A 42,235-nucleotide genomic window follows, 5' to 3' on the forward strand; every position below is an offset into this window, starting at 1 on the left:
ATTAATTTACTCGAAGATCTACAAAAAACCGGTGTGGGACCTGTGATCAGCGAAAACAACGCGCGTTATAAGCGCCCAGTTACTTTTCCAGATACAGTGCTGGTAGGCGTCACAATTAGCGACATTCAAGCTGATCGCTTTATGATGCATTACAACGTGTTTAGCCAAGCACAAAACGCGTTAACAACTATTGGCTCATCGCAAGTGGTGATGTTCAACTTTAAAACTGGCAAAAAAGCCAATTTAAGCGAGCCTCTTTTAGCAGCTCTTAAAACCTACTCGCAAAATTAAATAAGGAATCATTATGCGTTATAACCCTCTTGGTAGGAGTGGCATCAATGTGTCACGCGTGTGCTTAGGCAGCATGACGTGGGGCGTGCAAAATAATCAAGCTGACGCCGATGAGCAAATTGCCTATGCCCTAGATCAAGGCGTTAATTTTATTGATACCGCTGAAATGTATGCGATCCCCCCCACACCTGACACTTACGGCAAAACAGAGCAAATCATAGGGAACTGGTTATCGCGTAATTCAAATAAACGCAATGACATTGTACTGGCAACTAAAATAGCCGGTAATGGTCTATCTTGGGTGCGTGATGGTGGAGATATTACGCGCCAAGCCGTGATCAGCGCCGTTGATGAATCATTAAAACGCCTACAAACCGATGTCATTGATTTATACCAATTACATTGGCCAAATCGCCAATCCCCGCACTTTAGCAAGCAATGGCCAGGTATGATCCGCTTTAGTGATGCCAACACACAGCAGCAGACTGCAAGTATGTTAGACATTCTTGAAGGGTTAAATGACTGTGTTAAAGCAGGAAAAATTAAACATTGCGGCCTTTCTGATGACACTCCTTGGGGGATTAGCCAGTTTTTACGCTTAAGTGAGCAGCACAATTTACCGCGCATGGTATCGATTCAAAATGAGTTTAGCTTATTGCACGCCAAGGATTGGCCTTATTTAATCGAGCAATGTATTCATGAAGATATTGCCTATCTGCCATGGTCACCACTTGCAGGCGGTATGTTAACGGGTAAATACTTAAATGGCGCTCGCCCGCAAGGAAGCCGCTGGACCTTAGTGCAACGTAACGGTTTGTTCCGAGATACAGCACAATCGCAGCAAGCAATTAGTCACTACGTTGAAATTGCCAAACAATATCAATTAACCCCAGCACAGTTGGCGCTGGCATGGTGCGACCAAGTTGATGGTGTTACCTCATCAATTATAGGTGCAACCAGTTTAGCGCAATTAAAAGAAGACATTGACGCATTTAATATCGAATTAAGTGAGCAAGCACTCACTGATATTGATGCAATATTTAGACAATACCCAATGCCATTCTAAACAAAAAAGCCCAGCTTTTGGTTATTTACCCAAACTACCTCAAGATGCAGAATTTAGCGTTTCACAGGGGCTTAGGTATAAAGCTGGGCTGCAAGCAAAGCAAACAATAAAATAACCACTATTAAATAACTAGTTACTTTAGTAGCATGGTAATCAAATAGTTGTACATCTAAATAACGTATCAATATGCAAACAAATAACACTCTGTTGGCGAAATGGCATTTTATCAGCATATTCCTTATCTTCTTGGCAAGTGCTAACGCCGCAGCAAATAATACGGTTAGCGAAATCACTTGGCTGCAAAGCGATACAGCACCGTTCCATTTAAAGAAAAGTGCACACGCACCGGATGGCGGTTTATGCGATTATTTAATTGAACAACTTATTGAAACATTACCCAATATAAAACATACCCGCTTATTGCTACCTCAAAAGCGTATCGGTAAGTATTTAGATGAAGGACAAATGGCTTGCTACCCATGTATGATCCACCGGGAAAAAAGCACTGACAGAGTAACCTACTCAATGCCAACGACGGTTTATCCGCCGTTCAATATAATAACAACCCCAGCAAACGCTGAGGCAATTAGCTTACGTCATGGTGATCCTGTACAACTCATTAATCTACTCACCGACACACACTTTATTTTTGGTCAAACCGCCGCAAGAAAGTTTACTCAGGAAATAAATGAAATAGCCCGCAATACTAAAAGCTACGAAAATGCTTCGTTGAGCTGGAGCAGCGAAAACGAAAGTAGAGCCGTGATTGCACGACTTAACCACGGCTATATTGATTACACAATTGACTATCCGTTTCTAGCTGATTATTACAACCGCTTTAGCGAGTTAAGTAATGTGGTTGCGTTACCCATTGCTAATCACCAAAGTAACTTAGTTTTAGGAGCTGTCGGCTGCTCTTCAAACGCGCCAAATAACTTTGCTAATAATGCGCTTCAGCAAATTAACCAAGTATTACAGCACACTATTTTACCATCAGTTCAATACCAAGCATCACAAAGACAGTGGCTTGAATCGACTTTTCCTGACTTTATCACCCACTATCAGCAGCAAATATTAAACGTTAATCGGCCAGCCAATGCTGCTCCAGCAGCCGTTGAGAATCCAAATAAAGCTGAACAATAAACTCACTGCCTTTGCTGACTTCACCAACCCCTTCTGGGGTGCCTGTCATTATAATATCGCCATCTTGCAAGGTCATAAATTGGCTAATTTCCGTTAGGATGGCATCTGCTTTATGGATCATTAACTCGCAATTACCTTGTTGCTGTATACGACCATCAATCATTAGTTTAAAACTAAATAATTGCTGTGCACTATTAATTGGCACAAACTCGCTAAATAATGCCGAACCGTCAAACGCTTTCGCTCGCTCCCATGGCAAGCCTTTCATTTTTAAATGTGTTTGCACTGCTCGTTTAGTTAAGTCTAAGCCAAGGCCTACAGCACTGAGTTGATTATTTTTAACAATAAAACACAGTTCAGTTTCAAAATGTAAGATGTCTTGATTATGTTGACTATGCAACTGTTCACTAATAGCACTGTTTGGTTTTGTAAATAACAACATTTCACTAGGGGTTTCATTCCCCAGCTCAGCAATGTGTGCAGCATAATTACGACCAATACAGATAATTTTATTGGGTATAACTCGTTGCCCCGCAACTTTAACAGTATTCATTTCAAATTTTCCTCATGCACGTATCGTGTCGCTAATAGTGGTAACAAATTAAGGTTATTAACAAGCATTATCATACAATAATCTCTATATTTGCCACTTAAACCGCAGCTGAACAGCTAATAAGCATACAATTATTGTTTAATATTTCTAATAATAACATAAACATACCAATTAACCGTGGGTACAAAAACTAATAACTATTGACGATTGTTTTACTTTCTACTAACTTAATGTAAGCGGTTACATAAATAAAATCGGGTTCGGCGGTTTTTTTTATAACTAAATGTAAGCGCTTACATTATACGCAACAATAAAAACCAGATCTGGAGATTTGCATGAACCACACACATTTCAAGAAAAAGCAGCTTGCTATTAGCCTGTCCATGGCTATGGGTTTAAGTGCGCTAATTCCCCATACAGCTGTTGCCGAAGAAGAGCCCACAGCAAAAACCGATATAGAAGTTATTCAAGTTTCAGGTATTCGCGGCAGTTTAGTGAAATCTATGGATATTAAGCGCCAATCAGCAGGTGTTGTAGACGCAATCACCTCAGAAGACATTGGTAAATTCCCTGATACTAACCTTGCTGAATCGCTGCAACGGATCACAGGTGTATCAATCGACCGTAGTAACGGTGAAGGCAGCAAAATTACTGTACGTGGTTTTGGCCCAGAGTTTAACTTAGTCACGCTAAATGGCCGCCAAATGCCAACTACCGGTGGCCGCTCATTCGACTTCGCAGACATCGCAACCGAGAGTGTGAGTGGTGTTGAGGTTTATAAAACAGCCCGCGCAGATATTCCAAGTGGTGGTATTGGCGCAACCGTTAATATCAGTACCGCAAAACCATTATCTAATCCAGGCTTACATGCTTCGGTTGGTGCCAAAGCAGTACACGACACATCTAATGAAACTGGCAAAGATATTACTCCAGAATATTCAGGTATCTATAGCAACACATTTAATGATGACAAATTTGGTATTTTAATTTCAGGTTCAGTTCAAGAGCGCGACAACCGCGAGCAATCAATGGCGGTTGATAACTGGATCCCAAATGTGGATATTTCAGCATCACCAGGCTTATCACTCACCGATAATAACCAACGTGCGGATGGCACCACTTGGTATCCACAAAATGCCGGTTATGCATTTTCAGACAACACCCGTAAACGCACCAATGGTCAGCTAGTACTGCAATACGCCCCCTCTGAAAAGCTTACCGCAACGCTTGATTACACTTATTCAAAACTTGAGTTTGAAAAAGATGGCCGCAGTTTTGGTGTGTGGTTCAATAACGGTGGTAACGTAAATTCAGCAAACATCAATGAAAATGGTACGTACACGCAAGTAAGTGAGTTTGGTGGTGACTATTCAACTAACTTAAATCGCGGTGCAACCACCAACGAAAATAAATCGTTAGGTTTAAACCTTGATTGGCAAGTGACTGACAATTTCAACATTGAGTTTGATGCCCATAACTCCTCTGCCGAAAGCGCAGGTGTTGGTATTGGCCACGATGCATTTATGATCATAGGTAACACATCATGTGATTGGTGTGAAAACCCAACAGTCAATATCGATGAAAAAATGGCAGACTTTAGTCAAGGCGAAATTCCACTTATCGATATGACTTTAACTAATGGCCAAGCAGAAATACTACCAAGTGATATGGGAACTTTGTTTGCTGGAGTTAATAAAGATACAAACACCAACGACCTTGATCAATATCAGCTTAAGAGTACTTGGTATAACGAAAACAGTGGCGCCCTTTCAAGCATTAATTTTGGTGTATCACATACAAAAATTGAGTTTCGTACTACGCAATCCTACTCAGAGCAGTTAGCAGCTGGTTGGTGGCTAAACTCTGCAGATTGGTACGATGATAGCTTATTTACTCGTGTTGATAGTTCAGGTTTACTCGATGGCTTTTCAGGTGGTGGTAGCGACAAACTACTTAACTACTACTACGATGCTGATTTTAATGAGATTGTAGCCATTGCAGAAAGTATTGATTGCGACCACCCAGATGGCGGTATTGGTGCATGTAGCTGGCCTGCTGATGTAAATGGTCAAGTGCAATCTGGTCCAATTGATAATGATCACCGCGTTAGCGAGAAAACACTCTCATTTTACACGCAAGCAAACTTTGAAACAGAGTTTAACGATATGTACGTCACCATGGCGGTTGGCTTACGTTATGAGAAAACAGATGTTGAATCAAAAAGTTTAGAAAAACCAGCGGCAGGTATGACTTGGGTTAATGGTAACGAATGGTCATATAATTTTGGTGAACAAACGTTCTCAAATGGTGAAGGTAGCACCAGCGAATTCTTACCAAATTTAGATATAAATGTTGAAGTTGCGCAAGACGTGATGGCGCGCTTCTCTTACAGCCGCACACTGGCTCGTCCTCCAATAAACTCTCTACGTTCAACGACTTCATTTTTAGGTAACCCTAAAGTCGGCCAGCGTAAAGTGGCTGTAGGTAACCCAGATTTAAAACCTTTTGTGTCTGATAACATCGATTTATCACTTGAGTATTATTATGGTGAAGGCAGCTATATGTCGGCGGGTTATTACCGTAAACAAGTTGAAAATTTCATTGTTAACGTAACAACTCAAGAAACCATGGGCGATATTCGTGACCCATTTATTGGTGAGCGCGCAGAGCAAGCACGTGAAGACTTAGCAGCCGAAGGGATCACACCGTCTGATCAAGCAATTCATGACAAAATCAATGAAAACCAAGGCACTGAACAAGGTACCGGCATCACAGGCACAGCGACGGATCCACTCGCTATTTTTGATGTTGCCCGCGATACCAATGTCGAAACAGGTAACTTATGGGGCTGGGAGCTTGCTGCACAGCATATGTTTGGCGATACCGGTTTTGGTTTAGTTGCTAATGCCACTTTCGTATTTGGTGATGTAGAAGCTGATCGTGATGCTGTCGGTTATCAATTCGCTTTACCTGGATTAAGTGATTCGGCTAACTTCTCTGCAATTTATGATTTAAACGGTTTATCTGCTCGCCTATCGTATAACTGGCGTGATGAGTTCTTAACTGGTTTTGATCAACATTCATCGCCTATCTTTACTGAGTCTTATGGTCAGTGGGATATCAATGTTAACTACGCAGTAAATGAGCAGTTAACGGTGTTTGTTGAAGGCCTTAACTTAACAGACGAAACACAACGAACGTATGTTCGTTACTCTGAGCAGTTGTTACGTGCTAACCAATACGGTGCTCGTTACAACATTGGCTTCCGCTACGCTTTCTAGCATTTTGTTGTCAAAAAGCCGCTGCAAAGCGGCTTTTTTTTTCTTTAATATGTTAATTTCAATACATGAAATTTAAGTAACGAGTCGATCTAATGCGTAAAAACGACATAAACCACATCGTTATCATTGGCGGCGGCAGTGCAGGCTGGCTTAGCGCAGGGCTTATCGCGGCTCAAAGCCACCTAACTCACAATGCTAAAGTTACCCTTATTGAATCGCCCGATGTGGCCACTTTAGGCGTGGGTGAAGGTACTTGGCCGACCATGCGTAAAACCTTAAAAACCATTGGTATCAGTGAAACACAGTTCATACGTGAATGTGATGCCTCGTTTAAACAAGGTTCACGCTTTGATGGCTGGTGCGATGATCCAACGAGCGGTCAAAGTAACGAATACTACTATCATCCATTTAGCCTTCCCGTTGGCTATCAAAACATCAATATAGCGCCTTATTGGTTTGCTCAACACGAAGCGGTAAGTTTTAGCCATGCGGTAGCCAGTCAAACTTACTTTTGCGATCACCACAAAGCCCCAAAAACGCATTTACACAGCGATTATCAAGCACAAGCTAACTATGGTTATCATTTAGATGCTGGAAAATTCGCCCACCTATTAATGCGTCACTGTGTCGATAAACTCAATGTAACTCACCTGCTATGTCATGTTGATGAGGTGATTAACGATGACGATGGTTATATTAATGCAGTGAGTACTGGCGATCATGGCTTGATAAGTGGTGACTTATTTATTGATTGCTCAGGGCATCATAGCCGTTTAATTGATAAGCACTACAAAATTCCTTTGCAAACCCAAGATCATATTCTGTTTAATGATCGCGCTGTTGCCGTCCAGGTGCCATATGCTGATGACCAACAAGAAATAGTGTCATACACTAAAGCTACAGCACAAGATACAGGTTGGATTTGGGATATAGGCTTACAAACTCGCCGTGGTGTTGGCATGGTTTATTCAAGTGAATATGAATCAACCCAAGGGGCTAAAGATAAGCTAATTAGTTATTTAAAGACTACACAACATGAGCTTGATGTGAGCCAATTAACCATTCGTGAATTGAGCTTTAAACCTGGTTATCGCACACAGTTTTGGCTTAAAAACTGTATTGCAATTGGTATGTCAGCAGGCTTTATCGAACCACTGGAAGCCTCTGCGCTGGTGATGGTAGAGCTAAGCTTAAATACTTTATTGGCAAACTTTCCAACCCATCGCAATGCGATGCCTCAGCTGAGCAAGCGCTTTGATCAGCAATGCCATTATCGGTGGCAACGGATCATTGAATTTTTAAAGCTGCATTATGTGTTATCAAAACGCAGCGGCGACTATTGGCAAGCGCATAGAAATACCAATACAATACCACAATCCCTGCTTGATAATCTGGCTCTATGGCAATATCAAAGCCCTTGGTTGAATGATTTTGACCGTGCCCAAGAAGTGTTTTCAGCGGCGAGTTATCAATTTGTTTTATACGGCATGAAACACCTCCCCGAATTTCCTCAGATGAACATGCCAGCAGCCATTATTGAGCACTTTACAAATAATCAGCAAACGGCGAAGCAAGGGTTAGCCAATTTACCTACTAACCGCCAGTTACTTGAACATATTAAAAAATTTGGTTTACAGCCTATTTAACTTTAGGGTTTAACTGAACCAATTGAATTAACTATATTGAAGATCAGGAGGCCACATGGCCAACCATGTTTTACTTGATAATATTAGCCACAAAGCGTTAAAAGTGATCACCGAACGTGGAGCTAAATGGGGCGATAACATCAGCTGTACACCTATTTACCCGAGCGAATTCACTAAAGTGCAGGCGAATCAACCCATCGTATTTCGTAAGCATCCTCAATCGGGGCAGTTTGAAGCACTGGCCTTATTTGGCTTTGAAAATAGTGAAAACTTGCTACTTGATGCACAAGGTAGCTTAACGCTCAACTACTTGCCATTGAGTATGCAGCGCCAACCTTTTTTAATCGGCCAACAAACTCACTATAACCAAGGTATCCCTGAGCAATCTTTAGTGGTGCATATTGATTTAGACAGCCCTCGGATTAACCTAGAGCATGGTGAAGATATCTTTTTAGAGCATGGCGGCAATAGCGATTACTTAAGCCATATAGCCCAAGTACTGAATACCCTTCACCTTGAGAACCAAGCGCTGCCTGCATTTTTTGCACAACTCCTTGAGCTTAATTTAATTGAAGCATTTACAATTGAGTACCAACAAAAAAATGCTGATAAGGTCACTGTCGGTGGTTTTTATACGATTAATCAACAAACCTTAAATACCCTCACTAGTGAACAATTACAAACTTTACAGTGCAGTGGTTATTTACAGGCTATTTATATGGCGATTGCGTCACTTGAACAAATTCCTAGCTTACTTAATAAAAAGTGGGCACAGCAGTAATGCAAAGCGTGGCGCAACAAATAAAACAGCAAGTTAGGCAATGCCATATTGATGAAATTAACGACTTGCCTGCCTTTTTGGCTGAGCAAACAGCGCCTATTGTGATCAAGGACGTCTGTGCGCTCTGGCCTATGGTAAAACAAGCTAAACAAAGTAATCAGCAGGCATTAAGTTATTTAAAAAGCCTTGCTAGCAACTCACCAGTGCGAGCATTTTCAGCCCCAGCTCAAGAACAGGGGCGCTACTTTTACAATGTTCAAATGGATGGTTTTAACTTTAGCCAATATGTCAGTAACTTAGTTGAATTACTTGAGCAATTAGAGCAAGTAACAGCAATAACTGAGCCAGACTCTTACTACATGGGATCAACAGCGTGTGATTACTGTGCCCCTGATTTTAATCGTTACAACCCGTTACAGGTCACAGCCCATAAGTGTTTAAAAAGCTTGTGGGTAGGTAATCACAGCCAAATTGCCGCCCATTATGATAATGCCGATAATCTTGCTTGCGTTGGCGCAGGAAGTCGTGAGTTTATTTTGTTCGCCCCAGAGCAAGTAGATAACTTATATATAGGCCCGTTAGAATTCACTCCTGCAGGACAAGCCGTCAGTTTAGTTGATTTTACAGCCCCAGATTTTGAACGTTTCCCCCGCTTTAAACAGGCACTAAATAGCGCGCAGATCGCAAAGTTAACACCGGGTGATGGCATATTCATTCCTGCACTTTGGTGGCACCATGTTAGCGCTCAAAGCGTATTCAACGTGCTGGTTAACTATTGGTGGCGTCAAGCCCCTGATCATTTAGCCAATCCATTTGATGCGCTGCTACACAGCATGCTCGCGATTAAAGATTTGCCCGCAAATCATAAAACGAACTGGCAGCAGTTGTTTAATCATTACGTCTTTAATGACAATGTTGAGCTTGGTGAACACACACCCGATAATGTAAAAGGCATACTTGGGAAAGTAGATGAACTCACTGCACGAAAGATTCGCCAGTTACTATTACAGAAGTTAAATCGTTAAGGTTGGCTGGTGGTTTCTGGTGTTAATAAGATGGGTCTTAAGCCTGCAATTACAACGAGTTCGGCGATGTAACTGCAGGCTAAAGACCCAAATAACTTAAAGACGTTTGGGTATAATCTGCTTAGCAGAATCTTGATACGTTGCGCAGCCTTTGCCCGTTTCAGGGTTAACGCTGCATTCAAATACCCGCACATAATCCACCAGCATTTGTTTTGCAAAGCCACTCTCATCCACGCCTTTTTCATTCACGTTTGCAGGCCAATTACCGCCAATCGCGAAATTCAGCAACATATGAAAGCGCTTATTAAAAGGTGCAAAACCTGAATTTTTTAGTAACGTACCATCAGCTTGTTCACTGACTGAATACCACTGTTCACTTTTGAAGGTGGCAAAGTGAATATCATCCACATACCAGCGCATTTCATCTTGCTGCCACTCTAGAGCATAAACATGAAACATATCAGCTGGGTTTTGATCAGCAGCAAATGTGTACGCTGTGCCACTGTAAACATTGTTAGGGGCTGGACCACCGTAATGCAAAGTACCGTGCACACGGCTCTCAAGCGTACCAGTTGGCGCCGTTTTATCATCTGTTGGTACTTTAAGATTCACCGCTTCCATGATATCGATTTCACCTGAAGAGGCCCAACGACCATACTCCCAATCAGTAGGTAACATCCAAATTGCAGGCCATGCACCTTGCCCTGCTGGCAGTTTTGCGCGAATTTCAAAGCGGCCATATTGCCAATCCCCTAAACCTTTACTGCGTAACCGCGCAGAGGTAAATGACTGGGTCTGAGTAAGTGCTCGCTCTGCATCACTATTAACGTCATCACGATTAAATTTAGGACCCGTGTATTGCTCTTTATGGGCGACTAAATGCAACAATCCTTGCTCAACAAAACTGTTTTTGGCTCGTGCGGTATAACACTGTTTTTCGTCGTTGCCACCACCATGACAGTTTACTTCATGGGACCATTTTTGTGAGTCAATTTGTGAGCCATTAAATTCATCTTGCCACACCAGCTGCCAGCCTTCACCGATGCTTGCGGTTACAGGCCGAATTTGCTCTACTTGTTGGCAAGCGCTAAGTGCGCTTGCCAACATCAGGAGTAGCGGAGCTTTTATTGACATACCACAGCCGACTCTGGTGTACGTTCAGTTGTTATCATTAACTTAGCGATAGACAACTGCCAATCCCCTTGTGTGCTTAACTGCCACGGTGAAAACACTTGCCCTAGGTTCACATTTTGCTGAGCAAAACAGGCTAAATCAATGTTCAATGTTTGCCACTGTGCGTTTTTACTTAATTGCTCAGTGATATCGAACTTGCCTTGGCAATCATCGCCACACTGCATACCTAACCACAGCGGGCTTGCGCCTGCTTTATCCACTTTGACCTGCATTTGTAGCTGCCCTTGTTTTTCAACAAAAGAGCGTAGATCTGATGGAAACGCCGCCATTAAGCGAATGGCCGCCAACTCTTCACCTGTAAAGGTGATAGCACGTGCATCTTCTTGAACGTCTTTATCAAAGGTTTTAACACTCACAGCGCCAACCGCTTCCCGGCTGCTTGCCATCGTTTTTTGTTGCTCACCACTTTGTAATACTAAGCTCCACGGTGCTTTTACAGCGCGTTCAAATAACACTAAATCTTCAAGCTGCTGCGTTACTTGGCTTTGCTCTTCAAGGTCATCAGCTAAGGTGTTTTCGTCTGTGTAGGTTAAACCAAAGCCATATGGCAGCAATGGTGCGTATTCAGTGTCTCCACGGTTGGCATTATCAATTGGGTTGTTAGGCCAAGAGAATGACAGCTTACCTTTAAAGTCATGGTTTACAGAGCCGTCAGCATTGGCAAATAACACATCGCTGATGGCATCCCCTTCACTACCTGGAAGCCAAGTAGCAACAAAGGCATCACTGGCATTTAATTCTGCGTTCACCCACATAGGGCGACCACTAATGAATAATGATACAACTGGAATACCGGCTTGTTTGAACTTACGCAACAACGCTAAATCTGTTTTATTGCCACGTTGGTATTCAAGGTTATCTAAGTCGCCGTTGCCTTCTGCGTATGGTTGCTCACCAAACACCACGATGGCCACATCTGGAGATGTTTTAAACTCACCATTTAAGTCATACTGCACCTGGCCACCAGCTTGCTTAACCGTGTGCTCAATACCATCCAAAATCGATGTGCCGCCAGGGAAGTCACTATTTTCGTTACCTGTCCCTTGCCATGTGATACTCCAACCACCTGACTGCATACCAATGTTATCAGCGCCTAAACCCGCAACAAGCACATTTGCTTTTGGTGAAAGAGGCAGTAACTGCTGTTTATTTTTAAGTAATACTAATGACTCGCGTACCGCTTGCTTTGCAATTGCACGGTGTTCTGCGCTACCTATAACCTCTGTTTTACCTGATAACGGACGCTGCGCTGGGCTTGGTTTATCAAATAAACCAGCACGCATTTTCACGCGTAAAATACGTGTCACCGCATCATCAATTCGGCTTTGAGCAATATCGCCACTTTTAACTTGAGCAATTAAGTTTTCATAAAGCGGCTTCCATGCATCGGTTGGCACCATGTATACATCTAAACCAGCATTGGCTGCCTGCGCACAATTACCATTTGTACAACCGTCGATTTGCCCATGACCATTCCAGTCACCTACTACAAAACCATCAAAGCCCATTTTGCCTTTAAGCACATCGGTCAGTAAGTATTTGCTGCCATGAATTTTTTCACCATGCCAACTATTAAATGACGCCATAACTGTTTGCGCGCCTGCACCTAAGCCACCCACATAGCCTTGGGCATGGATATCGAACAATTCTTGCTCTGATGCAATGTTATCGCCTTGATCGTCACCACCTTGCGTACCACCATCACCCAAAAAATGCTTAACAGTACTAATAACGCGTTTATCAGATAAAAAGTCTTGATCGACCGCGCCTTGCAAACCCTTTACAATTGCTGCTGAGTAATCACGCACGATTTCAGGGTCTTCTGAATAGCCTTCGTAAGTGCGACCCCAGCGATCGTCACGCACCACAGCTACAGTGGGTGCAAACACCCAATCAATACCTGTTACCATCACTTCTTGTGCGGTTGCTGCGGCTATTTTTTCAATCAACGCAGAGTTGTTTGTCGCGCCTAAACCAATGTTATGCGGAAATAAAGTCGCGCCAATCACATTGTTATGCCCATGTACTGCATCGGTGCCCCACATGGTTGGAATACTAATGCCATCCAGCGAGTCATCGACAGAAGCCTGATACATTTTTTCTGCAAGCTCTATCCAATCAGCTGCGCTGGCGTGTTTATCGTTATTAGGAAACGCACCACCACCATTTAAATATGAGCCAAAACCATACTTACGCATATCTTCCACTGTAATATCGCGAATTTCCGGTTGGATCATTTGTGCAATTTTTTGCTCAAGCGTCATGCTATTTAACAACGTGGTAATTGCCGCCTCCATGTTGGCATCATCATTAATACCCGTGGTGATTTTTGGCCAAATTTCATCGTTTGCAGTTTTACTCGCTTGTATGTGCTCAGGCCCCGAGCAGCCGTTCATCGCTATGGTCGCCATCACTAGCGCTGTAAGTGTGAATGGTTTTTTTAATGTCATGTTTTGCACCTATTATTTATGACGAGGAGAAGATACTTTTGAGCCAACCAGCGCAAAGTAAGTGATATATAAATAACAGCCTATTGGTAGTAACAGCGCTAACTGCACGCCAATACTGTCAGCGAGTACACCTTGTAGTAGTGGAATAATCGCACCACCAACAATCGCTAAGCAAAGAATACCTGACCCTTGTGAAGTGTATTTACCAAGCCCCTGTAACGCTAAGCTAAAAATAGTTGGGAACATGATTGAGTTACACAGACCGACCAATAAAAGCGCCCACATGGCAAATCCACCTTGGCCAGTCATTGCCATAACAATCAATACAATGGCAAGTAAGCCATGACATGCCAGCACTTTACCGGCATCAAATTTTTGCATCACTACTGCGCCAATAAAACGGCCTATCATCGCACCGGCAAAGTAATAACTAATGTAATGAGCCGCTTGCTGCTCGGTTAAACTGCTAATATGATCAAGCGTTAAAAAACCCACCAAGAAACTACCAATGGCAACCTCAGCCCCCACATAAACAAAGATACCTAATGCGCCAAACAGTAAATGACGGTATTGCCACACACTACCTAAATCAACAAATCCTTCAACCTGCTGACTTTGAACTTGAGAGTCACTTTCTTTACCTAATTTCGGCAATTTTAAAAATGCGAAGATAACCGCAAGCACCAATAGACTGGCTGACAGCATTAAATACGGGAGTTTCACTTGCTCTGCCGTTGCTTGACTCACTTCAGTTAAAATTAACCAACCACCAAAAATAGGCGCTATTGTAGTCCCTAATGAATTAAATGCTTGAGTCATGGTTAGGCGTGATGAGGCTGTTTTAGGCGACCCCAACACACTTACATATGGATTAGCTGATACTTGTAAAATAGTGATACCCGATGCTAATACAAACAACGCCAATAAAAATAATTCATAAACATGTGCCACTGCTGCAGGATAGAAAAGTGCACACCCTATAGCGGCAACCACAAGCCCGACGACAATACCAAACTGATAACCAATTTTACTAACCAACTTCCCCGCAGGGATCGACATTACAAAATAAGCCCCAAAAAAGCAGAACTGAACTAACATTGCTTGGGTATAATTTAGCGAAAACATACCTTTTAAATACGGGATCAAAATATCATTTAAGCAAGTAATAAATCCCCACATAAAAAATAGTGTGGTCAACGACGTTAAAGCAAACGTTTGCTTGCCCAATGGTTGCTGGCTATGTTCGTTCTCTGCCAAAGTGTGTGTGACATGTGCCATATTAAAATCTCTAATTGTTTTTAATTATCAGTTTATTACAACTACTAGCAGGTTCTTTTATTAAAACTATAAAAACAAAAAATAGTTGCAACATTAAATGTAAGCGCTTACATTTATAACATATAAATCGAATTTAGCAATTTATTTACAAAAAACTTGTAAGCGCTTACATTGAAAAGCTATGCTGTCTTCAAAATAAATATTAAGCGATTACGACTACCGAAAATTAAAAGGTGCACCTTGAGCGAATTTAAAACTATATCACTGCCCTCAAATTCCCCCATGCTAATGCCACAGTTCGTATTTGGCGTAGCAACGGCTTCATTTCAAATTGAAGGAGCACGTGATACCCGCTTACCTTGTATTTGGGATACTTTTTGCTCAAAACCTGGAGCAATTGCTGATAATAGCCATGGCGATATTGCCTGCGATCATGTCAATTTATGGCAACAAGATATTGAAATGATCGCAAACTTAGCCGTGGATGCATACCGACTCTCTATTTCATGGCCGCGCGTGCTGCATCAAGATGGTACAGTGAATGAACAAGGCATTAGTTTCTATCGTAATTTATTAACTGCATTAAAAGCACGAAATATTAAAACCTATGTCACTCTTTATCATTGGGATCTGCCACAACATTTAGAGGATCAAGGTGGTTGGCAAAACCGTGAGACCGCCTACGCTTTTGCAGCCTACACCGATGTAATTAGTAAAGAGCTCACCGGCTTGGTCGATTCATATGCCACTTTAAATGAACCATTTTGTAGTGCTTATTTAGGGTACGAAATAGGTGTTCATGCACCAGGTATCAAAAGTCAGCAAGCAGGACGTCAAGCTGCTCATCACTTACTATTAGCACACGGCCTTGCGATGCAAGTGTTACGCCAAAACTGTCCTGATACTGAAGCTGGGATTGTACTAAACTTTAGCCCGAGCTACCCACTGACATCAGCAGATCAAACAGCAGCAATGCTTGCCGATCAATATCATAACCAGTGGTACATCAAAGCAGTACTAGAAGGACAATACCCTGACTTGCTGAGCAAACTCAATATCAACGTACAGCCAGTAATTGCCCCTGGCGATATGGCTATAATTAGCCAGCCAATTGACTTTATTGGGGTTAATTACTATACCCGCATACATTATCGCAACACTGAAGATAACTGGTTTGCCGAGGCTAATATTGATAATGTGCCAGTCACGGATATGGGCTGGGAAGTTTATCCGCAAGGCTTAACTGAGTTATTGGTTTCGTTAAATGAGCAATACCAGTTACCCAAAGTCTATGTAACAGAAAATGGCGCGGCCATGGCAGATCACTTGCATGAAGGGCAAGTAGCTGATTTAGCAAGAGTAAGCTACTATCATACCCATCTTAATGCTGTTCATGACGCAATAATTCAAGGCGTTGATGTCAAAGGCTATTTTGCATGGAGCTTATTGGATAACTTTGAATGGGCGTACGGCTACGAAAAACGCTTTGGTTTGGTTTATGTTGACTATTCGAATCAGCAACGGATACTTAAAGAAAGCGCTAAACAATATCGCCGCTTACTGCAACAACGTAAAAAATAACAATAAAATTGAGTGCCAATTATGCTAACTAAAAAAGAAAAAATAGCCTATGGCTTAGGTGATACTGCCAGTAACATCATTTTTCAAACCGTAATGCTATTTTTGACTTTTTTCTATACTGATATTTTTGGCATATCGCCTGCTATAGTCGGCACTTTATTTTTAGTCGTGCGCATCATTGATGCAGTTACCGACCCATTAATGGGCGCACTCACAGATGCTACACGCACAAAATACGGCAGCTATCGCCCTTATCTATTATGGCTGGCAATCCCATTTGGGGTGATCAGTATTATTACCTTTACAACGCCAGATCTTAGTCCAAGCGGCAAAGTGATTTATGCATTTGTCACTTATACTTTACTGATGTTGGTCTACACCGCAATTAACATACCTTACTCAGCACTAGGTGGCGTGCTTAGCCGCGATCCTAATGAGCGCGTTTCAATTCAATCATATCGTTTTGTATTTGGCATGTTAGGTGGCTTACTCGTAAGTAGCTGTACGCTACCTTTAGTCAATTGGCTTGGTCATGGGGATAACGCCCTTGGTTACCAACTCACTATGGTCATAATGAGCTGTTTTGGCGTGATACTATTTTTAGTGTGCTTTCGATTTACCAAAGAGCGGGTAGTGGCACAGCAGCATAAAACCCTGACTCTTAAAGCACAAATGGCCACTTTATGGCAAAACGGGCCGTTTAAAATACTCTGTGCTGCCGCCCTAATGTTATTAACCAGTATGGTATTACGTACCACCTTAGCAATTTATTACGTAAAATATGTGCTCGGGGAAGGTGATTTAGTCACTCACTTTGTCACTCTCGGTATGATAGGCAATATCTTAGGCTGTGCCTGTGCGCAACCATTGAGTAAACGCATTGATAAAAAAACCGCTTATATCTATCTACAGTATATTTCTGCGGCTCTTAGCTGTGTTGCCTTTTGGTTACCTAGCGAGCAGCTTATTTTAGCCTTTGCAGTGTACTTTTTATGGTGTTTTTTCACTCAAATGGCAACTCCGCTGCTATGGGCAAAAATGGCCGACGCTATCGATTACGGACAATGGCAAAATGGTCACCGCCTAACCGGTCTTGTTTACGCGAGTGTGGTGTTTTTTATTAAACTCGGTTTAGCACTGGGTGGCGCGATTGCTGGCTGGTTATTAGCTTATTATGGTTACCAAGCAAATACTGAATTAACTGAGCTGACTAAAACTGGAATTTTAACCTCGTTTACTCTTTACCCTGCTATTGGCAGCGTACTTGTCGCTTTGATCATGACAAGGTATATTCTTGATAATAAAACTTTAAAACAGATAAATGACGATTTAGTAGCCCACAGTCAAAAGGAATAACATGGCCACCATTTATGAGGTGTCAAAACTTGCTGGCGTGTCATTAGCAACCGTCTCAAGAGTGATGAATAATAATGCAAATGTCAGCGATGCAACCCGTGAAAAAGTAACTCGTGCGATGACAGAGTTAGGTTATCGACCAAACTCCATAGCTCAATCGTTAGCATCAAATTGCTCAAATAGCGTGGGATTACTCGTTTCTGAGCTACAGGGTCCTTTTTATGGCCCTATGATGAGTGGGATAGAAACCGCGTTTCGTAAGCAGAGCAAACATGTGATCATCGCCGCAGGTCATAGTGATGAAGAGCGCGAACAACAGGCTATTGAATTTTTAATTAGTCGCAATTGCGATGGTTTAATTTTGCATGTTGAGGCTATTAGTGATGATTACCTAATAGAGCTTAGTAAAGGGAAAACCCCTTTTGTGCTAATCAATCGCTATATTGAAGAATTATCTTCACGTTGTATTATTTTAGACAACGTGAAAGGTGGTTACTTAGCTGCTAAATACGTCTTAGAGCAAGGCCATACTGATATTGCTTATATTAGTGGCCCATTGTGGAAAAAAGATGCCCAAGATCGCTTAGCTGGGCATAAGCAAGCCTTAGCTGAGTATAACCTGAACTTTAATGAGCAATTACTGTATCAAGGTGATTTCATGGAAGACAGCGGTGCTACAGGCTTTCAGCACTTACATAACAATGCGCCTCAATTTACTGCATTGATCTGCGCCAATGATGAAATGGCCACTGGTGCAATGGCCACAGCAAGAGAGTATAAAATTAAATTACCCGAACAATTATCGATTATGGGTTACGATAATGTGTTTTTTACTCGCCATATTTCCCCACCATTGAGCACTATAAATTACCCAATCAGTGCAATGGGTCGCATGGCTGCCGATTGGGTATTGAGCAATGTTTATCACAAAAACACGTCACCATTACAAACTTTATTTGAGCCGGAGTTAATCATCCGCCAATCAGTACTTGCTATCCCTCAATAAGTTGGGTTAACAATGCAAGATTAATTGGTTTTAATAAAACATGCTCAATATTGAGTTGTTCTAGTTGCAACGGTTCAGGCTGCATACCACTGACAATAACACGTGATAACTGAGGGTAATGCAGCTTGATATAAGCTGCTAACTCCAAGCCACTGCCATCCGGTAAATGCATATCTAATAAAACCTTATCAAAGTTGCTATCCGCTTTTAAGATGGCAACACAATGCTCATAACTGGTCGCAATACTTGTTTGTACGCCTAAGCTTTCGAGTAATAATTGGGTTATTTGCGCCGCATCGGCATCATCTTCAACTAATAAAAAACGCATTTTATTTTGCAAACTATCGAGTGCAGGCACAACCTCCTTGGTTTTTTGCGTGTTATTAGCTAAATAGGTTTGCAAGCACAAATACAATAAATTAGCGTCAACAGGCTTGCCTATTACATCATTAAACCCCAAGGCTGTAAGCTCATTATGAATGCCCTTCATCGTTGCGGCGGTAAGCGCAATAATAGCTCCCGTAAACCCAGCCTTTCTGAGCTCAATGGCGGTTTCTTTACCGCCCATCACCGGCATATGGATATCTAAATAAACTATATCGTATGGTTCACCTTGCTGCTGCGCTTTGGCTACTTTATCAAGTGCTTGCTTGCCGTGCTCGGCGTAATCAACTTTCGCTCCAGCAGAGGCAATCATATGCCCTACCAACACCCGCAAATCACGTAAATCGTCAACTACTAACACTCGACCTGTGACCTTACATGGTGCGGTTTTTTGCTGCATATTAGGGGTTAGATCCAACTTTAGTAAATGCCGTTCAACCGCTTGAATATTGCCGGGATATAAAGAAATAGTAAACTCAGAGCCCTTGCCTATTGCCGACTCCAAGGTTATACCGCCTTGCATGCGACTCAATAACTCAGAGCAAATAGCAAGCCCTAAACCAGCACCGCCAACAGAGCGCGATTCAACATCTGCTATTTGTTCAAATGGTTTAAATATCAACGCTTGTTTTTCTGGCGCAATGCCCAACCCTGAATCTTTAATACTAAAAAATAGCATTTCAGTACCATCAACAACTTTTGTCCACGCACGAACAATGATCTCACCTTGCTCAGTAAACTTAATTGCGTTGTTGATTATATTAATTAAAATTTGTCTAAACCGCGTCGCATCAATATTTACCACCAGCGGTAAAGGCTGTAATGATTCAAAACGCAGTGATAAGCCCTTATCAAGCGCAGACACTCGCATCAGAGTAAACACATCAGCCATAAGGCTATCAAGGTTCACATCACTGCAGCTGAGCTCTAATTTATCGGCGGCTATTTTTGATAAGTCGAGCACATCATTCAACAAGCTTAATAAGTGCTTACCATTTCGATAAATTACACCAAGCTCATTATTAGCATGGTCATTTAGGTCACTTTGCATGAGCAATTCGGTATAACCTAAAATGGAGGATAAAGGTGTGCGTAATTCATGACTCAAATGAGCTAAAAAGCGGTCTTTAGAGCGATTTTCGGCTTCCGCTTTCAACCGTTCGATACGCTCATCTTCAATGTCTCGCCGTGCTAATGCATAGCGAATTGAACGTGCAAAACGGCTACTGCTCATTTCATTTTTAACTAGGTAATCAACTGCGCCTGCATCCAATGCTGCAGAGTCAAGTTCATCATTTGACTGCCCAGTAAGCATAATAATTGGCCCAGTAAAGCCATTTTCGACCGCTTGTTTTAATACAACAAGGCCATCCGATGCGCCTAAACGGTAATCAAGCAGGCAGATATCATGTAAGTTTTGACTTAATAGCTGCACTGCCTGCTTGGGGTCACTGATCCACTCTATATCAAATGTATGGGAATTAAGCTGTTCAAGATAATCGCAGGTAAGTATGTAATCATCTTCATCGTCTTCAACCAATAGCAGCTTAGTTGCCTTATCTAACATAGTGTCTCCAGTGGTTACTTTCTAATCGTTATAGGTACTCGGTAATTCTACAAACTCAACCCAATACTTACCGAGTGTTTTCATCAGGTCAACAAGACCATCAAAGGTCACCGGTTTAGTGATATAAGAGGCGGCGCCCAGGTCATACCCTTTAACCATGTCTTCCTCTTGCTTTGAGGTCGTTAAAATCACCACCGGGATGCCTTTTAAGTTCGGGTTGGCTTTGATTGCTTGCAGTGCTTCTCGCCCATCCATGCGCGGCATATTTAAATCCAATAGAATTAAACTTGGTCGTGGTGATGAATCTCTGTCTTCAAACTTACCTTTACGTTCAAGGTACTCCAACAATTCCACACCATCTTCAACAAAGTGCAATTCATTAAGCACGCGGCTCTCTGTCAACGCATCTTGAGTTAATAAACGATCATCTTCATCATCATCAGCCATTAAAATGGTGATTGGCTTTACTTTAGTGAACGGCATTTAAGCCTCTCCTTGCAATGTGAAAAGTTCACTTTCCACAGGTAGTTTTATGATGAAGGTTGCCCCCTCACCCGTTTCGCTTTGAGCTGTAATAGTGCCGCCATGACGCTCTACAATTCGTCGACATACCGATAAACCTATACCGGTGCCTTTGTATTGTGAGCGTCCGTGTAAGCGCTGAAACGGCACAAAAATTTTGTCCGTATACTCAGCTGAAAACCCAATGCCATTGTCTTTGACTGTAATAACTTGCCATTCTACGTCGGTATTAAGATCTTCACTGAATTGCGTTTGATGTGCGTAATCTATATGAATGACAGGCGCTATTTCTGGCCGCCTAAATTTCACCGCGTTCGAAATTAAATTTAAAAACAGCTGCTCCATCTGACTTGGATCAGCTTGTATTACGGGCATTTGACCAACGTGAACTTGCGCATTTGATTCTTTAATCGCAATCTCCAAATCATTCAAGATTTCATCAAGTACTTTTTGTAAATCGGTATCGACAAAATCTTTGCCGCGGGTAGTCACTCGCGAGAATTCCAATAGGTCATTTATTAAGTTAGACATGCGTTGCGCTGCATTTTTCATTCGCGCTATATAATCAATGCCTTTTTCACCCAGCTCATCTTTGAACATGGTTTCTAAACGATCACTAAAGGCCTGAATCTTACGCAGTGGCTCTTGCAAATCATGACTTGCCACAAAGGCAAACTCTTCAAGTTCACGGTTAGAGCGACTCAATTCATCAGAATATAAAGTTAATTCCTGAGTACGCTCAGTCACTTTCGCCGCCAAAGTTTCATTCTGATACTCCAGCTCTTCACGGTATTTTGCTGAGGTGCGTAAGTTGATCCGTGTTAACACAAACATGCCAATAATTAATAACGCACTCGTCACTGCAGTAATCGCAAATGTGACTTTTGCCTCTTTTTTGATTTGTCCTAACTTTCTAAATTGAGCAAGTTTAAAGGCTGATTCAGCATCTTGAATTTCATCAGCAAGTAAGCGAATTTCCTCGTACAGCTTACGACCTTGGTGAGTCTCTAATAAGTAATGTGCACGACGCTCTTTATCCGCTAAAGCTAAATCGGCGGTTCTGGTTAAGATTGCCACTTTATCATCAACTAAAAACAATAAACGAGCGACTTTATCTGCTTGACCATCGATTTCGGTACGTAAGCCTTTAACTAACTTAGCTTGTGAGTTAAGTTGTAAAACAGCATCGTAATAAGGCGCTAAATACGCCTCATCACCGGTTAGTAAAAAGCCACGTTGCCCTGACTCAGCCTGCACAATAGAAAGGTGAAGCTTTTCAATGGCGGTATTTAGCATCCCAGTATCGTCTAAACGTTGTTGAGTTTGCGTAAGACTTTGAATAGTGTTCATGGCCAAAATAGCATTGCCAACGACAATACATAGCACTACAGCAATAAAGCTAGCCCAGACTACATTGGTTCTACCTTGTTGCTTTTTTTGCTTCATTTACTTTCCCTTAAAAACTGTTTATTCAGTGACATCTGAGTCCGCTATTTTTTGCAAGCTGTCACTGCACTGCTGGCAATTACTAATTATTTTATCTAATGCCGCTAACGCTTTATCTTTAGGCATATCGTTTTCAATTACCAATTTAATTAATTCTGCATTCATTGAGATACGGTTAAGTGGTGCTCGCGCATCATGAACGAGTTTATTTAACGGTTCGTTATTACTCATGTTTCTCCTGCCGAAATTATCTAACTATATTCGCCTATGCCACCGTATGCATTTAAGCGGTTATATAACGTTTTTGTACTGATCCCCAGCATTTGTGCCGCCAGAGTTTTATTGCCTTGTACTTTATCTAACGTGGCATGGATCAACTCTTTTTCAACTTCTTCAATCGTTTGTCCAGCACTGACTTGGTTGACTTGGGTACGCTTATTAATTCGAGAAAATGGCGACTCTAAGTTATCTGGCAGGGTAATAGCCTTACCTTTTGGATCGCTCATAATAAAAGCACGATGAATCGCGTGGCGCAGCTCTCGCACATTTCCCGGCCAATCATAGCTTTCAAGCAATTTTAACTGGCTGGCTTGCCACTGAAAATCAGTATTGTTTTCATCATTTAACTGCTCTAAAAATGCGCTAGCGAGTAGACTGATGTCTTCTTTTCGGTCTCGAAGTGGCGGAATATCAATAGGAAATACCGCTAAACGAAAGTAAATGTCTTCACGGATAATATTATTTTGCGCCAAGTCTTCCAGCGAACGGTTAGTCGCAGAAATAACTCGACAATCAACTGCGCTTTCTTTACTACCACCTACTCGAGTGACTTTTTTAGTTTCCAGCACACGCAGTAAATTCGGCTGCATATCAATAGGCATTTCGGTTACTTCATCTAAAAACAACGTACCGCCCATAGCTTGTTCAAATACGCCGTCTTTGCGGGCAATTGCGCCTGTAAATGCACCTTTTTCATGGCCGAACAACTCACTGCCTATTAGCTCTTTTGAAAGTGCGCCGCAGTTAGTTGCCACTAATGGGCCACTACAGGCACTGGCGTTATGAATCGCCTGTGCCACAACTTCTTTACCAGCACCACTTTCACCCATTAACATCACGTTAGCGCTGGTGTTTGCGACTCGCTCAATCATAGTGTAAAGCCGCTGCATTTGCGGTGACTCACCGATCAAGGTACCAAAATGTTTTTTAATACTCGGCGTTGTTTTTTTCTTAACGGCTACTTTTTTAGGATTTAAAACGCGTTCAATATCTTCACGTTGTAAAGGTTTAACTAAATGGCCAACATTTGGCTCACACATCTCAGCCAATTTACCTTTTACTGAAGGGTGGCCTGAAATAAGCGTTATTTTAGGTTTTTGACCTATACTCTTAAGGTGCTCAACTAAATGTAAGCCGCTGCCGTCTGGCAGCATAAAATCAAGGAAAACGTGGTCAAAGTGATTATTAACAAACCATTGCTCTGCTTCGGCTAAATTTGCCGCGGTGTTGATGTTATGCCCTAAAAACTCAACAATATGACAAACAACCTCACTAAACTCATTGTCATCATCAACTAAAAGTATGTTTAACATGAAAAATCCCTATGCTTTTATTATTACTGAGCCTAACACATTAATCCTTTTATGCTATAGGATTGATTCTTAACCCACAGTTTACGTACGAAAAAATTTTATTGATCACTTTTGCGTTATAATTCTTGAAAATATTTTACAGTTAGGAAAGCTATGCGCTTACTTAAGACTGCTATTCACCCCAGTGTTAATGCCAATGACCCTCGCCAGTTTACTCGCTTAACGGGGCGGGCAATAGCCCTAAATGGAACTGACATTTTATTAATGTACACCGCCCGTTATGAAGATTACAGCCTCCCTGGCGGGGGGATAGATGAAGGTGAAAGTATAGAACAAGGACTCATTCGCGAACTACAAGAAGAAACCGGCGCACAGAATATAAAAATACTTAACGAGTTTGGCCTTTATGAAGAATATCGCCCTTGGTATAAAGATGATTTTGCTGTGATCCATATAAAATCTTACTGCTATTATTGCAGCATTGATGAAAAATTAGGCCAAGCTCAATTAGAACATTATGAGCAACAAAATGGCATGACCGCAAAGTGGGTCAATATTTATGATGCCATTGCCCATAATGAGCGCACGCTGGCAAACAGTGATAAGCAAGGGCTGTCGATCATTCGTGAAACCTACTTATTAAAACAGATAGCCGAACAACTTAAGTAAGCACTGCGAAATTAAAAACATACCGCCCCCTGAAAAACAGCAGTTTAATTTAACCTAGCCAGTGGCGCCTTAATTTAAGTTAAGGCGCTATGACGAATTAATAATAACGATCACCTAATGGTCACATCGCTAAATTATGCATTATCTGGTGCTAACAGCTTAGTAATTTCAGCAGCGCTAAACGCATCTCTAACAATGTATTTTTGCCCACACCATAACGGCGAAAAATCACTTTTACCTTGTGCTTCAGATTTAGCGCGCAATGCACTTAGCGCAATACTGGCAAATGGAAATGCAGGAGCTTGCTGTGGCATAGTGCCAAGCTCGCGCATAATACGGTTTTCAATTCCACGCGCAGCGCGCCCTGAAAAAATCGTTGTCAGTGCAGTGCTATTCACTGGCTGCTGCAAAATAGCGTCGCGGTGCAGCGCTGATGTTGTTGCCTCTTGGCACAACAAATATGCACTGCCAACTTGTACCAAAGCAGCACCAAGTGAGTGCATTTGTTTGACATCCTCAACGATTGCAATACCACCGGCAGCAATTACAGCTATATTTAGCTCCCGCACACATTGCTCAACCAGCTTAGTCGTTGGCTGCTGTAAACTTAAGTCCATTGATAAAAAGTGCCCTCTGTGGCCGCCTGCTTCTAAACCTTGTGCTATAACAGCATCGGCCCCATTAGCTTCTAGCCACTTAGCTTCATCCACTGTTGTTGCTGTAGAAATAACTTTGCCACCCCAACTTTTAATTTGTTGCACAATTGCTGCAGCTGGTAAACCAAAATGAAAGCTCACTACTGGCGGTTTAAAAGGCGCAATCAGCGCGACAGTGTCTGCATCAATTGGCTGACGTGATGCCGTCATACCTAAGCTTGAATCATCTATACCCAGCTCAATAAAATAGGGCGCAAGCAATTGATGCCATTTTTGTTTTTGCGGTTGTGTGTAGCAGGCCGGTGTATGGCAAAAAAAGTTAAGGTTATAAGGTTTATTAGTTGCTTGGGTCAAAGCGGTGAGCTCACTCAATAATTGCTCTTTAGAGAGCATGGCACAGGGTAATGACCCTAAGCCACCAGCGTTACTCACTGCCGCCGCTAAACGAAAATCTTGCACCCCTGCCATTGGCGCTTGAATGAGTGGTTGTTGAGTATTAAATAAAGATAACGCCATAACTTTCTCCTTGTAACTTTTTCAGCCACCTGCACTTTTTACCGATACAAAAATAATAACTGAATAATAAAAACAATTTCAAAAAACAAAAATTGTTTTATAGCAACAACTTAAAACTGTGAAATCATTTACCGCAGAGTTGGTGTTAGCTTTGCACACTGCTTACTCAATACAAATTGTAAGGAGATAAATGATGACTAACACAGTAACTACGATTAATCCTGCTACTGAGCAAACTATTGCAGACTATACCTTGCTCGACCTAGCACAAGCAAAAAATGAGATAGATAAAAGTCACGAGGCATTTTTACAGTGGCGTATGACCTCGTTTACTGAGCGGGCTAAACATTTAAATCAGTTAGCCGTGATATTTGAGGAAAATAAACAGAGCATAGCTAAATTAATGACCGCAGAAATGGGCAAGGTTTACTCACAAGGCTTTCAGGAAGTTGAACTTTGCGCCGCTATCTGCCGTTATACTGCTGAAAATGGGCCTGCACAATTAGCGGATGAGCAACGCTCAATGGAAACGGGCCGCGCCATCATTTCTTACCAACCGATTGGGGTTTTACTCGGTATTCAGCCTTGGAATTTTCCGCTTTACCAAGTTGTACGTTATGCCGTGACTAACATTATGGCTGGTAATACCGCCGTACTTAAACACGCGGGTAATGTGTTTGGTATGGCTGAGAAAATAGAGCAGATGTTTGCTGATGCCGGTTTCCCAAGCCATGTATTTAAAAATTTACTCATTGATGGCAAAACAGCCAGTGAGCTGATCAGCCACCCAGCAATTCGTGGGATAACCTTTACTGGCAGTGACGGTACGGGTAAAAAAGTGGCCGAACAAGCAGGTAAACAGGTGAAAAAGACCGTTTTAGAGCTGGGTAGTAACGATGCTTACTTAGTGCTTGATGATGCTGATTTAGAATTGGCAATTAAAACTTGTGTGCAAGGTAGGATGATCAATAACGGTCAAACATGCGTTTCAGCAAAACGCTTCGTCGTCGTTGATTCTTTATATGATGAATTTAAAGCCGGTATTATTGAACAATTTAAGGGCCTAAAACTTGGTGATCCAATGGATGAAAATACCGACCTTGGGCCAATGGCACGTGAAGACTTAAGAGATAAGCTACACGATCAGGTACAAAAATCTATTAAAGCTGGTGCTAAAGTTGTTCTCGGTGGCGAAATCCCCACGCAAACAGGTTTTTACTATCCCGCTACCTTAATTGAAAATTTATCACCTGGCATGCCTGCTTATGATGATGAGCTATTTGGTCCTGTTGCTTCACTGATCAAAGCAAAAGATAACGAGGATGCGATGCGCATTGCCAACGACTCCCGCTATGGTTTAGGTGGCGGTATTTTCTCTAAAGATGAAAAACAAGCTGTTGAGCTGGCGAAAAAATACTTTGATACCGGGATGGTCAATATCAATGGTTACGGTCTTGCTCAGCCCAATTTACCTTTTGGTGGCGTTAAAGACAGCGGTTATGGCCGCGAGCATGGCGGTTTTGGTATCCGTGAATTCGTGAATATCAAAACCATAATGATCGCTGATAATAGCTAAGCAGTGGCTTTGTAAAAAGGGCCTTTATTGGCCCTTTTTAAAGGTTGGTACTTGACGCTTATCAACCCGATTCATTTTTAACTGCTCTGCTATTTCAGCCGTATCCTCATCTTTTTTTAACAATGATTGCTGCTCAGCATCTTCATATACTAACTCAGTTAACAAAGCAAAGTGATCAGAACCATATTTAGCTAGGCGCTTGATCCGCTTAACAGTAAACCCGGGACTGTGGAATAAGTGATCCAATGGCCAACGCATGAAAAAGTAATCAGCATGAAAAGTATTAAAAAATCCCCTCCCCTTACGAGGGTCTAAAAAGCCACTCAGTTTCATAAATAATTGTGTGGTACGTGACCATGCAACATCATTGAGATCCCCCGCAACGATAACTGGCCGAATAGGATCTTTAACGGCTTTGGCAACCATAATAAGCTCGCTATCTCGCGTTCGCGAAGTGTCTTTTTCTGTCGGACTTGGCGGCTCAGGATGAATAAAATGTCCTTGCATTTGCAAGCCATCAGCATTTTCAAACAATATATGAATAGACGGAATATCGTCTGAAACAAGTTCACATACCTGTGATTGGATTATTTTATACTTACTAAACACATGCATGCCATAGCGATTATCTTTCGGGCACGCTATACGATACGGGTAATCATTATGCAGCGCTGCGAGCTGATTTTGCCACCAAGTATCAGTTTCGAGTGTGACCAATAAATCCGGCTGATGCTGTTTTACTAAGCTGATCAATGCCTCACTATTATGATTAGACATCAACACATTCGCACTCATAATACGAATACTATGGGGAGCATGAGAGTGACTATTTTTTACTTCATGACGAGCAAACCAGCAATAAGGATAAATCCAATAACCTTGCAGTATTAGCACCAGCACGTTTGCAATTACCAGAACAATAAGTAGTGGTGAACTCATCACTAAAACAGCATAACTGGCGATTAGCAATAAATTAATAAGCGCACCATAACATACTTGCAAACGAATAAAGTCGCCGCCTCGAACCATATAATGCTGGCTATAAGAAAGTGGCAACAAGCTGGCGATAAGTAAGATGGTCGAAATAATGGCAAGTAAAATAAGCACTCTTCATTCCTTTTATTTTTTATACAGCTAGCATAACAGTTACGTATGAATCAGTAATGAAAAACAGAAAAAATACATATGTAATCATTAAATTACAAACTCATCGTACCTGATTGCATATTGAGCGTTCTAAAAATGTGCAAAGCAGTGTAAAATTTGCGCATCTAAAAAGGATTTATAAACTCGCTACGGAACCGCTTTGTTTCGTACTTTTTAGGTGCCTTCCACAATGCGCAATCATCGCTACTTTCTACAACATGGCTTTACTTTAGTCGAACTGATGATAGTTATCGCTATTTTAGGCATTTTATATCGCATCGCGATGCCAAACTACACTGAGCATATGCTTAAAAGTCGCCGTGCTAATATCCAACAAATCATGCTCCAAGGCAGTGCCAGCCTAGAAAGTCACTATAGTAGAAACGGTCGTTACCCTAACGAATTTGCCACACAAGATACTGAATACTATGAATTTAATTACAAATCAGATAATATAACTTTTGTACTAGAAGCTGTACCTAAAGGGGCACAAACGGCTGATAGTTGCGGTACTTTAATGATTAATCACAGTGGCCAGCAAACAGCTCAAACTGATAACTGTTGGAATGGCTAATGCGTGGTTTTACTTTACTGGAATTAATGATAGTGGTGGCTATTGTCAGTATTATGGCTGTACTTGCAGCGCCCAATTATATGGCGTTTATCAAACATGACCGTCTTGTCACCCATGCGAATCAATTACAGAGTGTCTATAAATACTCACGCAGTGAAGCTATTAAGCGTAACCAAACGGTGATATTACAAGCAAAACCCGAACACTGGCAGGCAAAGACTGATGTCGATGGCGTAACGACCATCTTGCAAGAATTTACGATTCAGCATGCGAGCATTACTATCGATTTGCCGACTTTAAGTGTCTCTGCAACAGGAGAGCTCAACCAAGCTTATCAAATCACAGTAACGGATCAGGATAGCAGTACCATTGATATGCAATTGTGTATTTTACCAAGTGGACAAAGCTGGCTTAGCGAACAACCGCAAGGTTGTGCTTAATGAGAAACTCAAAAGGCTTTACCCTAATAACAGTATTAATACTCACCTCAATGGCAACTTTAGTAGTGTTAAGCTCACTACGTGACACTATTATTCAAGAGCGCCTCAGCGGGAATTATCAAAAGCAGCTTAATGCCCGTTTAATGGCTGAAAAAGGTGTATACGCCAGTATGCAGCAACTCAACCAACAACTACTCAATGATCCAACACAAAACTTAGCTGATTTAGTCAATCAAAATGCGTCTATCAATGGTATTGGTACACTGGATGCAACCGCTTTTAATGCCAATTTAACCGTGAATAACGATGGCGAATTAGTGATTTCTAGCACGGGTAATCGCTTTGAAGGCGAAGCTAATTTAGAAGCAATTTTTGAATTTGTACAAACACCCGGCAGTACTGGCAGTTCACCATTCTCACCGGGGATCACCGGGTGTTCAGGTATAAGTTTAAGTGGTAGCGGGAAAATTGACAGTTATGATTCTTCACTCGGCGATTACAACGCCACTCTAAGTGACGGTAGCCAAAATTACAGCGAACAAGCTTTTGTACAAACTTTAGATGGCGATAGCACCATTGTTTTATCAGGTAATGGGAAAATTTTTGGTGATGTGATTGCATCCAACAGCATCAAACTTACTGGCTCTGCAGATATCAGTGGTAACGTGCATTCAAATGGCTATTTAAGCTTACCAAGCAATAGCAAAATTGGTGGCAATGTAACCGCGTATCTCTATTACAGCCAACAAAGTGGCAGCGTCGGTGGCAACATTCAAGCAAATGGTGATATTTCCCTAAAACAAACCTATGTCGCAGGTAATATTACTTCGGGCGCTAACATTGCAATTACAGGTAACACAATTGATGGAAAAGTTCTTAGCCAAGGCGATACCACGCTTAACCAACCGACTATTTTAGGAGGAGTGCAAAGTCACGGTAATTACAGCCAAAAAGGGGGGACAGTCAGTGGTGGAGTAAAAGTCTTAGGCAATGTCGCACTTACCCAATGGGGCAGTACTATCAGCAGTGATGATTTACGTTATCTTGGTAATGGTAGTTTTACAGGCGATACACCAGAGTATTACCTCGCCCCATATAAAACTTCACCACCACTGGTAATTGATACTATTTCACCAGTGAAGAAAATAGACTTTACTGAAAATGGAGCTGCTAGCGGCACTACAAGTTGCGACCCTCTGGGTATCAACAACGCGATTAATGACTTAGATGATCCATTAAATAATTACCAAGATTTGTTCATTAGTGGCTCTGGCAAAGGTGATCATCTGCAACTTTTCACCAGTAAAGCAGAGTTTCTAGTTGATAATGCAAGTACACCTGATAGTGATATAACAGCAAAATCAACGCGTTTTTTAGATAAGCCAACGGATATTATGTATTTTGATAATATCAGTATCAAAGGTCATTTATCTGTAAAAGAAAACCACCACGCCACCTTATTTGTACAAGGTGACTTTACCATGAGTGGTGCCAGCTCACTGACAATCCCTGAGCAAAGTAGTTTAACGATTATAGTTCTAGGCAAGTTTAATATTGGTGCTGGTACCCAAGTCTATACTCCGACAAATGGCATTACGGCACTAGGGAAACCGGTATTTAGCATATACAGTAACTATTCGGGCAATGACACTGGTGTTAGCTTTTCAGGCGGCACTGAGCAAGCTTACGCAGTTATATACGCACCATTAAGCCATGTTGAAATAACTTCTTCGGTTGGCTTTAAGGGCTCTGTGCTAGGTAATACGGTTAATGTATCTGGTGCTGGCGGCATCCACTACGATACCGCACTTGCTGATGTAAGCGCAGGTGATGGCAGTACTTCAAGCTCAAGCAGCCACTTGGTATTTAAAGGCTGGCGCTATGCGGTAGAGGAAAATAAAGAATAGCAAATAGTTAACTCTAAATCCCCTCTTCCAACATGGCACTTAATACCGGCTCAAAATTGATAAAATCTCCCGTGTATCATGCACCAAATGAATGATGGTATCGTCGATTTCAATGGTAATACGACCATCACGGTCTATCGGTTTGATAACTCGACCATGACGATAAATGTCATCATCTAATCTATCGCCTTTATGGTATTTTTTTTGCCAACCCGGTGGTAATTGCCCGCCATTATCCACTTTCTTTTGCAGCCCAGGCGGTAAGCTCACTTTGCCTTTATTTTTATCTTTGTCATGGTTATCATTTTTTGCAAATACTACACTGCTGCAAAGTACTAACCCTAGCAAAGCAATTGATGTTAGTGTTTTCATCATTTACTCCTTATCTAATTGCTTAAAGAGTAGCAATAGTTCATAAATTCACCATGAAGTTAACTACCCTATCAATGTTTAATGATGACGAGTCACAATCGAAAGGATCTCTCGGGTATCGTGAACTAAATGGATAAGTTGATCATCAACTTCCAATAAAACTAAACCTTTGCGCTCATGACGCTCTATAACTCGCCCATGGCGGTAAATATCTCGTTCAAGGCGATCACCACGGCGGTACTTTTTGTACCACCCCGGCGGCAAACCATGTCCGTAGCCTACTTTTTTATATAAACCCGGCGGCAGCTTTTTATAATATGCTGATTTATGGTGCGTTTTATAATATTTTTTATGATGTTTCTTACTGTGTTTTTTATGCTCATGACGATGTTCATAACGGTCATGTTCACGCTCGTGCTTAGCACTTGCAGCAAAGGGTAATAAACTCAAGCCTAGTAAAGCCAAAGACAATGGCGTTAAGTTGTTCATAGTTACGTCCAAAATAATCTGTGTGAATAACTAAAGCCTAACAAATCAGCCTTAATCGTAAGTTAACCATAATGTAAATATTGTAAAGACAGTAAGCACTCACATAATCATTCCATTTAGACTGCAACAATAAAACCATCGGCTAAATATAAAGAAATAAAAGCGTGACAGTCCCCTTTGAACTGCTTAAAATATCATCTCTTATCTTATTGGAGTTTGCGCATTAATGAATAACTAACACCTGTTGAAATTCGTTTTATTTTTTGAATTTACAGGGTTAGTGGGCGCAAAATTCGTCATATTTCGACCTATCACAATATAATATTATTCTTTGCGCGCCATGCCCTGCACACTCCAGAGGCATTATGCAGTTATTACACATTCATAATTTAAGCTATCAACACGCTGATGGCCATGTACAATTTAAACAACTTAATTTTGCTGTCAGTGAAAAACTCACTGCAATTATCGGTGCCAACGGCACAGGTAAATCGTTGCTGGCACAAATACTCGCAAAACAACTTGCAGTCACCACTGGCAATGTTGAATTTAACGGCTCTGTTTTACTCGTTTCGCAGCAACAACTAACTGCACAACACCTTGAAGAAACGTCAGGTTCTATAGCCCACCAGCTCGGAATTGCACAAAAACTCGCGGCACTTGCGCGCATAGAGCAAGGTAGTTGTCTTGAGACTGATTTTAATCTTGTAAACGATGATTGGCTTTGCGCGCAATACTATCAACAACAACTATTAACCTTGGCTATTGATGCACCATTGACTCAACGCGTGGGAAGTTTAAGTGGCGGTCAGCAACGGCGCTTAACACTTTATTGCGCTTTGCAAGCAGCGCCTGATTTGCTGATTCTAGATGAGCCCACAAATCATTTAGATCATGCTGCAAAGCAGTGGTTAATAGCACAGCTACACGCATTTCAAGGGCATATTATTGTTGTTAGCCACGACCGCGAACTACTCAACCAATGCAATGCAATCATTGAGCTAAACAACCAAGGTGCGACTTACGAAACCGGTAATTACCAGCATTACAGTGAGCAAAAAGCGTTGCAACAAAATGCCCTAGCCAAAAGAATTAATCACCTAGAAAAGGAGCAAAAAAAGCAGCAACTCCAGATGCAACAAAACCGCGAAAAAGCTCAGCAACGGGCGGCACAAGGTAATAAAAATCGCAGCACAGCAAGTCAACCTAAAGTCATGCTAGATTTTAAGAAAAACAGCGCCCAAGCTAGCAAAGGCGCTAGCGAACGTTTAGCCTCAGCTAAGTTAGATTCTTTAGCCAAAAAGCAACAAACCCTGAAACAGCACCTGCCAGATAATATTGAACGAAAGTTAAAATTCAGCCAACCCTCCAGCAATAAACGCTTACTGTTTATTGATAAGCTTTGCTTACCCTATGGTTGCAGTAAAAATCCTGTGACCTTACAAATTAACAGTGGCGATAAATTACGTATTGCAGGGCCAAATGGCTCAGGTAAATCAACGCTTCTAAGGATGATTAGTGAATCCACAAAGTCATGCCTATCAGCGGCAATTCAATTAAACAGTAAGGTGCTTTATATTGACCAACATTGCTCTTTTTTAACCGCTACTGACAACTTAGAAAAGGCGCTAGAGCTACACTGCGAGCTTAAGCCGCAAACAATTCGACATTTACTGGCGAATATTGGCTTTAAGGGCGATGATATATATCGGCAAATACACCAGCTCAGCGGCGGAGAGAAAATGCAATTAGCCATGCTAATTGCCGCACAACATGCCGCGGACTATTTACTACTACTCGATGAGCCCGATAATCATTTGGACTTAGCGAACAAGCAACACCTTGCGCAAAACCTCGCTAATTTTACTGGCAGTTTTATATTAGTAAGCCACGATGAAGCATTTGTTCAACAATCTAGTTTAACAGCCCAAATTACCTTAAAGTAACGGCGAGAGAACTTTTTCCTTGATTAAGGTTCAAACTCATCGGATCACTTAATTATAAAAAGGAATAATATGAAAACTCTGCAATTAGTTTTGGTGATAATAATTACTGCATTAGCTGGCTGTAGCACTATGCTCAGCCAAAATGCCAATCAAAAAACGCGCTCAAGTAGTCTTGTGGATTTTTTATACCCAGATGAGCAAAGCCGTCAAGCCCATCAACCAAGCGTACCTACGCTCAATTTACCAGCCACTGTCGGTATTGCATTTATTCCGAATCAATATGACTCAGGCATTCGCAGTAACGACGAAATAGCCTTGCTTGAGAAAGTAAAAAAACAGTTTATGCAATACGACTATATTGACCGTATCGAGGTTATCCCAAGCAGTTATTTAAAAGGAGGCCAAGGATTTACTACCCTTGAGCAAGTATCTAGATTGTATGATGTTGATATTATGGCACTGGTATCTTATGACCAAGTTGCGCAAACACTCGAAAATAATGCCGCATTCTTATACTTAACAATTGTTGGGTTATACGTTATTCCTGGCAACGAAAATACCGTACAGACTTTTGTTGATACTGCTGTTTTTGATGTGCGAAGTAAAAAAATGCTGTTTCGAGCGCCAGGGATTAACAAAGTAGAGCAACGTAGTACAGCCATCGGTATTGACGACACCTTAAACGAAAAGTCACAAAACAGCTTTAGCTTAGCTGTTGATGACATGATCACAAACTTAGATGCAGAGCTTGGCTCATTTAAAACCCGGGTTAAAGAAGACAAAATAGCCAATGTAAATCATAAAGACGGTAGCAGTGGTGGTAGCTTATTTGGCTTGCTGATGCTTTTAGCGGTCGTGTTAATCTTAAAACAAAACCAGCAAAAAGCGAAACTACGCTCTGCTTAATTTTAAGCTAACGCTTTAGAATTCCTAAAAAAGGTTATATCCTGCCCTTTTGAAATAGCTTAGATAAAGGGCTTTCATGCTTTCACGAATATTATGCCTGGCGCTGCTCACACCTACTGCATTTAACGCTTTCGCCGCGCAAAACGATATAGAACGTATTACGACTACTGCATCTCGTTCAGAAGTAAACGCTGACCCTCTACCATTGGTAATTAGCAGTATCACTAATGCACAATTGGAGCTAATTGCCCCAACCCATATTGAACAAGTCTTAAAACAAGTTGCTGGGGCAAATATCCAACACGGTAATGGCCAAGAATATTTACCGGCACTGCGATCGCCGGTGCTTTCAGGCGCTGGGGCTTGCGGTGGTATTTTAACAGCAGAAGACGGCATTCCTCTACGTGCGGCTGGTTTTTGTAATATCAATGAGTTATTTGAAGCGCATACAGAAATGGCCCAGCGTGTTGAGGTGTTAAAAGGCCCAGGCTCTGCCCTATACGGCTCCAATGCCGTGCACGGGGTTATTAATGTGATCACCCCTGATACCACTTTTGATGAAAGTTTACTTGGTGTTGATTTAGGCTCATACGGCTACAGCCGATTTAAATTACGCAGTGGTAAAGACTTGGGCAATCAAGGGATTGGTATTAATGCCAGTGTCACTCGCGATACTGGCTACCGTGATGATGAAAGCGTTGACCAAGAAAAACTCAACGTACGCCATCGCTATACACATGATGATCTCGCTATTACTACAGGGCTAACTTACACCCATTTAGATCAGCAAACAGCAGGGTTTATCGAAGGCTTTGAAAGCTATAAAGATGATGAAATAGCCCAGCAGAATTTTGATCCTGATGCATTTAGAAAAGCCCGTTCTTTTCGGCTTTGGTCAAAAGTGCAGTGGCAAACCGCAAAAGATACGTTCACCATCACACCGTATCTACGCAGCCAGAGTATGACTTTTTTTAAACACTTTTTACCAGGCACTCCTCTTGAAAAAAACAGCCAAAATGGCGTTGGTGTGCAATCACTTTGGCAGCATCAATATTCAAGCGAGTTTGCTCTTAGTGTAGGATTAGATAGCGAATACACCCGTGCAGAATTTTTGCAATATCAAGATCAGCCAACTCAAGGTTCAGCATTTTTAGTCGCTACAGTGCCACAAGGTAAGCATTACGATTACGATGTAACCAGCACGCTACTGGCGCCTTTTATCAGCCTCGATTGGCAATGGCAACAACTTGCTATCAGCTTAGGTGCTCGCTTTGAGCAACTTAATTACGACTACACTAATAATATGCTCGCAGGGCGTACAGACGAAAATGGTAACGAATGCGGGTTTGGTGGTTGCCGTTACTCGCGCCCGCCAAGTAGCGAGAACACCTTTACTAATACATCTCCTAAATTAGGCCTTAGTTACCAATTAAGTGCAGATCATTATCTATACGCAAACTTATCGCGTGGTTACCGTGCCCCACAAGCCGCTGAGCTTTATCAATTAGAGCGCGCACAACAAGTTGCTGACCTTGAATCTGAAACCGCAGACAATCTAGAGTTCGGTTTTAAAGGGCAATACCAACAATTACATTATGTTTTCTCAGCGTACGCAATGAATAAAGAAAATGTCATTTTTCGCGACAGTGACTTTTTTACCATTAATGACGGGCAAACTCAGCACCGCGGTATTGAACTGGAGCTGGATTATCAGCTTACTGAATCACTCCAACTCGCTTTTGCTGCAAGCCATGCTGAGCACACCTACGACTATGACCAAGTTTTATCTGGTATAAACATTAACGGCAACGATATAGACACTGCACCGCGTAATATCGCCAACTTCCAAGCTAACTGGCAAGTTACTAATAACACCTTAATTGCCATTGAGTGGCATCATGTCAGTGATTATTTTACCGACCCTGAAAACCTGCACAGCTACAACGGTCATGATCTAATTAATTTACGTGGGGCTTGGCAGCTAACTGAGCAGCTAAAGCTAACCGCGCGAATTAACAACCTAACCGATGCCGCTTATGCCGAGCGCGCCGACTATACTAGCTTTACCGGCGACCGTTATTTTCCAGGGCGACCACGTAATATAATGTTCTCAGCAAGTTACGCTTGGTAGCAACCACGCTTAAGTAGGTTCGCCAAATAGCGAACATAATTGTACAAAACCAAAAAGATAGCCATATAGCGAACATAAGTCGATTACATTTTACTGTAATAGCTGTTTATATTGCTCAGTTAAGTGCACCTTAAGTTCGGGGTGCGCTGCTAACAATTCAACCAACTGTGTTTTAGCGGCTACTGTATTTCCCTCTGCAATGAGTGTATCTATGCGCTTAAATTTATTTGCTACCTCTGCGGTGACGATTTCAAGCTCTAGTAACAACGTACTTTTCGCTGCCATGCTTGGTACTGCAAATTGCCTTCCAGCCATTTCTTCACTGCGTTGGCGCTGTTGGTTTTGTTTTAATTGCATCATTTTAGCTTGCGCTTCGCTTTGCATCATCTGCAATTGGGCGAGGCATTGGCGGCATTAAGCTAATGCTGGCGTTTGGGTGCATTATCCCTTGTGGCATTGCTTCGTAACTTTCAGCATGTAGTCGCTGCCTTTTTTGCATCTGCTCTTGTGTAACTAACATCTGTTCAGTGCGGGCTTTACTTTGCGTAATTTCAACTTCATCTGCTTGCTCTTTTACTGAGTTTTGTGTTGCTTGTTTGCAGCCAGTTAAAACTACTAAAACGGCAAGACTTAACACCGTAAGACTCATTTTTTTGTTATTGCATAATCATGTAAAACGTTATTCATAAGTCAACTTTTAAAGTCAAATTTGGATTACTACAGCTATAAACGGATGACTTTAAAAAGTGGGGTTAATTATTTTTTAATGAGCTATAGATACCACTAATTGTTAAGAATAAGTTATTCAAAAATAAAGACTAAGGAGTAGTCAATTTAATACCAACGCCATTCCCCTTCGGGTATAATTACGCCACCTGCCATCGACTTGGTGACTTTAGTTTTGTATTCAGCGCCTACTAAGCGGACTGTGTTTTCTTCCGCTATTTTAATTCTTGGTATTTTCTTTATTGCCACAAACTTACGTGCTCCAGTAACAGGCATTGCGCCTGTACTTGAGGATATAATTGCGTCTTTTAGCCTTTCACCATCACAAGCGGGTATGTTAACAACACTACCGCTTCTGGCCTTTGCATTAGCGTCACCACTGGCTAATTGGCTTGCTAAAAAACTCGGGCTAGAAATCTCATTATTTATAGCTTTGCTGCTAATTGGTGCAGGTTTAGCGTCACGCTTAATAACAAACCTACCTTTGTTGTATCTAGGCACAGCTATTATCGGAGTGGGTATTGCGATTGGTAACGTCCTATTGCCAAGCTTAATTAAGCGAGATTTCCCACATAAAGTCGCGGTAATGACCTCGGCTTATGTACTCGCAATGGCCATTTTTGGCGGTAGCTATGCGGCGATTGTATTCCCGCTGAGTCAGTATCAGGATATCGGCTGGCAACTTGCACTGGCAAGTTATGGCTTGCTGACTTTACTGGGTATTATTCTTTGGTTCCCGCAGCTTAAATACCACACAAAACCCGTAAAAGAGCTGGTTAATACGCAGGCGAACAGTAATGTTTGGCGACAATCACTGGCATGGCAAATCACGCTTTTACTAGGGCTTAACTCATTTTTTACCTACATTATGGTCGCTTGGTTACCAAGTATTTTAATTGAAAACGATATATCACCACTACAAGCCGGTGCCATGCAAGGTGCATTTCAAGCAGCATCGGCAGTGCCTGGGATTATTTTAATTCCTTTATTAGCGAGGCTCAAAGATCAGCGTATTTTAACCAGTACGTTAGCACTGCTTGGCGCACTTTGCTCTTTTGGCTTATTGTTTATGCCTGAGTTAGCACTATTTTGGTCAATAACGTTGGGGTTTTGCTCTGGGGCATGCTTTATATTAGGTTTGTCGTTTGTCAGTTTACGAACACATAATAGCCGCCAAGCCGCGTCATTATCTGCCATGGCACAATGTATTGGTTACCTAATAGCGGCAACAGGCCCAATGCTGGCGGGTGCTTTACATGACCACTTTAATAGCTGGGCACCAACATTATGGTTATGTGCTATCGCCAGTTTTGGCTGCGCCGTATTTGGCTACCTTGGCGGGCGCAATATCACTTTGAAAAAAGATCTGTAAGCCAACTTAGTAAAGTCTGCTTTTGAGGTTGTTGAGAGCGGTGCTTAGCAACCCATTTTTTGTTAAGTGCCTCACACTCTTCACGTCGCGCTTGCGCTAAATTAGCACGAGCAGCAAACTGTTGGCGTTGTTCTGCACTTAACTCATTATCGAATGTAAATTGTGACTGCTTAACAGTCCGGTTTGACTTTACTGAGCTACACATTAGCTGCCTCCCAAAATATCTCTTTTAAGTAGACAGCAAAACGACTAATTTTCTTTCAATTATTTACTCGCTGGAACGGTCTCAAAACCCTTTATGTTATTAATTTCTTTTAACCAAGATGGGCTTGAACGGCACCAAATTTGCGCTTTTGGAGTAAGTTGCTCGCGCTGCTCAACCGCACCCAAACGTAGGCCATAAACTTTCTCGCCCTCGCCAACTGAAGTGGCATACAAAGAAGTACCGCAATTACCACAAAAACCTTGTGCACGCTTATTACCACTTTCGGCAATCTTTATATATTCTTTTGGTGCGGCAGCAGTAAAGGTAACCGCGTTAGGATGCGATATTACTACAGTGCGAAATGGCGCACTTGCGATGATTTGGCAATCAGTACAGTGACAGTTAATTACCTTGTTTTCGTCTACCTCTGCCGTGTAAGTTACTTCCCCGCAATGACAACGCCCAGTGATCTGCATAATAATCCTTAAAATAATTTATTTATTAATGTCTAAAACTCTACGTTAAAAATTGCTAAAAACACAGTAATACTGAGTTTTTGCAACAAATAAATTAGACCGGATCAACGATTTTTATATTGCGTCTTACAGTGACTCCGCTCAACTGCGGGATCACGTAATTTAAGATGCTTTGTTACTCGCCCTGCATGGCGTTTTCGCCAAGCTTTAAATGAGCCAGCCGATACATTAGCACGCATAAAATTAACTAACTGAGAGTAATTTAACCCATAAAGATTTTCAATGGCTTCAAATGGTGTGCGATCTTCCCACGCCATCTCGATAATTCTAGACACTTGACTACAATCAAACATAACAGACTCTTTTGCAAAGTACCTTTATACCCAATCTAGCAAAAATTAGATCAAGCTATAATTTCAACTCGCCAAGGTGGATTCAAGCGATTAGACCCCGCCCAATAAAGCTTAATTTTATTGCCTGATGGATCTTTTAACACCGCTTCTTGCCATAAATAACGCTGCTCGGTGATCGTGGATTCAAACTCAATGCCTTTATCTTTTAAGGAGGCGACCCACTTTTCAAGTTCTTCGCTTTCAAAGTAGATAACCGCACCATTATTAAACGTATCATCGGTTAATAACAAAGAAAATGTGGCTTTATTAGGGCACTCAAAACGTGAGTAATGAGGCGTTTTTACAATTTGTGTAAAACCCATAGCCAAGTAAAACTGGTTGGCTTTTTCGATGTCACAGACAGGTAAAGTGATTTGATTAAGGTTCATAGTCGCTATCTAAATATTGAGTTAGATAACGACTTTAAAACCTTAACTTAACTTGAGGTCAATGAATAATTTGCATTTTGATATTAAGAAGCTTGGTAGCGATTTGCTTGTTTGATACTAGCAAAGTCGTTAAAGCGAACACCGTGTTTTTTCATTACCGCTAACACTTTCTTGCTGATCATCTGACGCAAATAAAACGGCTGATTCGGCACAAAGTGATGAATTGTATGGGTATGGCCAAAGTTAAAACAAAACAAATGAAATGGTGCAAACAAACGACTCGTTAATACATGAGTTTGCTCCAGCATATTGTTTACACCGCCATAGTAATGCATTGAAGATGTTACAAAATTAAGTGAGCTTGAACGTACAATATTAGGCACGATCAGTACCACCATTAAGAACTCAAACACCGCCATCACATCTAACAGTAAAACCGGTGAATTAGTTTCAAGTGGCATAAATAAGTTCACCGAATGAAATACAATCACGCTATATAAAATTGCAAAATACGCGGTAGTTACCGGAAAACCGGCATTAAACACTTTCAAAAAGCTAAAGCCTTTAATTTCTTTACTAAAGCGTTTAGTGTTAATTAGTAAACCAAGCAAGCCGTCAACAATCACTAATGCGCGTAAAAATGGGTTTTTAATGCCGTTACCAACTAAGCGCTCTTCAAGATCTTGATCAGTGCCCGAAGTTTTATGATGATGTAAATGCATTTTGCGGCGATACCATGGGCTAATGGTGTTTGGTCGCATTAGCCAAACGGTTAGCATCATAAAGTTATGTAAAAAAGGTTGGTTACTAAAATACTGTTTATGGATCAGATCGTGTTCGAGTTCGTGTGAAATTGAAGTCGCAATGGCCGCTAATACAATACATAACCAAACTGGAATAATAGCAAAATAATAAAGCGCACCAACCCCAATTAAGGCACCGAGTGATAATAATAAAATAGCCATCCCGATAGTATTCTGATGGGCTAATAACGGATGCTTTTGACGAAGCTTGGCTTCTTCAGCTTTAATCGCCTTAACAATAGCTTGAATATTTTCTTTAGCACTTAACGTGTTCATAAATAGCAACTGATAATCAAAGTTGCGCAGATCATACCCGAATAAATAAAAAGCTGCCATAGCGGGCAACGAGTAACGGGCAACGAGCAACGGGCAACGGGCAACG

Annotated in this window: 39 protein-coding genes (1 of these 39 running past the window's edge); 19 read left to right on the forward strand and 20 right to left on the reverse strand. The window is 41.6% G+C overall.

Translation table 11 applies throughout. The features are described from left to right. The 3 genes from CWB85_RS02455 to CWB85_RS02465 all read left to right on the forward strand — a co-directional run. A protein-coding gene (locus CWB85_RS02455; RefSeq protein WP_016708111.1) for an acyl-CoA thioesterase crosses the window boundary here: on the forward strand, nt 1-291 show its 3' portion. The gene continues 138 nt to the left of window position 1, outside the view; only the last 291 of its 429 coding nucleotides appear in the window; its start codon lies beyond the left edge, outside the window; its stop codon occupies nt 289-291. Nucleotides 292-304: 13 nt separating this feature from the next. Then, nucleotides 305-1,357, forward strand: coding sequence for an aldo/keto reductase (locus tag CWB85_RS02460; RefSeq protein WP_016708112.1), 1,053 nt, complete (start codon nt 305-307; stop codon nt 1,355-1,357). Between the two features lie 186 nt (nt 1,358-1,543). Continuing rightward, nucleotides 1,544-2,500: an ABC transporter substrate-binding protein gene (locus tag CWB85_RS02465; protein WP_138554006.1), complete on the forward strand. Its 957-nt coding sequence runs from the start codon at nt 1,544-1,546 to the stop codon at nt 2,498-2,500. Here the strand turns inward: CWB85_RS02465 and CWB85_RS02470 are convergent. Beyond that, on the reverse strand, nt 2,439-3,053 hold the full coding sequence (locus tag CWB85_RS02470; protein WP_138554007.1) for a fumarylacetoacetate hydrolase family protein: 615 nt from the start codon (nt 3,051-3,053) through the stop codon (nt 2,439-2,441). The two genes, CWB85_RS02465 and CWB85_RS02470, sit on opposite strands and share 62 nt — an antisense overlap. Before the next feature lie 335 nt (nt 3,054-3,388). Here CWB85_RS02470 and CWB85_RS02475 point away from each other — a divergent pair, with 335 nt between their 5' ends. The 4 genes from CWB85_RS02475 to CWB85_RS02490 all read left to right on the forward strand — a co-directional run bounded on the left by CWB85_RS02475 (nt 3,389) and on the right by CWB85_RS02490 (nt 9,786). After that, nucleotides 3,389-6,334, forward strand: coding sequence for a TonB-dependent receptor (locus CWB85_RS02475; protein ID WP_249314767.1), 2,946 nt, complete (start codon nt 3,389-3,391; stop codon nt 6,332-6,334). Between the two features lie 92 nt (nt 6,335-6,426). Then, the gene (locus CWB85_RS02480) at nt 6,427-7,980 is read left to right on the forward strand and encodes a tryptophan halogenase family protein (RefSeq protein ID WP_138554008.1); all 1,554 of its coding nucleotides are present in this window, start codon (nt 6,427-6,429) and stop codon (nt 7,978-7,980) included. Between the two features lie 55 nt (nt 7,981-8,035). After that, entirely contained in the window at nt 8,036-8,761 is a 726-nt protein-coding gene (locus CWB85_RS02485; protein ID WP_138554009.1) for a SapC family protein, read from the forward strand. Nucleotides 8,762-8,769: 8 nt separating this feature from the next. Next, nucleotides 8,770-9,786: a cupin-like domain-containing protein gene (locus CWB85_RS02490; protein WP_171038980.1), complete on the forward strand. Its 1,017-nt coding sequence runs from the start codon at nt 8,770-8,772 to the stop codon at nt 9,784-9,786. 96 nt (nt 9,787-9,882) lie between these two features. Here CWB85_RS02490 and CWB85_RS02495 read toward each other — a convergent pair whose 3' ends face one another. Genes CWB85_RS02495 through CWB85_RS02505 form a run of 3 tightly spaced genes read right to left on the reverse strand, consistent with a single transcriptional unit; the run spans nt 9,883 to nt 14,708 of the window. Then, nucleotides 9,883-10,920, reverse strand: a complete 1,038-nt coding sequence (locus CWB85_RS02495) for a glycoside hydrolase family 16 protein (RefSeq protein WP_138554011.1) — start codon at nt 10,918-10,920, stop codon at nt 9,883-9,885. After that, on the reverse strand, nt 10,911-13,430 hold the full coding sequence (locus tag CWB85_RS02500) for a glycoside hydrolase family 3 protein (RefSeq protein ID WP_138554012.1): 2,520 nt from the start codon (nt 13,428-13,430) through the stop codon (nt 10,911-10,913). The genes CWB85_RS02495 and CWB85_RS02500 overlap by 10 nt, the downstream gene beginning before the upstream one ends. Before the next feature lie 12 nt (nt 13,431-13,442). After that, nucleotides 13,443-14,708: a sugar MFS transporter gene (locus tag CWB85_RS02505; RefSeq protein WP_138554013.1), complete on the reverse strand. Its 1,266-nt coding sequence runs from the start codon at nt 14,706-14,708 to the stop codon at nt 13,443-13,445. Nucleotides 14,709-14,990: 282 nt separating this feature from the next. On the opposite strand from CWB85_RS02505, the gene CWB85_RS02510 reads away from it, so the two are divergent. Genes CWB85_RS02510 through CWB85_RS02520 form a run of 3 tightly spaced genes read left to right on the forward strand, consistent with a single transcriptional unit; the run spans nt 14,991 to nt 18,651 of the window. Beyond that, nucleotides 14,991-16,289 carry a GH1 family beta-glucosidase gene (locus tag CWB85_RS02510; RefSeq protein ID WP_016708123.1) on the forward strand — a complete coding sequence of 433 codons (1,299 nt, stop codon included), beginning with the start codon at nt 14,991-14,993 and terminating at the stop codon, nt 16,287-16,289. Nucleotides 16,290-16,310: 21 nt separating this feature from the next. Next, nucleotides 16,311-17,645, forward strand: coding sequence for a glycoside-pentoside-hexuronide (GPH):cation symporter (locus CWB85_RS02515; protein ID WP_138554014.1), 1,335 nt, complete (start codon nt 16,311-16,313; stop codon nt 17,643-17,645). Nucleotide 17,646: 1 nt separating this feature from the next. Continuing rightward, nucleotides 17,647-18,651: a LacI family DNA-binding transcriptional regulator gene (locus CWB85_RS02520; protein ID WP_016708125.1), complete on the forward strand. Its 1,005-nt coding sequence runs from the start codon at nt 17,647-17,649 to the stop codon at nt 18,649-18,651. Here the strand turns inward: CWB85_RS02520 and CWB85_RS02525 are convergent. From CWB85_RS02525 to CWB85_RS02545, 5 genes are read right to left on the reverse strand one after another with little or no spacing between them, the layout of a single operon-like run. After that, nucleotides 18,638-20,602 carry a response regulator gene (locus tag CWB85_RS02525; protein ID WP_138554015.1) on the reverse strand — a complete coding sequence of 655 codons (1,965 nt, stop codon included), beginning with the start codon at nt 20,600-20,602 and terminating at the stop codon, nt 18,638-18,640. The genes CWB85_RS02520 and CWB85_RS02525 overlap by 14 nt on opposite strands. Before the next feature lie 21 nt (nt 20,603-20,623). Continuing rightward, the gene (locus CWB85_RS02530; protein WP_016708127.1) at nt 20,624-21,085 is read right to left on the reverse strand and encodes a response regulator; all 462 of its coding nucleotides are present in this window, start codon (nt 21,083-21,085) and stop codon (nt 20,624-20,626) included. After that, on the reverse strand, nt 21,086-22,570 hold the full coding sequence (locus tag CWB85_RS02535) for a sensor histidine kinase (RefSeq protein WP_016708128.1): 1,485 nt from the start codon (nt 22,568-22,570) through the stop codon (nt 21,086-21,088). It lies immediately after the preceding gene. Nucleotides 22,571-22,591: 21 nt separating this feature from the next. Next, nucleotides 22,592-22,801, reverse strand: coding sequence for a hypothetical protein (locus CWB85_RS02540; protein ID WP_016708129.1), 210 nt, complete (start codon nt 22,799-22,801; stop codon nt 22,592-22,594). A gap of 20 nt (nt 22,802-22,821) precedes the next feature. After that, nucleotides 22,822-24,162, reverse strand: coding sequence for a sigma-54-dependent transcriptional regulator (locus tag CWB85_RS02545; protein ID WP_016708130.1), 1,341 nt, complete (start codon nt 24,160-24,162; stop codon nt 22,822-22,824). A gap of 153 nt (nt 24,163-24,315) precedes the next feature. Between CWB85_RS02545 and CWB85_RS02550 the strand changes: the two genes are divergently transcribed. Beyond that, nucleotides 24,316-24,831 carry an NUDIX hydrolase gene (locus CWB85_RS02550; RefSeq protein WP_138554016.1) on the forward strand — a complete coding sequence of 172 codons (516 nt, stop codon included), beginning with the start codon at nt 24,316-24,318 and terminating at the stop codon, nt 24,829-24,831. 134 nt (nt 24,832-24,965) lie between these two features. Here CWB85_RS02550 and CWB85_RS02555 read toward each other — a convergent pair whose 3' ends face one another. Next, a complete protein-coding gene (locus CWB85_RS02555; RefSeq protein ID WP_138554017.1) occupies nt 24,966-26,003 on the reverse strand; it encodes an NAD(P)H-dependent flavin oxidoreductase in 1,038 nt (345 codons plus the stop codon). Nucleotides 26,004-26,196: 193 nt separating this feature from the next. Between CWB85_RS02555 and CWB85_RS02560 the strand changes: the two genes are divergently transcribed. Beyond that, nucleotides 26,197-27,579, forward strand: coding sequence for an NAD-dependent succinate-semialdehyde dehydrogenase (locus CWB85_RS02560; protein WP_016708133.1), 1,383 nt, complete (start codon nt 26,197-26,199; stop codon nt 27,577-27,579). 24 nt (nt 27,580-27,603) lie between these two features. On the opposite strand, the gene CWB85_RS02565 is transcribed toward CWB85_RS02560, so the two are convergent. After that, the gene (locus CWB85_RS02565; protein WP_138554018.1) at nt 27,604-28,686 is read right to left on the reverse strand and encodes an endonuclease/exonuclease/phosphatase family protein; all 1,083 of its coding nucleotides are present in this window, start codon (nt 28,684-28,686) and stop codon (nt 27,604-27,606) included. A gap of 229 nt (nt 28,687-28,915) precedes the next feature. On the opposite strand from CWB85_RS02565, the gene CWB85_RS02570 reads away from it, so the two are divergent. From CWB85_RS02570 to CWB85_RS02580, 3 genes are read left to right on the forward strand one after another with little or no spacing between them, the layout of a single operon-like run. After that, the gene (locus CWB85_RS02570; protein WP_138554019.1) at nt 28,916-29,299 is read left to right on the forward strand and encodes a type IV pilin protein; all 384 of its coding nucleotides are present in this window, start codon (nt 28,916-28,918) and stop codon (nt 29,297-29,299) included. Beyond that, nucleotides 29,299-29,739, forward strand: a complete 441-nt coding sequence (locus CWB85_RS02575) for a GspH/FimT family pseudopilin (RefSeq protein ID WP_138554020.1) — start codon at nt 29,299-29,301, stop codon at nt 29,737-29,739. The genes CWB85_RS02570 and CWB85_RS02575 overlap by 1 nt, the downstream gene beginning before the upstream one ends. Next, nucleotides 29,739-31,646, forward strand: a complete 1,908-nt coding sequence (locus CWB85_RS02580) for a DUF7305 domain-containing protein (protein ID WP_138554021.1) — start codon at nt 29,739-29,741, stop codon at nt 31,644-31,646. The genes CWB85_RS02575 and CWB85_RS02580 overlap by 1 nt, the downstream gene beginning before the upstream one ends. A 39-nt stretch (nt 31,647-31,685) precedes the next feature. On the opposite strand, the gene CWB85_RS02585 is transcribed toward CWB85_RS02580, so the two are convergent. Both CWB85_RS02585 and CWB85_RS02590 read right to left on the reverse strand, forming a co-directional pair. Continuing rightward, on the reverse strand, nt 31,686-32,021 hold the full coding sequence (locus CWB85_RS02585) for a hypothetical protein (RefSeq protein WP_308700767.1): 336 nt from the start codon (nt 32,019-32,021) through the stop codon (nt 31,686-31,688). A gap of 75 nt (nt 32,022-32,096) precedes the next feature. Next, on the reverse strand, nt 32,097-32,507 hold the full coding sequence (locus CWB85_RS02590; protein ID WP_016708139.1) for a hypothetical protein: 411 nt from the start codon (nt 32,505-32,507) through the stop codon (nt 32,097-32,099). A 365-nt stretch (nt 32,508-32,872) separates the two neighbouring features. Here CWB85_RS02590 and CWB85_RS02595 point away from each other — a divergent pair, with 365 nt between their 5' ends. The 3 genes from CWB85_RS02595 to CWB85_RS02605 all read left to right on the forward strand — a co-directional run bounded on the left by CWB85_RS02595 (nt 32,873) and on the right by CWB85_RS02605 (nt 37,490). Then, nucleotides 32,873-34,453 carry an ATP-binding cassette domain-containing protein gene (locus tag CWB85_RS02595; protein ID WP_138554022.1) on the forward strand — a complete coding sequence of 527 codons (1,581 nt, stop codon included), beginning with the start codon at nt 32,873-32,875 and terminating at the stop codon, nt 34,451-34,453. A gap of 69 nt (nt 34,454-34,522) precedes the next feature. After that, nucleotides 34,523-35,359 (forward strand): rhombotarget lipoprotein, encoded by an 837-nt coding sequence (gene rhlP / locus CWB85_RS02600; protein WP_016708141.1) that lies wholly within the window; start codon nt 34,523-34,525, stop codon nt 35,357-35,359. 76 nt (nt 35,360-35,435) lie between these two features. After that, nucleotides 35,436-37,490 (forward strand): TonB-dependent receptor, encoded by a 2,055-nt coding sequence (locus CWB85_RS02605; RefSeq protein ID WP_138554023.1) that lies wholly within the window; start codon nt 35,436-35,438, stop codon nt 37,488-37,490. A gap of 90 nt (nt 37,491-37,580) precedes the next feature. On the opposite strand, the gene CWB85_RS02610 is transcribed toward CWB85_RS02605, so the two are convergent. Next, nucleotides 37,581-37,850 (reverse strand): hypothetical protein, encoded by a 270-nt coding sequence (locus tag CWB85_RS02610; RefSeq protein ID WP_138554024.1) that lies wholly within the window; start codon nt 37,848-37,850, stop codon nt 37,581-37,583. Nucleotide 37,851: 1 nt separating this feature from the next. Continuing rightward, complete coding sequence (locus CWB85_RS02615) at nt 37,852-38,139, reverse strand: hypothetical protein (protein WP_138554025.1); 288 nt, start codon at nt 38,137-38,139, stop codon at nt 37,852-37,854. 279 nt (nt 38,140-38,418) lie between these two features. On the opposite strand from CWB85_RS02615, the gene CWB85_RS02620 reads away from it, so the two are divergent. Then, nucleotides 38,419-39,588, forward strand: coding sequence for an MFS transporter (locus tag CWB85_RS02620; protein ID WP_138554034.1), 1,170 nt, complete (start codon nt 38,419-38,421; stop codon nt 39,586-39,588). On the opposite strand, the gene CWB85_RS02625 is transcribed toward CWB85_RS02620, so the two are convergent. The 5 genes from CWB85_RS02625 to CWB85_RS02645 form a co-directional block, all read right to left on the reverse strand. Next, on the reverse strand, nt 39,566-39,793 hold the full coding sequence (locus CWB85_RS02625) for a vWA domain-containing protein (RefSeq protein ID WP_138554026.1): 228 nt from the start codon (nt 39,791-39,793) through the stop codon (nt 39,566-39,568). The genes CWB85_RS02620 and CWB85_RS02625 overlap by 23 nt on opposite strands. A gap of 59 nt (nt 39,794-39,852) precedes the next feature. Further along, the gene (locus tag CWB85_RS02630) at nt 39,853-40,269 is read right to left on the reverse strand and encodes a GFA family protein (protein ID WP_138554027.1); all 417 of its coding nucleotides are present in this window, start codon (nt 40,267-40,269) and stop codon (nt 39,853-39,855) included. Between the two features lie 104 nt (nt 40,270-40,373). Next, nucleotides 40,374-40,622 carry a TIGR03643 family protein gene (locus CWB85_RS02635; RefSeq protein ID WP_138554028.1) on the reverse strand — a complete coding sequence of 83 codons (249 nt, stop codon included), beginning with the start codon at nt 40,620-40,622 and terminating at the stop codon, nt 40,374-40,376. Nucleotides 40,623-40,672: 50 nt separating this feature from the next. Next, a complete protein-coding gene (locus CWB85_RS02640) occupies nt 40,673-41,050 on the reverse strand; it encodes a VOC family protein (protein ID WP_138554029.1) in 378 nt (125 codons plus the stop codon). A gap of 83 nt (nt 41,051-41,133) precedes the next feature. After that, on the reverse strand, nt 41,134-42,129 hold the full coding sequence (locus tag CWB85_RS02645; protein ID WP_138554030.1) for a fatty acid desaturase: 996 nt from the start codon (nt 42,127-42,129) through the stop codon (nt 41,134-41,136). Nucleotides 42,130-42,235 lie beyond the last annotated feature (106 nt).

Origin of the sequence: Pseudoalteromonas sp. S1727 (assembly GCF_005886375.1) — a bacterium.
GTDB lineage: Bacteria > Pseudomonadota > Gammaproteobacteria > Enterobacterales > Alteromonadaceae > Pseudoalteromonas > Pseudoalteromonas haloplanktis.

Bases quoted from the DNA above. Each gene is read 5' to 3' on its own strand.
- CWB85_RS02460 (WP_016708112.1), top strand. From the start codon at position 305: ATGCGTTATAACCCTCTTGGTAGGAGTGGCATCAATGTGTCACGCGTG.
- CWB85_RS02465 (WP_138554006.1), top strand. From the start codon at position 1,544: ATGCAAACAAATAACACTCTGTTGGCGAAATGGCATTTTATCAGCATA.
- CWB85_RS02470 (WP_138554007.1), bottom strand. From the start codon at position 3,053: ATGAATACTGTTAAAGTTGCGGGGCAACGAGTTATACCCAATAAAATT.
- CWB85_RS02475 (WP_249314767.1), top strand. From the start codon at position 3,389: ATGAACCACACACATTTCAAGAAAAAGCAGCTTGCTATTAGCCTGTCC.
- CWB85_RS02480 (WP_138554008.1), top strand. From the start codon at position 6,427: ATGCGTAAAAACGACATAAACCACATCGTTATCATTGGCGGCGGCAGT.
- CWB85_RS02485 (WP_138554009.1), top strand. From the start codon at position 8,036: ATGGCCAACCATGTTTTACTTGATAATATTAGCCACAAAGCGTTAAAA.
- CWB85_RS02495 (WP_138554011.1), bottom strand. From the start codon at position 10,920: ATGTCAATAAAAGCTCCGCTACTCCTGATGTTGGCAAGCGCACTTAGC.
- CWB85_RS02500 (WP_138554012.1), bottom strand. From the start codon at position 13,430: ATGACATTAAAAAAACCATTCACACTTACAGCGCTAGTGATGGCGACC.
- CWB85_RS02505 (WP_138554013.1), bottom strand. From the start codon at position 14,708: ATGGCACATGTCACACACACTTTGGCAGAGAACGAACATAGCCAGCAA.
- CWB85_RS02510 (WP_016708123.1), top strand. From the start codon at position 14,991: ATGCTAATGCCACAGTTCGTATTTGGCGTAGCAACGGCTTCATTTCAA.
- CWB85_RS02515 (WP_138554014.1), top strand. From the start codon at position 16,311: ATGCTAACTAAAAAAGAAAAAATAGCCTATGGCTTAGGTGATACTGCC.
- CWB85_RS02520 (WP_016708125.1), top strand. From the start codon at position 17,647: ATGGCCACCATTTATGAGGTGTCAAAACTTGCTGGCGTGTCATTAGCA.
- CWB85_RS02525 (WP_138554015.1), bottom strand. From the start codon at position 20,602: ATGTTAGATAAGGCAACTAAGCTGCTATTGGTTGAAGACGATGAAGAT.
- CWB85_RS02530 (WP_016708127.1), bottom strand. From the start codon at position 21,085: ATGCCGTTCACTAAAGTAAAGCCAATCACCATTTTAATGGCTGATGAT.
- CWB85_RS02535 (WP_016708128.1), bottom strand. From the start codon at position 22,570: ATGAAGCAAAAAAAGCAACAAGGTAGAACCAATGTAGTCTGGGCTAGC.
- CWB85_RS02540 (WP_016708129.1), bottom strand. From the start codon at position 22,801: ATGAGTAATAACGAACCGTTAAATAAACTCGTTCATGATGCGCGAGCA.
- CWB85_RS02545 (WP_016708130.1), bottom strand. From the start codon at position 24,162: ATGTTAAACATACTTTTAGTTGATGATGACAATGAGTTTAGTGAGGTT.
- CWB85_RS02550 (WP_138554016.1), top strand. From the start codon at position 24,316: ATGCGCTTACTTAAGACTGCTATTCACCCCAGTGTTAATGCCAATGAC.
- CWB85_RS02555 (WP_138554017.1), bottom strand. From the start codon at position 26,003: ATGGCGTTATCTTTATTTAATACTCAACAACCACTCATTCAAGCGCCA.
- CWB85_RS02560 (WP_016708133.1), top strand. From the start codon at position 26,197: ATGACTAACACAGTAACTACGATTAATCCTGCTACTGAGCAAACTATT.
- CWB85_RS02570 (WP_138554019.1), top strand. From the start codon at position 28,916: ATGCGCAATCATCGCTACTTTCTACAACATGGCTTTACTTTAGTCGAA.
- CWB85_RS02575 (WP_138554020.1), top strand. From the start codon at position 29,299: ATGCGTGGTTTTACTTTACTGGAATTAATGATAGTGGTGGCTATTGTC.
- CWB85_RS02580 (WP_138554021.1), top strand. From the start codon at position 29,739: ATGAGAAACTCAAAAGGCTTTACCCTAATAACAGTATTAATACTCACC.
- CWB85_RS02585 (WP_308700767.1), bottom strand. From the start codon at position 32,021: ATGATGAAAACACTAACATCAATTGCTTTGCTAGGGTTAGTACTTTGC.
- CWB85_RS02590 (WP_016708139.1), bottom strand. From the start codon at position 32,507: ATGAACAACTTAACGCCATTGTCTTTGGCTTTACTAGGCTTGAGTTTA.
- CWB85_RS02595 (WP_138554022.1), top strand. From the start codon at position 32,873: ATGCAGTTATTACACATTCATAATTTAAGCTATCAACACGCTGATGGC.
- rhlP (WP_016708141.1), top strand. From the start codon at position 34,523: ATGAAAACTCTGCAATTAGTTTTGGTGATAATAATTACTGCATTAGCT.
- CWB85_RS02605 (WP_138554023.1), top strand. From the start codon at position 35,436: ATGCTTTCACGAATATTATGCCTGGCGCTGCTCACACCTACTGCATTT.
- CWB85_RS02610 (WP_138554024.1), bottom strand. From the start codon at position 37,850: ATGATGCAATTAAAACAAAACCAACAGCGCCAACGCAGTGAAGAAATG.
- CWB85_RS02615 (WP_138554025.1), bottom strand. From the start codon at position 38,139: ATGAGTCTTACGGTGTTAAGTCTTGCCGTTTTAGTAGTTTTAACTGGC.
- CWB85_RS02625 (WP_138554026.1), bottom strand. From the start codon at position 39,793: ATGTGTAGCTCAGTAAAGTCAAACCGGACTGTTAAGCAGTCACAATTT.
- CWB85_RS02630 (WP_138554027.1), bottom strand. From the start codon at position 40,269: ATGCAGATCACTGGGCGTTGTCATTGCGGGGAAGTAACTTACACGGCA.
- CWB85_RS02635 (WP_138554028.1), bottom strand. From the start codon at position 40,622: ATGTTTGATTGTAGTCAAGTGTCTAGAATTATCGAGATGGCGTGGGAA.
- CWB85_RS02640 (WP_138554029.1), bottom strand. From the start codon at position 41,050: ATGAACCTTAATCAAATCACTTTACCTGTCTGTGACATCGAAAAAGCC.
- CWB85_RS02645 (WP_138554030.1), bottom strand. From the start codon at position 42,129: ATGAACACGTTAAGTGCTAAAGAAAATATTCAAGCTATTGTTAAGGCG.